The sequence below is a fragment of the Paraburkholderia fungorum genome (assembly GCF_003610895.1).
Taxonomy (GTDB): Bacteria; Pseudomonadota; Gammaproteobacteria; order Burkholderiales; family Burkholderiaceae; genus Paraburkholderia; species Paraburkholderia fungorum_B.
Genome location: NZ_MCAS01000019.1, coordinates 1 through 57,671 on the forward strand (window position 1 = coordinate 1; position 57,671 = coordinate 57,671).

Consider the following 57,671-nt stretch of genomic DNA (forward strand, 5'->3'; position numbering starts at 1 on the left):
CAGCAGAGCGTCTGGGTGATGAACTGGGACGCCCCCAGCTACCCGCCGAAGTTTCGTCAAATCAATGAGAACCTGGTGTTGCTGATTCTTGCTGGACCTGAATTGAAAACCGAGCGCGAACCACTCGCGTGGATCGGTCGGGCGGCAACGGGCAATGTAAAGGATTTCGAAGCAAAGGCAGGCACGACGCGCGCTGTACAGGCGTGGAAATCGACCATTGAGGTCGCAGCGCAAAACGCCGGAAGAAATCTGGATGATATTCAATACATCATCCACGATGCGGGGAAAGGCTCGGATTCGGCGTCTGAACGTGTCGGTTCTCTGTCGCGTACGTTAACGGAGAACTTGCCTGAGTTCGACTATCAGAAACAGACGTTCAATACGGCGGGATTGCTTGGAGATATGGGCGCGGGTAGCGCGCTGACAAATGTGGCGCTGGCAATCGCGCGCGCAAACCATCTCGGCGGCAGCGTACTTGTTGCAGGGACAACGGATCCAGACCATCCGGTTGCGGTCGTGGTCTCACCACCGTCTAAACTCACGCCCATCGTTGCGGATCAGGACTGGTTTCGCGCCCGCGGCGAGAACAACGCTTATCTTCCGTGGTGGGGGCGTCGTCATGACACGGATTATAAACAGCAGGGCTACTCGTACTAGGAGCGGGTCGGATGCGCGGCATCATTCGTGTGGGGGACGCAACCAGTCATGGCGGCCGGGTGACGACTGGCAGCACAATGAGTGAGGTCATGGGCAGACCAGTCGCGCGAATCGGCGACATGTGTGTATGTCCCATCGCGGGACATCAGGCCTGCGTGATTGTGGAAGGGGATCCCAATGTGACCGTCGACGGAAAACAGGCGGCCTTTGACGGACACAAGACCTCGCGTGGCGCGACACTTATATCGTCGATGCCGACTTCGGGTATAGCGTAGAAACCGACAATCCTGAGCGTCATTGTCTGCGCCTCTTCCGCACATCTTCTGCCTGCTACCCGGGCTCAGTCCAGTCGAGCCTTGAGCACATAGCACAATAAGCGAGTTCATGAGCTGACCAGTTACGCGAAAGTTTGACTTTCAGTCCTGGTAATCGGAGTACTTACGCGAATCTCCCCGAACCTTGTCAGCGGGATACTTCGTCCGATTGATATCCATCTTTTCCAAACAGGCCTGAAACAGATCGACATCAAGCTTGTCTGCCAGGCGAACGAGGTACAGCAACACATCCGCCATTTCGTGGCGAATGGCGGTTTGCTTGTCTTCATCCAGCTCGCTCTTGCCTCCGGTGGTTAACCACTGAAACGGCTCCAGTAGCTCACTCGCCTCGACGCTCAATGCCGTCGCCAGATTCTTCGGCGTGTGAAACTTGTCCCAGTCACGTTCATCCGCAAACTGACGAACGAGGTCGCGCAAGCTGGCAAGATCGCTTTGCATTTCAAAATCTCTTCGGGCGATGTCTTTCTCAGACGGTTGGAGGCAACTAATCGGATCGGTCTTACGGCAGGGGGCAGGGCATTCGAGGCGTCTCCGCTCGAATAGGTTGTGTCGTCCTCCCCTCAATGAACGGTGATGACTAAGAGGGGAGGGTTTGACGCCCGCGCTACATCGCTTTCCAAAGCTCCGGAGGATTCGACCGCGCATCCTTTGCACAAGAATCGCCAGGATCGACCACACACACGTCCTCAATACTCTTTGGCCAGACCGGAATTCTGCAGCCACGCATCGCGAACCATCGCGCAAAGGAGAACAGCAGAAGGGCAGGCGACAACAGTATCTGCACAAAAGTCTGACCGGGCAAATTCAAGGCGAGTCGCAACAAACCAAATCGCCATGTCTCACGCCGATCGGAAATGGGTAGATACGCCGGCGTACACGGTATGATCGCCGCCGCACCATCCTCCATATATCGCCGGACATATTCCCAATACCGGTAAAGCTCTTCTTTCACCGGCCACGCCAGCGCAAAACAGAATGTCTCGACCACGGTTACGCCATCGTCATCGAGAACATGTCCGCGCACATCCCATGTCTGAATGCCAAACGGGCGATTACCCCGGCCTAGAGCGAAGAAAACCTTATCCCATGGAACGGACAGCACGGTTCCGTCCAGCCGGAACACATGTACCACCCGACGCTCCCGGTCGAGGCGAATCGGGTAGTGCGTGTATCGAAAGCACTCCCTGGAAATGAGCCAGAGGAAAACTGCAATCAGACAGATGCCTAGCAGCAACGGAATCGCGCCAAAGACAAGGTTTCCGGGGCGATCGGCGGGATTGCCCAGCAATCCATCGACAAAGAAGATGTCCGCGCCGATTCCCGCTATGAATAGGCAAATGACGGTCAAGATACCCGCCACCAACGTCAATGCGCCTTTCCAGCCGTAGTACTTATCCGTGACTTCCAGGTAGCGGCTATTTATCCTGATCGTGGAGCTGAAATAATTCGGCGAAACGTCCAGGCGCTTCGCGGGATCGAGGCGGTTCTGACGCTCTTCGTCCGTGAGCGGGCGATTGACTTTGTACTTATTGATGAGGCCGGTGTACTCCATCATTAACCTTTCGTTGCCACGTCCAGTTGCTGCATTTCTATCTCCATGGTTTGATACTTGCCCTGCTTTGTTTTCCCCCAATACGTCAACTCCAGCCAATCCTGGATCTTGTTGTTGACGAGCAATGTCATCACGAACGCCCAGATAACCATCAGGCCGACAACCAGCAGGCCCCAGCCAGTCCAACCGATGAACAACAGCATCGTGGCGGCGGCCCCCAACAACCCGGAGACCCCGTAGGCTGCTGCAGCGCCGTTGTGACCGGCCTTATGTTCCTCGTACGCTCGCCATCCGTCCCATGCGGCCATCAATATCCCGGCCCCGACGCCCACTATGCGGCCTACCACACCGAATATCTCAGCACCGGCTTTCATGGTTGCCTGACCGAGCCGTACGCCGGAAACCGACAACCTGGTGAGTCCGCCTTCAATGGCATCCGCCACGGCACCAAAAATTGCCAACCCCTGCGTATAGACCCGGCGCAGCATCTCATCCTTGTGTACGGTTAGCGCGTCCTCTTCCCCCTGCATGATGGAATGCATGGCCCAACCGTTCGCCAGCAAAGCCAGGACCGCGAAGGTAAAGGGGATATTCACCTTGATGCGTTCGCTTCCCCGAGCAACCGCTTCGCGGTAGTTAGCCAGATTCAGTTCGTCGACTTGCTCCGGCGTTCGGATGCTCTTCGCAAGCCACTTCGCCTGCTCGTCGACGCTCAGGTTCTTGGGCATGTTGCGGACTTCATCCGGGTCGATCATCAATAGCCAGGTTTTTTTGTCACTGCCCTTGGTATCGACGCCGCATATCTCCTGGCGCCGCAGTTCATCGGCAACCGCCTTTTCCATCTTGTTCGCGGGTATCGATTTCGCCTTACCGCTCAGCTTCAGCATATTCTTGATGAGCGACGCGCGAAACGCTTTCTTCCCGCCTTCAATCGTCACCAGTACATAGGGCTTGCGCGCCATGACCCCGAGTGCGACGAGTCCGGAAAAAATTTTCTGACTCTCGCCCACCTTCTTCAAAGTCGCGGTAATGGCGCCTGAAACCACACTCGCAAGGCGGCCGATTTCGTCCTTCTGAGCTTCGAGCAGCTGATCGAAAGTCGCCTTTCCGATGCCCATCAGTTTGTCCCACGGCAGCTCTGCCCATGCCACGGAATTTTGAGCGGCGCTCTGGATCGCTTTTGCCTGCGTATCCTGATGCAAACAAAGCGCACGCAACAGGATATTGCGCTTGTCGTTCAGATCGCCCTGAAGCCATTCGTTATAAACATCCGCACTACATGTCTTATCCTGCGTACCGGCAATACACTGACCGAACACGATCGTGTAGACGACGCCGCTAGCTACGACTGTGCTGTCGAAATTGCAGTCGAAGTAGTTGAAGAATCGGTCACCCTTGATCAAGTCGCGATGAGCTAGCGCGAGCGGACCGATGACGTTTTGGTCGAAGGTCTGTAGCGAGGCATTGAAGCTATTCTGCCAATCGGTACGTTGCGTGTCGAAATATAGATCGTCGTACTTCTTCCATTCGTTGTCACCGGCCTTGCGTAATTGGTCCGGCGTGATGGCGCGATCCATTGCTGCCAGCGCTGAGTTGCCTGGTACCTGCATTCCTCCCATCAACCCGGCAGACATCGAGTAACCCGACTCGTCGCGCTGAGCACGCTTTTCCCGATCTTCGATGAAATCTTGCTCAGCCTGAATCCGGATCGCGTCTCGAATCTGCTCGATAACGCCGGACAAAGCAGTCTTGCGGGGCCGGTCCTTATCGTTGCGCTCGTCACGCATGAACGCCTGCATGCGTATGCGCATGAGCAGCGCCAGTTCAGCGGCAATGCCGGCGGGATCGGGGACGGCGACCATAACAGCTTCATAGGGTTTAGCCACCTGCTTTCCCCATTCCATCAAACCTTTAGCCTGATCGCCCAGAAAGTTGAGAGGTTGCTGCGAAAAGCCCAGCGCACGATCCGATATGATCGTCACTTCGGGTAGCCATGTACCGGCCATATTCTGTTTCAATTCAGCGAGGCGTGCCTGTACGTCAGCCTCCTGCTTCTGTTCAGCGTGCGCCGCAGCCCCATGCAAAGGCTGCGCCGTGCGCGCCTGCTTCATCTGTTTGAGTTGCTGCTCAAGCGCGGCGGCTTGTTTGGCGAGCGCGTCGCGAGCGTTCGTTGCTTCGGTATCCGGCTTGAGTACTTTCGTGAATTCGGCCACGTTCTTGAGCTTACTGAACGTATCCATGTGCGCAGCCGCCTTTTGTGCACGCACGTCGGCCATGTTGATGCAGCGCATGTGTCTCTTGCGATAGGCGGCTTCCGAGTGCGCAGCCAGTACATTTTCTGTCCACATTACGTCGGAAAATGCCAGCCAGATATTCCCCGCCTGGGCCGCATCCTTGACCGTGATACAGCGCGCCAGATATGGATCGGCTTTGCGGACGCAAGCTTCGTTAAAAGTTTTATCCGGAACCTGCGGCGGCACCTTCGCATGGATATCGAAATGATAGAGCAGTCCCTGACTGTTCACGATATATGCGCCCCACTCGCCTCTGACTTCGTCAAACACGTAGAGATAGCCAGGCCGCAAAATACGCAGCGTGTATTTGGCACTCTCGCCGGGTAAAGCCACCTTGCCGGCATTGAACGGAGCAACGATGTCCGGCGCCTTCCCTCCGAGGTCGGTACGCGCCACAGCGTAGCGCAGCGGAAGAATCGGCAAGCCGCTTCTGTCGCAGAACGGACAGGTTTGGACCGGCGGGGTGGTGGCGGCAGTCATGTGCGCTCCTTCAATTGTTCTATTTCACTGCTTATACGGTGCATGGCCGCTTCGTCCAGATGACGGCAAGCGCCCACATAGGTGAGCTCCCCGCTAAGCGCGAGAGCGAGGCAGGCCCGCAATTCCTGATGGGCATGGATATCGGGATGAAAACGGACAGCCTGTTCCGCATAAAGCTGGCGATCGCTGGATTCGCTCAAACGATGCACCGTCCACGCCCTGTCGAGAGCGGCGTCGATCCGCCGGGCGAGTGCGGCGTCATTCGGAAGATCGGGCGCATTGCGCCTCAAGCGCTTCAACGTCTCGTTGATGTCGCCGAACCTCAGCAGCGTGTCCCATTGCCGAGGAGAAAAGAGTAGCCGCGACTGGGCATCGGCGGTCTCCGGTGCGTGTTCGCGAGACTGCCAGGACCCGTCGAACACGGGCCACGTCCAGCGCTGCAGAGGGCCCAGCAAGCTTTCCCACTGCGAAGGCTCAAGGAGCCAGTCGAGATGCCACAAGACCCGCGGATCGTACAGGCGGACGATGTCGTATGCACGGCGGGCGTGATGGTATTGCGTCATCTGCCTCGCCAGATGGTCGCGCACCCTGTCCGGATCGGCTTGCGTTTGCAGCAGTGAGCAAAAATAGGGGGTGCCGCATTCTGCTTCCCAACGTTGAGCGCGGCCCGATAGATCAACGCGCGCGAGTTCGTCCATGCGGTGCAATTCGACCAGCCGGGGGAAGAGTTCGGCTTGCCCTTTGAATCGCTGAGGCACAACCGGCTCAGAGGGCAGATCGCTCCACTCGGCCTCATCCACCTGCAGAGGATTGATCAGCGCGTACGGATACGTCCGCAGGGTAGCTTCGTTTAGGGACGGCGTAACCATATCAGGACGCATTCATGGTGCCGGCGCCGATCGCGTCGGCACCACGGGCTTTGAACTCGCAAAGCTTGGGTTCGCTTCGCGCCAGTTCGGCCTGGGCTTGCGCGCTTTTCGGTCCGGTGAGCGTGTGGCTTGCAGCATGAAACTCGACGGTGCCAGGCGCCCCCACCTCAATGCCATTGCCCTCCATTTTCAGATACGCTTTGGCGGCATTGAGCAACACGCGTTTCGGCGCTTGCAGGCTAACACCGGACTGCGCGCTGGCCAGCGTCACGGCCTTCTGTGCCGAAGCGCTAAGCGTCCCGCCGTTCTGCGCCTGCACGCTCACCGAACCCGTCGCGGCATGCAGCGCGATGCCTTGGCCGGAGACCGGCCGCCCGGTGCCGGCTATGCCTTGTGTATAGAGCGCGATGCCCTGATTGGCGACCACGCTGGTCTTGCCTTTCGCCGTCAGTTGCAAATCTTGTCCCGCGCTGAGCACAGTCTCCGTGCCCGACACCCACACGTGACTCTTCGCGGACACTGCTGCGACGCCTTGCTCGCCATGAGCAAGCAGATGCGGACGACTCCATGCAATGGCGCTCCCGCTGCCGCCGCCCTCGCCCGCGGCGCCGCTTTGCCGCACACCGCCGAGAGCATCGTGACTTTGCGCAATACCCTTGGCCGCGGCCAATTGCGACGTCTGACCGGACGCAGCACTTTGCGTCGCGGTATCCGCCGCGCTGGGTGTCGCAGCCGAAGAGGGCGCTGCTCCCAACTCTGCCTGATCCGTGAGCGCGGTATCGGCAAGACGCTGCACTAGCTGCTGACTCTGCACAAGCACCTGACTGGACGCCACGGCGTCCATCTGGCTCACGCCTGGTGCAGAGCTGATCAACATGCCTGAGCCGCCGCGCAGCGCACCGGCACCGTCGGTCTTCAATTCGGCGCCGTACCCGCGATCGGCCTGCCGCTGGTTGTCCTGGATCTGCTTGATATGTCCAAGCGTCAGGCCGCTGTTGTGATCGGTCGTGTACAGATGCGCAGCGGACTGGCCTGCCGAGTCGTCGAGGAGAAACTGACGATAGCCCCCCGTGCCCTGCTGGCTCAAACTCATGTTCTGCGTCTTGAAGCCGGTCAGCGCAGCCGGATGCCCATTGCCCGCAAACCAGGCCGCGGCGTTGCCCGTACTGCTGCTCGGGCCGCCGGCCTGGGCATTGTGCTGGGCATCGGCATTGCCTTGGCCGTTGTAGAGCGCCGCTACCGCAACCGGGCGGTCGGGCTGACCCTCCAGCCATTCGGTCCACACCTCTTGCCCAACACGCGGGACATTCACCCCGCCCCAGTTGTCGCCGCCGATCGGGGTCAGCATCCGCGTCCAGGTGCCGGCCCCTTGATCGGCAGGCGCATTGGCCGCGTGCGGATGATCTTCACGGCTGGCGGCGTTTTGCCCTCGCTGCGCGTGGTGCTGAATCCGGATCCGGTGGTCCCGGTCGGTATGGACGGGATTGCCCGCGCCGACCGTGATCGCCGTTTGCGCGCCTTGCGCGACTGCAACGGGATGAGCGCGAGCGCCATGGCCGGCATCCGCGAGTGGACGATAACTCTGGGTGGCTGGCAGAGCGAGAAAGCGGTTTCGATAAACCGAATCGCCGTCCGTCAATGGCCGGCTGTCGTGGGTGCCGGCGTCGAGCGCTGCATGCAACGCCGTCGCCATGCCCCGCGCGCTCGTATCCACGTCGCGCATCGGCGGTATCGTGCCGAGTCGCTGCGAGATCGCGCTATGAACATTCGCGTCGATGTTCGCGCGGGCTTCATGTTGCACACGCAGGCAGATAAACGCATCCGATGCACTCAGCGTCGGATGCTGGCTGATCGCAAAGCGCAGGCCGGGCCGCAAATCTCTGCGGGTGCTTGCCCCTTCGCTGCGCAAGGCGGCGACCCGCTGGGCATCCAATTGCTGTTGCGCGCGCTGATCGCCGACTGAACCCGTCTGGAACGCATAGGGGCCCGCGACGTCCCGGTCCACACCAGGAACCACGGCGCCGTTCGCCTGTGCCCCGGTAGGCCGGGTCGACAGGCTCCGGTGATCCCAACTGGCCCGCACGACACTGCCGATGCGCCAACGCCGCGCCGGCATGAAGTGTTGAATGCTCCCTTGCGGGTCGCCGTCGCTCGTCTGGTGAAAACCGATGATCTCGGGATTGTCCGGCGTGAAGCGCTGGTTCGAATCCGCCAGCACGAGCGTGTGTTTGCCGAAGCTCGAGGAATCGGCGTCTCCCTCATGCTCGAACCAATAGAAGATGCCTTCTTCCGCCCACAGACGCTCGAGGAAATCGAAATCGGATTCACCGGCTTGCGCAGTGAGACTGCGCTTGCGGTATTTCGAACGATCACCCAATGCCCAGCGCCACGCGGGAGCCACCGCGCCGCGTGTGTGGTAGCCAAAAATCTGCTCGCTGATGTCAATAACACTCGCGTCCTGATAGTTGTAGCTGTCCACACGCTGACGCAGCAACGCGAGCCAAGGCTCCACCACCAGGCGGTAGCGGGCCAGACCACCGTTGTAGCCGACGAGCTCCGCCGCTACGACATGGCCGTGCAATGGGCGACGCCCGTCGCTGCCCTCGGCCGCCAGCCACTCGGCCAGCACCGGAGCACCGATCAGCTGGGCGAGAGGCAAGCCGGGACGCTCGGACAGCGCGGTCACCTGGAACCGGAAACCGCCGTGGTCGATCGCTTCCCACCCTTGCAGGCTTTCGGCCACCAGCGCCTGGGCGCCCAATGACGTGGTCAGCCACAAGAAGCGGTTCTGCTGTGACCAGCCGCTGAGCAGTGCCTGTCGAATATCCAGAGTCGTCATCATTTCTCAATGCCTCAAAATCACTGCGACGATACGGCCCGCAGCGAGATATCACTGCGCTTTTAGCTCGATCGACTGCACGTCGTTCATTGGCGTGTAGACCTTTCCTTGCATCTCGGCGGGCGCGAGAACGTCGACCGTCATCTCACCGGTGAACCGATACTTTCCTGGCGTGACTCGACGCGAGGCAGAGGTGTTGCTGAAAGCAATGGCGGAGTACGGAACCAGGAACGCCAGGGTGACCGGCTCGCCCGGCTTCACAGTGATCTCTTTGGCATAGCGTCGCGATGCGTCGCTCAGGTACCGGGTGACGAGGCGAACGTAGAAGTTGGTACCCGCGCCATTGATCGCGCCGATCTGCACGTTCTGTAGGTCGGGACGCGCGAGATCGGGCGACCATGCGTCAGGTCCTGCGATGCTGATATCCTTCTGCCCGTCATTGCCGAACGTCAACTCGAGAACGAATCCGTCTCCGCCCGAGTGCACAGTAAAGACCGGATGGAGATTGATCTCCGGGTGGCCGCTCTTCAAGACCTTGTCGGCAATCTCAAAGAACGGATCGAGCCGGGTGTTGAACGCTTCGCCAACCTTAAAGTCGTATTCGCCCTCATAGTGTTGCCCGTCCTTGTCGAACGAAAAGGCCAGCATGGGACGGCCGGTCATACCACGCACAGGGGCAAAGGTACGGCTGCTCAAGGCCTCTTTCAGCGAGTCGATCTGTTGCCCGGTTGCCTTGTCTACAGCCAGCACATATTTGCCGATTCCCGTATACGTGGTTGCGGGTAAGACGCTGACGTCGCGCCCGCGCGCGTAGTACGAAACCTTGCCGTTCTCGACGCTGATAATCATCGGCGGAGCGGGGTTGATCGTGCCTGGCCCGTTTCGAATCACGAAAGAGTCGGAAGGATTTTTACCGCTCGCCATTTCTGTTACTCCGAAAAGAAACACGGAAACCAATGCCATCAAAGCTGCTCGGTTCATTTCAACACTTCCCATTCGATTGCGGGTCTGCCTTCGAACCGATCGCGAAAGTCATACATGTTGCGCTGCGACCGGCCGCCCGGCGACGCTTGCGTGATATTCAGAGTCGTGACCATTTCTCTATGCCTCAAAATCGCTGCGACGGTACGGGCCGAAGTGAGATATCTGCGCTTGCAGATAGATTGCAGGCACGGCTTTCATTGGCGTGTAAATCTTGCCGCTCACCACGGCCGGCGCGAGAACATCGACCGTCATCTCACCGATAAACCGATAGCTTCCTGAGGTGATCCTCCTCGAAGAAGACGCGTCGCTGAAGGTAACGGCGGAGTAAGGGACCGAGAACGCCAAGGTCACCGGCTCGCCTGGCTTCACCGTGATTTCTTTCGCATAGCGTCGCGATGCTTCGCTCAGATATCGGCTCACCAGACGAACACAGAAGCTGGTACCCACGTCGTTGATCGCGCTGATCTGCACGTTCCGTTGGTCTGGGCGTGCGAGGTCAGGCGACCACGTGTCAGGTCCCGCGATTCTGATGTCCTTTTCTCCGTCATTGCCGAACGTCAGCTCGAGAACGAACCCGCCTGCGTCTGAATGCGCAGTAAAGACCGGATGGAGATTGATTTCAGAGTGGCCGTTCTTCAAGACCTTGTCGGCAATTTGATAAAGTGGGTAAAGCTTATTGTTGAATGCTTCGCCCAATTGATAGTTATATTCGCCTTGATAGTGCCTGCCGTTCTTCTCGAACGAAAAATCGAGCACTGGGCCATGCCCCAAACCATGCTCCGGCGCAAAGGTACGGCTGCTCAAAGCCTCCTTCACGGAGTCGATTTGTTGCCCGGTATGCTCGTCCACATCCAACACATATTTGCCGATCCCAACATACGCGGTTTCGGGTAAGGCGCTCATGCTGCGCCCACGCGCATAGAACACAATCTTACCTTCCTCGACCATGACGATCATCGGTGGAGCGGGATTGATCTCGCCTTGCCCACTGCGAATCTCGAAAGAATCGGAGGGATCTTTACCGCTTGCCATTTCCGTCACGCCGAAAAGCACAACGGAAACCAACGCCATCAAAGCTATCCGGTTCATTTCAACACTTCCCATTCGATGCCGGTTCGATCTTTGAACCAGTCGCGAAAGCCATACATGTAGTACTTCGCTATCGCAGGCGCGGCGCTATACATGCCTTGGCCCATCAGATTCGTATCGGTAGATCGCTGCCAGTTGTCGGTCAACTGGCTCATCTGCACATCGACGAGTTTCTGCGCATTGATGTAGCCCTTGTAGACCGTCCCCCCACCCACGAAGTATTCGTCCGGCCAGGCGAACAGGTGCCCCGTCTCATGCGCGATCGCGTTCTGTGTTTCGATCGGCTTGAACCACTGCGTAGACGTGTCCCAGGACACCTGTACTTCACCCCAGTTCTCGGCGTCGGGGCGGCTGGTAGTCGGATACAGATTGATGGTCTTGTGAGACCTGCCGGTGTCGACGAACTTCACATTCAGGGCGATAGCTACCTTGCACGTGCACGCACCGCCGCGGGGGCAGGCCTTCGGTCGCATGTAGTAGTTGTTCTCGTTCAGCCGGCTCTCGATCCGCTTCTGAAAACCCGCGACGCTACCCAGGCCGCCTGTGCGATTGACGGGCTTCAGCTTGACGCCCGGGGCAATGCCGTTGGTGTTGAACGGAATCGACTTGGGCTTGCCGGCCGCGTCCATCGCGACCTGCCCGCTGGCATCGAGCAGATACTGATCCTTCAGCAAGACTTTAATGATGACGGTGGCGCTCAACTGCGTGGTTGAAGGCGAGTACTCAATATCGAATGTCCCGCTTGAACCCGCAAAGTTCAGGAGCGTAGGCTTGCCGCTGCTATCTAGGACCGCTTTGCCCGACGCGTCCGTCTCGTAATAGTCGGCGCCTCCCATGCTAACGGTGTAGTCATTCTGCTTGGCCGCCTGCAGTTGCTGGGCGCACACGCTCGGCGGCGGTGCCGGCTGTTTTGAAGGCGGCCCGGCCAACTCGCTGGAAATCGGGATGTAGGGCCTCGGCCCCGACGCGCCGGCAGCCTGCGATCCCAGGCCCGGCCCTGGCGGCGCAGCCGGCGCGGATGCAGGTGCCGATGCTGCGGCTAGTGCTGGCACCGCCGCGGACGCCGACGTCGCTGCAAGCGACGAAGCTCCCCCCGCGCCGCCGCTCGTGAAGCCACCGGCGAGAAAGTCACAGACATCGCCCGGCGGCGGCGTTACGGGCAGCGCGGGTAACGAGACCGTCGTCGTCGCCGGCCCCGGGAACGGATGCGAGCCCGCCTTCACGAGGAATTGCCCCGGTGTCTCCACGGTAATGTCCGCGCCCTTGAGCGTGATCCGGTTCGGCCCCTGTTGCAGAACGATGGCATCCTGCGCCAACACGTCGACGCGGTCTTCGGTCGACATGATACGTACCGATTGATCCGCGAGAATCTCCATGGTGGCCGTGTGCGCCTCGATGCTCACCGGCCCTTGATTGGCGATCGCCTTGAGCCCGCCAGCGGCGCTGAACAAACTCACTGCATCGCCCGACGCGGCTGCTACCGTCGCCCCGGCGGCCAGATGCGCATCGCCCTGCGCAGTCAGATGCACATGCTCGGCGGCATATGAAACCGCGCTGGCCGGTGTGGTGAACGCGATGTTTTCCGGCGATTCCAGCACGATGGCCGGCGTCGCGAAGCGCTCGACCGGGGCTCCGCCGTCGCGTTGCGTGCCCACCGGCCGGGTTGCGCTCTGGCCGTTGACGGCGCCCGTGTACTTGCCGTCCTGCTGCGGATCGATCGCCTTCAGGAAATCGGCTTGCGCGGCATTGCCCGCGAAGCCGCTCGCCTTCGCGCCGGTGGCCGAGCTGTCGAGGCGTTTGGCGGTCGCGACAGCCTGTTTCAACTGACCTACGCTTTCGGCGGCATCCATCTGGGTCGAGGTCGCCTGCGCACGCGCGGTACTCGACACGAGCATGCCATCGCCGGCTCGCACGACACTCCAACCCTGCGTGGCCAGTTCGAACCCTTCACCGCGATACGCACCGCGCACCGCGCCTTGCTGAGCGATCAGATAGCCTTGCGACAGGCCGCTGTTCGCAACCGAGTTGACCAACTCGTGGCGCGACTGACCCGACGCGTCGTCCATCACCCAGCGGCTGCCGGATTGGCCGTCCAGCGTCTGCGTCTGCATGCCCGACAGGGTGCCCGGGTGATTCGCACTGCTGCCTTCACCGGCGGCGAATGGCGGTTGCACACGTCCGCCGTAAACCTGCCCCAGCACCACTGGCATATCGATGTTGCCGGAGTCGAAACCGACCACCACTTCTGCACCTATCCGCGGTGTGAAACTGTGTCCGAAATTGGGGCCGGCCGTTTGTTCGGCGAGGCGTGCCACCACGCCGGACTGATGGTTGCCCGGCGCATGGCCGGCCGGATTCGAGCGGCTCGCCGTATCGGTGAGACCGCCGGGCAGCGGAGCCACGCCTCGCATCCACGGGAACTGGATGCGTACCTGGTGATCCCGTGTACTGCTGACCCGGCTGCCGGGCTCGCCCACCACGATGGCGGTCTGCACCCCGGATACCGTCGGCCGGTCGCGATAAGGCGGCACGATCGGCACGCCAACGGGCACCGCGACAAAGCGATTGCGATAATGCCCCTGCTCCAGTTCCCCTTGCGCCAACAGTTGGGCGATTTCGGCACCGAGGTTGTTGACGGCCTCATGCTCGATCGACAACGGGACAAACGAAATCGCCTTGTCCAGATAGCCGGTCAGCGTATGGACTTTGCCAGCTTCCAATGTGCGCGACGAACCGGCGCCGTGATGGATCAGCTTCGGCAGACGCAATGCGTCAAAGCGTTGCTCGGCATAACGCTGAGCGCCGTCGACCGTGTCGAAACGCCCGGCGCGCTGCGCATCGAAAATCTCCCGGACGGGCATGACGGGTGCGCCGGAATCGGCTTGCCCCTGGGCGTGCCCAGTGAGCGCCAGCAACTCGCTCGCTTTCCAGCTCGTCGCGACGACGCGATCGGGCACGATCTGATGGCGTTCGGTGAACTGCGTCACTACCCCGTCCGGATCGCCTACGTCCTGTTGATTGAACGCAATCGTGCTGCCCTTGCCGAGCTCGGCACGGCGATCGAACACCACTACCGTGTGGTCGCCTGACGGCGCCGCGCCGCTATCCTGCGCGTGTTCGATGCGAAAGGACATGCCAGCTTCCGATAGCTGGCGCATCACGAAAGCGAAATCGGTCTCGCGATATTGGCCTCGCAGACCGAATGTGCGCTGCGGTTCCTTGAGCTCGTAGCGTCGGCGCGCCTCCGGATAATCGCCGAACACCCGTTCACAGACGCCCTCGGTATTGAGATCGGTGAAATACAGGCAATTGCGGCGCAGATGCAGGAAGGCGAGCCACGATTCCAGCGTGAGCCGGTAGCGGGTGATCTCGCCATCGCTGTCTGCATAGGCGGCATGGGTGATATAGCCGTTCCAGCAGCGCTCGCCCGCGCCGGTAGCGAGCCGCAAACGCGCGGCGCTGCCGAGCAGCGGAGTCAGGTCGAGGAACGGCTCGTTCGACAGCACGTCGATTTCAAAACGAAACGATTCGTTGATGGCTTCGCGACCGTGAAAACGTTCGACCGCGAATTTGCGCGGCAATGCAGTATCGATCTGGATATGGCGAGTGGCCTGCGAATACCCCGTCAATGCGGCAACAAGATCCATGTCATTTCCCCGTGTTCGTACGCGAGCACTGCATGCTCAAGCGCATTGCCTGCATCGGCGACTTCGAATTGGCGATTTGCATCAGGCTGCCTTCGCGGCCAGGGCGCTGCCCGATTCCATTGCGTGCAACAGACACTCCACGCAAACCTTGTCGGGAAAATTGGGTAATTGCGTATCCAACTGGTTCGGCCCTTCGAACGAGTGCTCTGCCGCATGCACCACGAACGCACCCGGACAGCCGAAAGTCACATTGCCACCCTCGATGGTCAGATGCGCGCCGCCGCTCACCGCGAGGTGCACGGTTTTCCTGGCGGCCAACTCGACGTCCGCACCGATGGACGCCACCTTCAGCTCGTCTCGGGAACGCAGCGCCAGCACGTCGTGCTGCGCCTGCAGGTCGAGATTGTCCTTACCCGCAATCACGCTCAACCCCACGCCGTTCGCCGCATTGGCGCCAGCGAGCCAGCCAATGCCCTGGCCGCTGTGCACGCGCAGCGCCTGGTTGACGGCCACGTTGGTGTCGAGGCCGCTGCCGACGGTCAGGGTTTCGCCAGCTGCCCACTGCAGCGCCTGTCCGGCAAGAACACCCTGGCCGCCCTGCGCTTCGATGCCCAGCACGGCGTCACCCGTGTGAGGCAGCGGCTTGTCCGTCGCCCGGTTCGGAGCATCGGCCACCCCTTGCTGGAAGCCGTCCGCGCTCACCGTGGTCCCGAAGCTTTGTGCCAGCGCGTTGAGCGGCGCGGCCTGGCCGTTGATCATCGACTGATCGGCGCTCTTCACGCCGCGCTGGGCTGCCAGCGGCATGGTCTGGTGCGTGTCGGCCGTCTTGTCGAGCAGACCGGCCAGCGTGATTTGCTGCGCGAGCAACGAGCGCAGCGGGGCAACGTCCCCCGCGGGCTGCCCCGCGCCCGCCGCGTAACTGCTGATCAGCACGCCCCGTTCGCCGCGCACGGCGCCGTAGGCATCCGAGCGCAACTCGAGGCCCTGCCCACGGAAGCTGCCGAGGTAGTTATCAGCCTGGTAGCGCAGATGTCCCAGATTGAGCTGCGTGGCTGCATGACTCGCGCTCATCTGCAGGCGGCCCATGCCGTCGCTGTCGTCCGCCACCAGTTGGTTGGCGCCCTGGCCGTCGAAGCCCTGGCTCTTGAAACCTGACAACGCGCCGGCGTGATTGTGCCGGTCCGCCCCCGCACCCGCGCCGTGCCACGCCGGACCGTGACCGCCGGAAAGATTGCCCTGGGCGCTCGCCATCTGGTCTGCAGCTTGCCGGTAGACCGAATCGTCGAGCGGCTGCCCCGGTTCGCCGCCGGGCGTCGGGGCTTCGCCGCCTTCCCCGCGGCCGTTGAACAGGCCGCCGAGCACGACGGGCCTGTCGATCAAGCCGTGGTGGAATTGCACCAGCACTTCCTGGCCAATCCGCTGGATCTGCTGCAGCCCGTGCCCGTCACTGGCAAGCCGCTGCATGGTGCGGGTCGGATAGGTGCCGGTGTCGCCCTCGGCCTGCCAGTGAAAACGCAGCCGCAACCGGCCCTGCGCATCCATATGAACCGGGCCGGTCGCACCCGGACTGGATTCCCCCTGCGGACCGACCACGATGGCGGTCTGCGCGCCGAGTGCCGTCGGCACGGGGTTCAAGCGTTGCCCCGTGCCGTCCTCCAGCGTCGGGCGCCAAGGCTGTGAGCGCGGTACCGCCTCGAAACGATTCGCGTAACCTCCGGCCTTCGCCTGCTTGAGCACGCGTGAATCGAGATCCGCCGACGGCAATGCGCCGAGACTCCGCTCAACCGTTTCCATGACGGTCTGCGGCAGATTGTTGACGCCCGCATGCTGCACTGCCGTCAGCAGAAACGCATCTGGCACTTGTGCCCCGCTGCGCACCTGCCCCCAGGGCGCCTGCGTTGGCCGCAGCGCGCGGCCGGACGCGGCAGTGCGCAGTGTGCTGTAGCCGGTCCAGAAACGCGCTTGGGAAACGATCGCCTGCGCCTGGCGTCGCGCGGTGTCCTCGGCCTGGCGAAGGCTGGCGAAGGCCTCCGGTCCGACGTCGTCATACAATTCGCGGGCCCCGCCAGGATTGCCGAGGCTTGCCGCCGCGGTGGTCGACTGATTGCTGCGATAGTCGCTGCTGATCAACGTGAGACGGTCGGCCGTTAGCGACAGCGACTGCCCCATACCGAGGATCATGTCGTCCGCCGCCGTCGCCATGTCGCTCAGGCGCTGCGGCACGCCGCCGAGGCGAACGGAAGTATCGTCTTCGGGAAGCTGCGTGCTGTCGTCGAAAATCAGCAGCGTGTGGCCGGACGGCGCATCCGTATCTTCGACGAAGCAAAAGCCCAGACCCGACGTGGCAAGCAGATGGCGGACGAAATCGTAATGGCTGTGAGTTCGGTACTGGACGATGTAATCGCTCGGGCCAAGCGCCTCGATGCGCTGATTCGCCTCTGTCGTGAAACGCCATTGGGCGATATTGGCGTAATCGCCGAAGATGGTGCCGAGCACTTCGGCCACCGTCTGGTTGACGAACGTGCGCTCGTCGCGACCGTGGGCCAATGCCGCCAGCCAAGGCACCAATTGCAGATAGTAACGGGCGAGGCCCGCGTCGTAGCCGATACATTCGGCCTCGGCTACGAGGCCGCTACGGGTTGCGACCGTAGCGTCACCCGACATGGTTCGAATCGTGGCGCGCTGCCCGAGCATCGCCTCCAGATCCAGGCCCGGGTCGGTGGCCAACGCGTAGACATCCCATTGATAGTTGTCGCCCAGCGACTCGCGACCAACCCAGCGCTCGATCTGCATGGCCGATAAAGGCCCGCTCCCCTCGAGCGAATAGAGACGATTAAACGTGCTGAACATCGACGTGAATTGCGCGATAACGCTCATGTGGGCCCGCTCTCTCAAATTAAGACCGCTTTCTTTGAGTACATATTGCCGCATAAGAAACCGGAAATTCATTAATCGGCCAATATGACCGCTTTCTTTGAACGCCGGCGGCATCACCCCATCCATTCAGATGCGTGTTCATGCGCCCCCGTTTGCGGTCAGACATTTTAAAGACAGTCCGAGGCTTATGCCATAAAAACCCTGATATTTAACAAATGACCCGGTATTGGCAGCGCTATACCGAAGCAATTCAAACGCTCTATGACCATCGCCATTGCCTTATCTGAAAGGGGAATCGCTGATACTTCAATTAAATCCGCCAGATTGGAGTATCGCTTCCTACCGGCATTAGCAAGTAAAATCGGGAATCCCCGTTTCAGCCAATCGGCTGAGTGCGATCGGGCCATTCAATACGCATGGCTCAAACGGATAGAGCGAAAAGGAAACCAGCGTATGACACGTCCATTTATTGTCCTCGGCGACAAACACAGCCACGGCGGCTCAGTTACCAGCGCGGCGACCAGCGCCAAAATCGGCGGCAAGAACATTGCCCGCCGCAACGACAAGGTAACCTGCCCGATTCACGGCCCCAACCACATCGCCGACGGCGATGACACGGCCATCATCGAAAACGAAGGCGCCGCCCGCGACGGCTACAAAACCGCCTGCGGCGCGACGCTGATCGCGAGCCAGTCGACCACCGGCGGCGCATGAGCACGGCACAGGAATCGGCAGGGGGAAGCGGGATCCAGCGTTCGACGCTGCGCACCGCCCTGGTAGCGGTCGCGATATTCGTTTCGGTATGGATTGTCGCTGTGCTGTACTGGAAGACAACCTATCATCCGCCGACCTGGCGGGACCTGCTGCTATGCGGCGTGGCATTGCCCATGCTGCTGGTCGTCGGACTCATGCTGGGGCGCAGGACTATCGAGCGGATACGCCAGCCGGAGCGCGTCGTCCAGCCGGCCGTTCAGGCGCCGAGCGCCGCCTCCAGCGACGACTCCGCGCATCAATGGACCATGGCGTTGCTAGACAGCAGCCTGCGTCTGCCGTCGGGCATCACACCAGAGGAAATCGGCGACGCTGCCCGCGAAGCAACCGTGGTCACACTGCACCCCGATCTGACGCGCCAGGACGGCGTGAGAATCTTTGCGAGCGGGGTCGCCTCAATCGCGCCCGCTCGTTTCGACGAAAGTCTGCTGCCGCCCGGCTCGGCAGAGGCGTTGAACGACGAACACCGGCGCGCGATGCTGCTGGCTGCCGAGACGCTCGACGAGTTGATGGAGCGCCAGGCCGGCGCCGCGAGCGCCTATGCCGACGTCCCGACGCAAGCGCCTGCACTCAAGCTGCATCTGCTATTTCCTGAACGTTGGCAGCCGGTGGCGGCGACGCTGGCCGCATGGCTCGACGCGCACCTTGCCCGCGAGCCATGGATGCCGCGCATGGAGCGTGTCACCCTGATGTGCGTGGCCGACCCGGTCGAAGCCCTGGCGATGCTGGACCGACTGAACGAGGTCCTCCGCGAGCAACCGCTCGCGACACGTCACATCGTGCTGGCGCTCGACTCATCGCTCAGCAGGGCAACGGTCGACTCGCTCGACAATCTCGACCAGCTCTACGGGCAGCAGCGCCCCAACGGGCACGTGCTCGGCGAAGGTGCCTGCGCATTGCTGCTCGCACATCCTGCCGCGGTGGATGTCGTTCCGGCAGTGCAAGTTCATCGGCTCACCGCGAGCCGCCTTTCTGCTCCCGTCGAACAACCCGACCAACAGCGGGGAGACGCCGTGATGCAATTACTCGATTCGGCACGCAAGCACACCGTGGCGCCCGAACTGGAGATCGCGGCTTGCGCGTTGGTCAGCGACGCCGACCAACGGAACAGCCGGCGTGCGGAAATCACGGCTGTGGCCGAACTGGCGTGGCCAGATTCGGACACCAGCGGGCGCTGCCTGCATCTGGGTCTCGCAAACGGCGAGAGCAGCGCAGTGCTGGCGCTGAGTGCGATTGCGGTGGCCGGCGACCACTGCCTCAGGGAGCAGCAGCCGACTTTCGCCGTCTCGACCAGCGATGCGACTGCCCGAGGGGTGATGCTTATCAGTCTCCCGCAGGAGCCGGGGGAGCCGGCGAGCGCTCCGATCCCGGTGTGATGCCATGTCCGTGCAGCTCACGTCAGAAACGCACTGCCGGTGCGGCGCGGGCAGCGCAGCAATTCCTCACCGTCCTTACTGGAAAGCAACACCAGCTGGGTAAAACTATTGCTGGTCACATACAGGCTCACGAGTTCGTCCATCACCTTGGCGAAGACATGAACCCCCGTGCCGGCAAAGCAGTCCGGGTCGACGGTCAGGTGAATTTCAATGCCGCGCACCATGCCCGCGAAGGGCTGACTGGGCACCCATGCTGTCACGACTTGCTGCGTCAGATTCACCACGCCCTCTATCTGACGGACGGAGATCGCGGAGCCCTGAAGATCGTGAAGTTTAAGCAAGTCTCGAATCGGTTCGGCGCCCCCCGTCAACAGCACGGGGTTAAGCGACAACTGCGAAATCAACCGCCACAGGGCATTGTGTCCGTGCCTGAAGCGTATCGACCTGGTAGGCCGGTGCAGCAGGGAAATACGCCGGGCGAGCGTTCCGCCCTCCAACGTCAAATCTCCTCCCGGCAAGCCATGGTCGAGATGTGCGGGCAGGTCGCGATTGCTGCAGGTGAGCTTGCAATCCAGGGCATTCGGCGGTGGCGCGACTTCGAGATCGCCGTTCACGAAACTCAAGGCCACTTCCAGACCGGGACTATTGCGCGCCGCCAGATCGTCCCTGTGCAACTTCCAGTAGATCGTATCGCGGGTGGGACGCAGACTGTGCCGCAACGAATAAAGCGGATCGAATACCGCGACCTTGTCGCCTTGTGCGGTTTGTTTCGTCTGGGTGACGGAGTCGACTGAGTACACCTCGTAAGCGTGTGCAACCTGCTCGTCCACCACTAGCGGATACGCTGCTTCGGTCGATGAGGCACTCGCCTGATCGCTGAGTTTGCCGGTTGTCTCGAACAGGTTGACGACCGGCGTGCAACCCAGCAAAACATGCTCCGTCGCGAGACTCTGCAGGATGCGCGCCTCGGCAGAATCGGCCAGGATATCTTTCAGCAGTACATGCAAGGTGAACTGTCTGCCACCTAAACGACCGGCCTGACGGAGATCGCAATCGAAGAAGCCGAACTTTTCCGGGTAAGCAAAATATTCGCTGAGCAGCAGATAGGCCGGATCCGACGTTTCCGGATACGGTACCAGCGCGTCGGTGCGAGTCATTCCGGCTGCGGAGAAGGGGAAGCGGTCGAGGGCGATCCAGCGTCCGCTCTGTCCGGGCTCCACATAGGCACACAAGGCACGCATCGACAGCGCATCGCGAAGCGCTGCCGTAAATTGCGGCTCGCCCTGCGTGTATAGGCGGACCGAATCTAACTGCAGTTCCGCTGCCGAAGCATGGCCTGACTGAATCGCGAAGGTCAGCGAAATCTGCGCGCTGGCCCCGGCTGGCGCACGGGAGAGGCTCGGCACCTGCGCGATGGCGTGAAAGCGTGCTCCGGTCAATTGCAATGGCGACAATGTCACATCGTACGCAGTCCGGAAGAATACTTTCGTTCCACGCACGGGGCGGCTGTAGAGTTCCGTACCGCGCGGGATAGTAACTGACGAGGACATTTGCGCCGCCCGGCTGCTGTCCACGTCGAAGCAGGCGATGGAGCACGAGGGGAACGGGCGCAAGTAGTGCGGATACAACGTCCCGATCAATGCTTTCGTGAACTCGGGGTAGTCATCTTCGATATTTTTCGCCGCGCGTGCCGCCAGCAACGCGAACGTTTCAAACAGGCGCTCTGCGTGAGGATCTTCGCTCGCGCTATCCCCCCTGAGGGCGAGACGCGTGGCGATCTTGGGGTAACGCTCCGCGAACTCGCGTGCCTGCTCGCGCAAGAGGGCAAGCTCCCGCTCGTAATAGCGCACCAGGTCATCCATGAGTCATTCTCTCGCAGGTAGTACGACGGCAGCCCGCCGGGGACAGAACAAGAATTCGTTATGGCGTGCGAAAACCTGGAGCTTGGCACGCTTGAGCCGACTGGCCCGCGTCATATCGCTCGCGCAGGATACGGGAACCATACGAACCCGGCTGCCAGTCCACGGCCTGGCTTGTGTGGATGTGCTCATGCGGCGGCACCCGTAACCGCCTCGGTCTGCGCGTCCGCCGGCACCGTCCAGGGTGGGCTGACCAGCACCACGGCTCGCGCCAGCGGGTCGGCGAGCGAAACCGCAAAAGTCGGTTGCAACGCGTTGAGGCTATGGGCCGCGGCGATTGCGAGCGCGCTCAGCGCCAGTACGGCGCCGCTTTCCCCATTGGCAAGGCCAAGGTGCTGGCACCGGCTCTCCGCATCCGAACCGGGCCAGACCGACTCGGCCACGCCGGTAATCTCGGTGCGCCGGCTAGTGCGCTGACTGGCGTCGCTGACCAGCGCGCAGGCCTTCATCTCCAGACCAGGCGCCGCCGTTTGCGTGCGCGCACTATCGAGTAGACGCATCGTCGTGTCGTCGCGCGCTGGCGCCGGTTCGTCGGCGGAAGACAAACGCTCGGCCGCACGCATGCGATGAACTCGCGCAACCGGCAACGCGGCGTTTTCGCCTTGAAGCGCGAGCAGTAGAGCGCAAGCACCTTCGCCAGGAACATGGCCGTCCGGGCGATTGCGACCGTAAAGCCGGTCGGTGCGTTCGAGAATGGCCACCTCGTCCTCGCCCAGCCACGAGTCGCAGGCCAGCACGATATGACGGGTCGGCGACGATTCGCGATTGAGCGACACGTTCAGATCGTCTACTACAGCCAAGGCCTGAACCGGATTGGCGACAAACGTCACGCGCGCGCGCGTGGTACCTGGCGACCAGGGTTCGCGAGCCAGGTGCGCATCTAACCAGGCCGCGAGGATGGGCGCCTCGCGCTGCCAGCGCTCGGGCAGCAGCAGATGAAACTCGAAGGGTGCGACGTCCGGGTGCGTGTCTTCAAGACCGGCAAGGGTCACCGCGGCATGGCGTTCCATCAGATCGTCGAGCGCCTCGCCTGCCAGCATCAGCGCGCGCCTGTGCTGGTCGCCAAGGTCCGCGGCGGTGCCGTCAGGGAGCAGGCTCTCATCGAAATCGCCTGGCGAAACCGAGGCGACGTTGCTTGCAAAAATAGGTGTCTGGTCGGCCCGCTTCAGTTCGGCATGCAATCCGACCAGTTGCTGTTGCCTTGCCAGCGTGCCAATTTCTTCCGAGGTGGTGCCCGCGGGTACGAGCAAGCTGCTGTCGAGCAAGGCCAGCGTCCATGTCGACGAATCGTCGCCGGCCATGGAGGCGGCGGTAGCCGTTATCGCGGGCGTGCCGGGTGTGGCTGTCCGCGTCAGAGCGATGCTCCTGCGCACGCCGATAAAACTGGCGATCAACAACACCGGCAGTGCGATGCCCACCAGCAGCAAATCTTGCCCGTCAGGCACCCGAGCGATCGACCTCCAGTAAAACAGGGCGCCCCCCCACACCAGGACGAACACCGCAGCCACAGCGGCCATGTTGCGTAATGTCGAACGCTGGCTCATGCATTTTCCCCGTTTATCGTTCTTTTATTTTAAGCCTGCGCCTTCAATAGCAACCGTATCGTCGCCGTCCGCATGTGATTAGGGCGGTGAATGGGACGTTTGACTTTCTTATTGCGCGCAATACCTTTGCCGGCGGTCGCCGCAATTGTGAAGGCGTTAGTAGCCGTGCCGTCGTGACTGTGTTTGTCGCCTAATACGATAAATGGACGTGTCATTACCGGTCCTCCCCGCGGGCAGCAATAGTAAATGAACCGGGCGAAACTCGACAGGCTGCGCCACCGTATTCCTATGGTAAATTCCATCGCAGATTCTACTGAGGATTAGCGCGGATTTCATCCGAATACGCTGCGATCCGGCTGAATCTCACGGCAATTAGCGAGTAAATATTTCCGCAACTGGACCATCCGTTGCCGCATCGCAGGTAAATAAAACACGCTCGAATAGGTAATGGGACTCGTATGGACGCTATTTCCCAGTTAACAGTCAGGCAGCTAACAACATTATCCAGTGCAAACCGCCCTTATTCGCTCGAAGGGCCGGACTCGATTTCACCGCACCTGGCCGAACGCGGGGGCGGCTGCAGCATGTCACGCACGGCCTCGTCCGGCCTGGCGCCGCGGATCATCCGCGCCGAGTGGCAACGACAAGCCTGCGGTGGTACGAATCCACTGTCGGCCGAATTCCTCGTGACTCGTATGCAGCAAGCATTTGTCGGCCCGGATCAGATGCAAATGCCTCTTCCTCAATTTTCAGAAAACGTCCGTGTCGAGCGTCTGTTGCTTGCGATGCAATCGGATAGCCCTGTGGCAACCAGGCTCGCGTGATCGTGAACGCTACCGATTGGATTGATCCATATCCGGACGATGCGCTGGAGCAGTTGCGCAATGCGTTCAACAAAGCGCCGTTGGGCAATGGTCGGTACTACGCACTGTTCGATATGGGCTTCCTGCCGTCATTGCGTGATGAACTGCCGCCGCTGAGTTTGGGCAGTACCGTCGTGACGCTTTACGAGGGCATGTACGAAGGCGAAAACCTTATGCAGATATCGCCTTGTCTCATGCCGTTACCCGAGCAGCCGGAGCAACGCGATGCGCTTTGTTCGGCGCTGCTGCAGCGAACCAATGGGCAGCCGATGTTCAGTCTGTTGCGCACGACGACGTATCGGCTCGCGGAGTTGGCGGCGCATCTGCGTCGGCAACTGGAAGCGCGGACCGAAGACGGTGAAGCTTTTCTTGTGCGTTTTGCCGATACGCGATGCCTGCCTGTGTGGACCGATGTGTTGACTGCGGCTCAGCGCGCGCGTTTTTTTGCCGGGATCGACGGGTGGTGGTTTTTTGATCGCCGGGGAGCGCTGGTACCGGTTGAGGCGCTGGCTTCTGTCCCTGGTGGTGAGCAATCGCATGACTGGGTTATCGCTGACGAAAAACCCTACCAGGTGGACGCGTCGCAATTGGAGCCGCTCAAGCTGGCGGCGAAAGTCGACACGCTGATTTTTCATATTCGACAGCGGCCGGAGAGTTTCGGACAGTTGACGGCGTCGCCGTCGCAAGTCCATGAATGTGTCAGCGCGGCAATGGCCGGTGAACTGCCGTCGCCCGCGGCCGCTTCGCGAGTCGCTTTGGAGGCGCTCGAGGCGGCTGGATTTCTGGCCGAGGTTTGAACGTGGAGCACGCGTTGGGTGCGGGGCGGTTTGCGGTGGTGAGAGCGGCTGCCTGGTTCGGGTTGGTTGTGGTTTTGCGATTCGTGGTCGTGGGGTGTTCGAGGGGGACGGGATCGGATTCGGGAACAGTTGCAGTTTCGGCGGAACACGAGCCGATGGGGCTCAACCTAAATGGGTTGAATTACACGGAAGTTCCGATCGGGGATTTTTACGTTAACGGAACTTGGGGTGCGGCGATTCCTGCTCGTATTGGGAGTTGGGGAAGCAAGGTCATCTGCTGCGTTTCACTGCCTCACGAATGGCATCCTGGGTTGATGGTCATGGTGCAGTGGCAAGACGACAACTTGTATAAGAAGGATCCGGATGCTATGGCGCACCGGGAGGTACCTGTCGAGAAGTATGAGTACTTCTCGGACGGCTTTTTGTGGGTGCTGTTTTTTCCCAATGACAAGATCAGGGTTTACGCATCGCAGTGGGGGCCGGGGTCGCCTAATTTTCCGGAGGGTCTGCAAGAGCCGGGGGAGTCCTGCCCTGAGCACTTCACGCTGAAGAATAGTGATCCGCGTTGTCCTGCACCAGACAAGAGGATGAAGCCGTCATGAATCTCCGCGTGGTGATGCGTGACATCGCTCGATGGCTGGTTCCGTTGATAGTTGCATCGCTGGCTATCTCGGCATGCTCGAGAACGACCGATTCGTCGGAGACGAAAGTGGAAGACGAGACGATGGGTTTGAAGCTTGTAGGCTTGAACTACACGGAGATACCGATTGGAGATTTCTATACGGATGGTACGTGGGGAGCAGCTATTCCCAGCCGCATAGGTAGCTGGAGTGGCACGATTATCTGTTGTGTTTCGTTACCGAAGAAGTGGCATCCTGGATTGACCGTCACCGTGCAATGGCAGGATGACAATCTGTACAAGAAAAATCCGAATGCGTTGGCGGACCGTGTGGTGCCTGTTGAGCACTATGAATATTTCTCGGATGGATTTTTATGGGTACTATTTTTCCCCAATGACAAGATTAGGGTTTATGCATCGCAATGGGGGCCGGGTTCACCTAATTTCCCCGAGGGCCTGCAAGAGCCGGGGGAGTCATGCCCCGATCATTTCACTTTAAAAAATAGTGATCCGCGCTGCCCGACACCTGATAAGAGAATGAAGTCATGAATTTACGTTTTACGATAGCAAAGATCGCGCGATGGCTGGCTCCACTGGCGATAGTATTACTGGTCCTTCCGGCTTGCTCGCGAGCAACGGATTCGTCGTCGCTGCAAGCGCCGGAAGTCGCCTCGCCAACGCAAGATGAGCCGATGGGGCTCAAGCTTAATGGACTGAATTACACGGAAGTTCCAATCGGAGATTTTTACGTTGATGGGACTTGGGGCGCGGCTATTCCCAGTCGCATTGGCAGTTGGGGAAGCAAGGTCATCTGCTGCGTTTCGCTGCCCCACAAATGGCACCCAGGTCTGACCGTCACGGTGCAGTGGCAGGACGACAAGTTGTATAAAAAAGATCCGAATGCGATGGCAAGCCGAGTGGTGCCAGTTGAGCACTATGAATATTTCTCGGATGGATTTTTATGGGTACTATTTTTTCCGAATGACAAGATCAAGGTTTATGCATCGCCGTGGATGCCTGGATTCCCTGATTTCCCCGAGGGCCTGCAAGAGCCGGGGGAGTCATGCCCCGATCATTTCACTTTAAAAAATAGTGATCCGCGCTGTCCGACACCAGATAAAAGGATCAAGCCATGAGTTTTCGATTCGCGTTGGACGAACGGCCTGATATCGGCGTAGTGACTCAAGCAGAACGGGATGCGATCCTGCGTCGCCTTAGCGAGGACGACGGCCTCTCCTGTTGCAAGACCATGCACATGGGTTTTTTCTTCGACGGCACACGGAACAATGCTGATCACGATCGACCTGTACACAAGCACAGCAATGTCGCTCGATTGTTTGATACTTATCCTCTAGATAATTACCACTATCCGATCTATATAGCGGGCGTCGGTACACGCTTTGCCAATGAAATCGGTGACCAAGGTGCAGGTTTGCAGGCAGCAGCAGGCGCGGCGACCGGCTGGGCGGGAGAAGGGCGCATTAATTGGGCATTGTTGCAAATTCATAACATCGTACATGCCCATGTCCTCGGTACCTCACTTAGCGTAGCACTCGGCAAAACCGACAAAGACATCGCAAAAGCCATGAGCGCCGATCTGAATTTCGTTGGCATGGCTCTCGGCAGCAACCCACCCGCCCCCGGCTCCATCCGCGACATCAATGCTCGCGCCAGCGCCGGCTCGGGCGCTTTGACGATGATGGTTTCCGAACACACCGGTACCGAGTTGCGTTGGGACAGGGACACGGTGTGGGCGCAATTGTGGAAAGACACGGTCAATTCAAAGAATTGGAAACAGGCGCTGCAGGTATGGGATCAAAGCCGGCGCAAGATATTGGCCGAGCGTCGTGCACAACTGAACGCGCGGGTCGGAAATAAATTGACCGCGGGCAAACCGAAGCTGCAGCGCATACGTCTGTCGGTGTTCGGTTTTTCGCGCGGCTCCGCAGAAGCGCGCACGTTTTGCAACTGGCTGGTCGATGCGTTGGACGATGGCTTCACGCTGTGCGGTGTGCCGGTCACGGTCGATTTTCTCGGCATCTTCGACACAGTAGCGTCGGTGGGTATCGCCCAAGGTGCCGCTGCCACCTTGTTCGATGGACACGGCGGCTGGGGACGCGCCGAGAACATGGCAGTGCCGTTTCATGTTCGCCGCTGCGTCCACATGGTCGCGGCGCATGAGCCGCGCGGATCATTTCCGCTGGACCTGATCGATCATGCTACGGGCGACCGCGAGGAAATCGTCTATCCCGGTGTGCACTCCGATGTCGGCGGCGGTTACGGCGCTGCTGAGCAAGGGCGCGGCCAGAGCGATTCCGACAAATTGTCGCAGGTGCCGCTGCTTGATATGTATCGCGAAGCGCGCAAGGCTGGCGTGCCACTGGACATCAAAGGCCCAGGTATTGCGCCACGCGCGGTTGACGCCTTCAAAATTTCGGCCGGTCTGAAAGAAGCCTTCTCGGCCTACGTCAAGACCAGCGCTGGCTACTTCTCCGTGGCAGAAAACGGTACACCGGGTTTGATGCGCACGCACTATGGACTTTATCTGCGCTGGCGCAAGCAACGGCTCACAGATCTCAAGGCGCAACCGAGTTTCAAGGCCGCACAAGCTGGCTACCCTCAAGACGCCGTGGACCTCGACAGTGCAAACGAGGAACTCAGGGCGGAATGGCAAGATCTGCTTGAAAGCGAGAAAGATGGCGGTCCGAGTTTGGCACGCTATGCGATGGAAGGGGGTGCCGATTTCGTCCGCAGTCATCCGAAGCTCGCGGCTACGCTGTCGCCTATGATGTTGCCGGCAAGTGTCTTCCTCGGACCATTGGTGGCTCCGTTTGCACCCGACGCCGTAAAAGCCGCCAAAGCCTTGCTAGAAGAAAAATGGCAACAGTGGTTGGAAGTACGTACCGATTGGAACATGGATGCGCCGGAGAAGCCGATTAGCGCGCTCTATGACAACTACATGCACGACTCACGCGCCTGGTTTAAACCGCTCGGCGCGGATGACGACGTATGGAATTACGAACAGATCAAGGCGCTGAAAGACAAACAGGCCGCGTTCGAACGCCAGCATGCCGCATGGCAAGCGCAATCTAAAGTGGTGATGCCCGCGAGTTATTCTGGCTATCCGGCTGTCATGGTGGGCCCGGAACCCAAGTCTCCTCTCACCGCTCAGGAAACCGACCAGCTGAAGCGCTACGATTCGGCCATGCAGTCGGCACAAACAGCGCGTCAGGCAAAAGACCCGTCGGCGCCTAGTGACAGCGCCGTCTTGACCGACCCCAAGGTGAGCAAAGGCTTGGCCTTCCAGAAAAGCGGCCGCGAATTCTATTTCCTATGGGGCTACTTGCGCTGGCGCACGGTGTACATCAATGGCGTGCGTTGGGATGCACCGCATGTGAGGACGGTACAGGAGAACCAGGAGGATGAGCGGAAAGCGATGCAGCAGAGAGTTGACATGCAGGGCTTAAGTGGGATTTTTCATTAAGCACCTGGCTTTGTTTAAGCGCGGCCGTCAACTCCGCGCGCCGCTAGCGGAGACAGGCGGGCAATGAAGCGGCTGAGTATGGATTGCACAACCCTGTATTTCGCATCTGAGGCGAGCCCCATGCAAGCAATCTTGAAGAAAACCACGACCCGAAGGCCAATTTCCCTAACCATCCTTGGGTGGTTTTCTATCATTTCAAATGGCGGATCACTTGCTTATTTGATGCTCATGCTGCGAGAGCAAACAGACATCACCAGCCTAAGCCTGGACCAACCCCCGGTGTGGACGATGGTAGTGGTCCCGATAATTGCGACAACGCTTTGTACCGCGGCTGGCATCGCGATCCTCCTGGGACTCAGGTGGGGCCGAGTTGTGTATGTGGGAGCAGAGGGAGTTGGCCTTGCGAATATGGTAATGAGCATTCCGATGCAGCAAATCGTGTATCTGGCTTCGGCGCCGCTCCTGCTGTTTATGCTGTTCATCTATCTGCTCTATCGGAAACCCGCGACCGCGTACTTCCAGCGAACGAAAACCCTTGTCGATGGCATGCAGGATGTCGTTTGAATTGATCCTGGCGCCTCGTATAGCGCCCGGATCTGTGATCGTCCGTTCCGGCTATCAAACTTCTCGTTTCACGCGCCCGGTCCCACCTCACCCGCGAGCTTTTCCTCCCACACAATCCGATCAAAGATCACCTTCAGCTTCACCCCCCGAGCCGCATTCAACATCGCAGCATGCGCAACTTTCCCAGCAAGATGCGCCCGAAACTCCGCATGCCCCTCGCGATTCTGCGAAGCCGGCCCAAGCCGCACACAATTCGTCAGCACCGCCTTCAAAGCATCAAACTCAGTCCTCGCAAGATTCGGATGACTGTTCACCACAACCCCAGCCAGATGCTGCCTTGTCCCCCGCCGCATCACCCGTGTCTTCCGTAGATTGACCGCAAACCCTTCCTCAATAGCAATCGCCGCCACGCGAATCTCAAGCCGCTGAGCCACTCGCGCGAGATCGTCACCGCCGGAGAACGCGAGATCATCGGCATAGCGCGTGTACGTCGCGCCTAAAGCCCGCGCCAACCCAGCCAGCCTCAGATCTAACCGAAAGGCACACAAATTCGCCAGCGCCGGCGAAGTCGGCGCGCCCTGCGGCAAATGCCGGTTCCGATATCGCTGCCGTTCCAGCCAGTCGATCCGGTCTCGCACGTCCGGTGCCAGCAGTCGGGCACTCGGCACGCGATTGGTACACAGCGCAGTTAACGCCCGGGCAACTTCCAACGGATATCCCAAAGCACGTATCACGGAGTAAACGCGCCCCGAATGAACCGATGCAAAAAAATCCGTCAAATCGAAGCGAATCACAACCGCTTTACCCGCATGAGGCGCCGCGAACGTAACTGCATTCCGGCCACGTCGAAAACCATGCACTGCGTCGTGAGCGGGAATGCGATCGAGCAAACCATGCAGCACCTTCCTCTGCAAAGCCCGCAAGCGTGATTTGGGCACTTCGATGATTCGACACCGACCGTCGCGCTTTTCGATCGCCTTGTACGAATAGTGATGAAGCGGTGTCGCCGCACTCTGCGCCGGCAAACGCCATCGATCGGCAAACCAGTCCAGCTCGCCAGCTTCGATTTCCAGCCACGCGGCGAGATCGCCGAGCGTCGGGAGCTGCGGTAGCACCGCGCCATGCAACCAGGGAGGGGCCGGCCGCTGAACAGGAGGCCGAGGTAACACACGAACAACCCTCGGCCGGTTCTCACCCGTCCACGCTGCGACGAAGCCCGTGGTCTCAGCAATGACCTTCGATAATTCTTTGCTTTCGACGCTATCCCACCGCGAGCCAAATCGCTTCGCAACCCTTCCGGCCAACCGGTTCATCCAGTCCGCGGGTTCACCCAACACAAACGTCATCCGCGCAACCATCGCGGCGGGCTCGGGCGGGCCGCCCAACATGGCGTCGGCGATCGTATAGGTGACAAATTGCAGGGAAGATGAGGGCATAGAGCAAAGAGAGGGGCGGGACGGCCAGTCAACGCGTCTTGTGCTGCGTGAGCGCCGCTGCGCAAGGCGCAGATGAGGCTCATGCGACGAACTGCGGAGGTCTTTCTGATCCACGGGGTAGCCCCGTAGTGCCCGGAACGAATACTGCCTGTACCTTGGCAAGCTTGACCAGCCGTCCCGCGGGTCGAAGATAAGCGACACGGCTCGGCGTTGTCAACGCATTGGCAGTACGAAGCAATCTTTTGCGACAAGGTTTTACACAAGTGTAGACGGACAGATACGCACCAAACATCCGTTCGTCGCCGCGCCTGACATGCAACCACGTTACCCGCAAAGAACCGCCCACTTATCCACAACCCCCTCTGGACAACTTTTGTACAAGCCACCTGACACGTTGTGGGTGAAACCTTGATAAATCCGCGACCCCGCCAGGCCGATCAAAAGTTTTCCCTGGCTCCGCCTTCCTGTCCGCGCGCGCTGCGCAGGGTTATGGATTTCGCAGCCCCTTGATCCGTAAACGAAGATTCAGGTTATCCACAGCCAGGTGCGATGCTTGTTAACTATTACTACGTATACATATACAAAGACTATAAAAACCAGAGAGGCATCCGGAAAGCCGCTGCGTAAACATGCACAAAGCAGGCAGAACAGGAACAACTGCAAGCACAACCCCACCAGATTCATCAAACCAACGGCAAACAGATCTCGGTCAGGAGCTCAGCAGGCGCAGTCTCCTTGGGGCTATTCAAATACTCCTCGAACACCGGCGCATCCGCGGCCTCTCGCCCCGACTGCACAAGCCATGTCCCATACAACCACTCATAAGCCGCACGCATATCGCTATACGGCCCCTTGTGCCGCAGCACCGCGTACTCACCGCCTTTCACATGCGCCACCGAAACGGGTGGACTCACCGTCACCGAAGCCTGCACCGGATGCGGCAACAGCGCGCCGGCTTTCGAGCGCAATGCGTTCTCTTCCACCACGCCAGGATCGTCGTAGTAAATCCCGATCATGCGCATCTGCCCCGCCAGCAAATTATGTTTCGCCAGCCAGCCGAACAGGCCGTCGAACGCTTTGCCGATCTGCATATACGGCCCCACGTGATCCACCGACAAAACCTCCATCGGTTCAACGTGACGAATCACCACTTCACGCATTGTCATTTGATCGTCTCCTGAAAGCGCCGGACGAAACCGGCTATGTGTTCCCTGCTTGCGGTACTGCGCCGGCGGAATGCCAAACACGGCGCGAAAGGTGCGCGAGAAAGACTGCAAACTGCTATAGCCCGAGCGCTCTGCAATTTCCGCGATCGGCATCGTGCCGTTCGCCAGATATCCCGCCGCGCGATGCAGCCGCAAGCGGCGCACAGTCGTCGCGACAGTCTCGCCGTACATCGCCTGATAGATGCGATGCCAGTGATACGGCGACATGCAGGCAATGTCCGCCAGACGATCGATATCCAGCGGCTCATCGAGGTGATCGTAAATGTGGTCGAGCACGCGGCTCAGCCGAGTTTCGTAGCGCGCCCGATTGTCCGATGGGTTCATGAGTGAGTGGCTAACCGCGAGAAGATTGCCGAAGGGATGGGGACAAAAGTACCACGTCCCCGTTTACCAAATCCTGCGAACTTCATCCAATGCGGGCAAACGGAGCCCTGCACCCGCTGACACAAGCATGCCCTGACTTTGCCGATTTTCGATAACACCTCGAATAATGGCTCACTACCATCGGTTGAAGCCTGTCCGCCCGCGCGCCGCAAAGCCTTGCTACGCGCGGGCAAGCGGCAACCTCAGGAGCGTCCGATGAAGTCAGAATCCAGCAGTCAGCACGTCGGTAAAGTTACGCATCACGAGTTGAAGCAGACCCTCGGCACGTGGCAACTGTGGGGGATCGCGGTCGGCCTGGTCATTTCCGGCGAGTATTTCGGCTGGAGCTACGGCTGGGCGAGCGCGGGTACGCTCGGCTTCGTCATCACGGCGATTTTTATCGCAGCGATGTACACCACCTTCATTTTCAGTTTCACCGAACTCACCACATCGATTCCGCATGCGGGCGGCCCGTTCGCCTACGCGCGGCATGCTTTTGGTCCGACCGGCGGTTATCTGGCGGGCGCGGCGACCCTGGTCGAATTCGTTTTTGCACCGCCCGCCATTGCACTGGCGATCGGTGCCTATCTGCACGTGCAGTTTCCGGGTCTGGAACCGAAACACGCTGCAATGGGCGCGTATCTGATCTTCATGGCGCTGAACATCGTCGGCGTGCAGATTGCCGCGGCCTTCGAACTGTGCGTGACGCTGCTTGCGATCTTCGAATTGCTGGTGTTCATGGGCGTCGTGTCGCCAGGTTTCCAGTGGTCGAACTTCACGAAGGGCGGTTGGGCCGGTGCGGACACCTTTAGCATGGGTTCATTTCACGGCATGTTCGCGGCGATTCCGTTCGCCATCTGGTTTTTCCTCGCGATCGAAGGCGTGGCAATGGCTGCCGAAGAAACCAGGAATCCTAAGCGTTCAATTCCGATCGCCTATGTGGCTGGCATTCTGACCCTGGTGTTGCTCGCCATCGGCGTCATGGTGTTCGCAGGCGCCGCCGGTGACTGGACCAAGCTCGCGAACATCAATGATCCGCTGCCGCAGGCCATGAAATTCATTGTCGGCGAACATAGCGGCTGGATGCATATGCTGGTGTGGCTCGGCCTGTTCGGGCTCGTCGCGTCGTTTCACGGCATCATCCTTGGATACTCACGCCAGATCTTCGCGCTGGCCCGCGCGGGCTATCTGCCGGAGTGGCTCTCCAAGGTGCATCCGCGCTTCAAGACGCCGCATCGCGCGATCATCGCAGGCGGCGTGATCGGCATCGCCGCGATCTATAGCGACGAATTGATCCAGTTCGGCGGTCAGACGCTGACGGCGAACATCGTGACGATGTCCGTCTTCGGCGCGATCGTGATGTACATCATCAGCATGTTGTCGCTGTTCAAGCTGCGCCGCTCAGATCCGGACATGGAGCGCCCGTTCCGCGCGCCGCTGTTTCCGTTCTTTCCGGCGTTCGCGCTGGTGGCCGCGGTGATCTGTCTGGCGACAATGGTCTACTTCAATTTCCTGGTGGCCATCGTGTTCGCGATCTTCCTCGCGCTCGGTTACGTCTACTTCCTGTTGACGCGCCATCAACGCGAAGCGGCGCCATCGGACGTCTTGCTCGAAGAATGACAGTCCGGGCGCCGGCGTGACATGAGAACCTTAGGCGTCCGCCCGCGCTACCGGATGTGTTTCGAGCCACGCGTTTTCATTGTCTTCGAAGAGTCGCGAGCGCGTCAGGAATCGTAGTCCACTCGGGCGTTCCAGAGAAAACATGCCGCCATTGCCCGGCACCACGTCGATGATCAATTGCGTGTGCTGCCAGTATTCGAACTGCGATTCGCTCATGTAGAACGGCACGCCGGCAATCGTGCCGAGTTTCACATCGGACGAACCGACCATGAACTCGCTCTGAGGGAACATCATGGGCGCGCTGCCGTCGCAGCATCCACCGGATTGGTGAAACAGCACGGCACCATGTTCGGCGCATAGCTTGTCGATCAATTCGATCGCGGCCGGCGTGGCGATCACGCGGGCCACTTCCTTCTCGTCAGCCATCACATACCCTCGCTGAAAAAGAGCGAGCCGCGTAATGCGGCTCGCCTGGACAGGGTCGCTACGCTCAGAAGAAGCCGAGCGGCTTGTCGCTATAGCTGACCAGCAGGTTCTTGGTCTGCTGATAGTGGTCGAGCATCATCTTGTGATTTTCGCGGCCGATGCCCGATTGCTTGTAGCCACCAAACGCGGCATGCGCGGGGTACGCGTGATAGCAGTTGGTCCACACGCGGCCCGCCTGGATTTGCCGGCCGAAGCGATAGGCGCGCGTGCCGTCGCGCGTCCATACACCGGCGCCCAGACCGTAGAGCGTATCGTTGGCGATCTCGAGTGCTTCGTCTTCGTTCTTGAAGGTCGTCACGGAGACGACCGGCCCGAAGATTTCTTCCTGGAAGATGCGCATCTTGTTGTGACCACGGAATACCGTCGGCTTCACGTAGTAGCCCTTGCTCAGTTCGCCGCCGAGCGTATTGCGCTCACCGCCGATGAGACACTCGGCGCCTTCCTGTTTGCCAAGGTCGACGTACGAGAGGATTTTTTCGAGCTGTTCCTGCGAAGCCTGCGCGCCGATCATCGTCTTCGTGTCGAGCGGGTGGCCTTGCGTGATCGCGGCCACGCGCTTCAATGCGCGTTCCATGAAGCGGTCGTAGATCTTTTCGTCCACCAGCACGCGCGACGGACACGTGCACACTTCGCCCTGATTCAGCGCGAACATCGTGAAGCCTTCGAGCGCCTTGTCGAAATAGCTGTCGTCCGCGTTCATCACGTCGGCGAAGAAAATGTTCGGGCTTTTGCCGCCGAGTTCGAGCGTCACGGGAATGATGTTCTGACTCGCGTACTGCATGATCAGGCGGCCGGTCGTGGTCTCCCCCGTAAACGCGATCTTCGCGATGCGCTTGCTCGACGCGAGCGGTTTGCCGGCTTCGAGGCCGAACCCGTTCACCACGTTCAGCACGCCCGGCGGCAGCAAATCGTGGATCAGTTCGAGCAACACGAGAATCGACGCAGGCGTTTGTTCGGCCGGTTTCAGCACGACGCAGTTGCCGGCGGCGAGAGCGGGCGCGAGCTTCCATACCGCCATCAGGATCGGGAAATTCCACGGGATGATCTGGCCGACCACGCCGAGCGGTTCGTGAAAATGATAGGCGACGGTGTCGTGGTCGATCTCGGAGATCCCGCCTTCCTGTGCACGCACGGCGCCGGCGAAATAGCGGAAATGATCGATGGCTAGCGGGATATCCGCTGCCATTGTTTCGCGTAGCGGCTTGCCGTTGTCGATCGTTTCAGCCACGGCGATGCGTTGCAGATTCGCTTCCATCCGGTCGGCGATACGATTCAGGATGTTCGCGCGTTCGGTGGTCGAGGTTTTGCCCCATGCTGTTTTCGCACGATGCGCGGCGTCGAGGGCGAGTTCGATATCGGCTTCGCGTGAGCGCGGGATCGACGTAAACGGCTCGCCGGTGATCGGCGACACGTTGTCGAAGTATTCGCCACCCACAGGCTTTACCCATTCGCCGCCGATAAAATTCCCATACTGTTTTTTGTACGGGAATTCGGTAGTCAGAAACTGCATCTCTGCGTGATTCATCTGTGTGCTCCTCACATGATTGAATGGGCTATATTCGGCGCGATATTTCGCTTGGCCGCGAGAGGCTACAGCCAGAACTGTGCCAATGCGCCGCGCGGGCATGTCGTGCGCGCGCAGCAGGCACGCCCGCGAAGCGCGGGCGTGTGGCGTGGTTCATTTTTCAGGGGAATGAGCGTGTCGTTTCTGATCAGCGTGCACAGCGCTGTTCAGGAATTGAACAGCGTGTGAACACCTGCACAGGCGATCAAAGCAAAGGTGGGCAGGTTGAAATGCCCACGCGCGGGAGGCGGGCGTTTACTTGCGCAGGAGTCGCAAGCCGTTCGCCACCACCAGCAGGCTCGCGCCCACATCGGCGAACACGGCCATCCACATCGTACCCAGACCCATCATCGTCAGTACGAGGAACACACTCTTGATGCCCAGCGCCAGCGTGATGTTCTGCACCAGCACCGAATGCGTCGCCTTCGATAGACGGATGAATTGCGGAATCTTGCGCAGATCGTCGTCCATCAGGGCGACGTCGGCGGTTTCGATCGCGGTGTCGGTGCCCATCGCGCCCATCGCGAAGCCGATATCGGCACGCGCGAGAGCGGGGGCGTCGTTGATGCCGTCGCCGACCATGCCGACCGTCGCACCGCCTTTCGACCAGCCGTCCACCGCGTTCAGCTTGTCTTCGGGCAACTGATTGCCGCGCGCTTCATCGATACCGACCTGCTGCGCGATTGCGGCAGCGGTGTGCGGGTTGTCGCCGGTGAGCATGGCGGCGCGCACGCCGAGACGCTGCAAATCGGCGATGGCCGCGCGGCTCGTGTCCTTTACCGTATCGGCGACGGCGAACAGCGCGAGCACGCGTTCGGCATCCACCAGCATGACGACGGTTTTGCCTTGCCCTTCGAGGGCATCCAGCTTCGCTTCGAGCGACTTCGAGCAGCGTCCGAGCTCTTCGACCAGCCGATGATTGCCGAGCCAATACGGCAGGCCGTCGATTTCGCCGCGTACGCCGCGCCCCGCCAGTGCCTCGAAAGCCTCGACCGTGGCGCTGGCGACGCGCTCGCTCTTTGCGGCTGCCGCGATTGCCATCGAAACCGGATGATCCGAGCGGCCCGCAAGGCTCGCCGCGAGTGTCCTGCAACGAACGACGTCAATGTCGGCCAGCATCTCGAATTCGGTTTGCACGGGTTTGCCGTGCGTGATCGTGCCGGTTTTGTCTAGCGCGAGCCAGCTCAGCTTGCGGCCCTGTTCTAGGTAGGCGCCGCCTTTGATCAGAATGCCCTTGCGTGCGGCCGCCGCGAGGCCGCTGACGATCGTGACCGGCGTCGAGATCACCAGCGCGCACGGACAGGCGATCACCAGCATCACCAGTGCCTTGTAGACCCATTCGTGCCACTGTCCGCCGAACAGCAGCGGTGGCAGCACCGCCACGGCGAGTGCCGCCGCGAACACGATCGGCGTATAGACGCGCGCGAACTGATCGACGAAACGCTGGGTGGGCGCCTTGGTGCCTTGCGCTTCTTCGACCGCGTGAATGATGCGCGCGAGCGTCGTGTTGCTGGCGGCGGCCGTGACGCGATAGTCGAACGAGCCGGCCTGGTTGATCGTGCCGGCGAACACCGCGTCGCCCACGGTCTTGTCGACCGGCAGGCTTTCGCCGGTGATCGGCGCCTGATCGACGCTCGAGCGGCCCGCGACGATTGCGCCGTCCAGCGCAATCCGCTCGCCCGGCTTCACGCGCACCACCGCGCCGAGCGCGATCGACTTGAGGTCGACGAGCTGCCAGCTTCCGTCGGCTTGCTGCACGCTGGCCTGCTCGGGCGTGAGTTGCATGAGCCCCTGAATGGCATTGCGGGCGCGGTCGAGCGATTTCGCTTCGATCAGCTCGGCTATCGTGAAGAGCACCATCACCATCGCGGCTTCCGGCCATTGCTGCAGGATCAGCGCGCCGGTCACCGCAATGCTCATCAGCGCGTTGATGTTCAGGTTGCCGTTGCGGATCGCGAGCCAGCCCTTTCTGTACGTCGTGAGGCCACAGGCGGCGATCGCGAGGATCGCCAGACCCGCTGCCAGCCAGGTCGAGGCGCCAAGCCAGCTGGCGGCCTCTGAGCCCACCGCGGCAACGCCGGCGAGCGCCAGCGGCCACCATGGCTTGGGCGGCGCCTCCGGGGCGGCGGCCGTGCCGGGGTTCGCATCCGCCAGTTCAGGCGTGAAGTCGAGCGAACGGATCGCGGCGAGGATCGAGTCGAGCGCGTCCGGCGCGTGGACGACGGTCAACACGCGCTGCATCAGGTTGAAGTCCATGCCGCGCACCTGTGGCATGCGGCTGAATTTCTTGCGGATCAGCGCTTCTTCGGTCGGACAATCCATCTGCATGATGCGGATCGCGGTGCGCACGTCGTTGCCGACCGCTTCCGATTGCGGGAGCTTGACCGGTACGGCGGCCACGTGCGCGGTGCCGCAGCAGCTGGCCTCGGCGTGGCGGTGGGCCTGGTGTGCCTCGTGGGCATGGGCGTGGCCGTGCGCTTTATGGTCGTGGGCGCCGCTTTCGCCGTGGGCGTGATCGTCATGCTGTTCATGAGCATGCGCTTCGTGGCCGTGGCTGCAGCTGTCGCCGTGGGCATGAGCGGGCTCGTGGGCGTGTGCTTTGGCCCCATGATCACAACTTTCACCATGCTCATGAGCGTGTTCGTGTTCGTGCGCCTGAGCGGGCGCCGCGTGGTCGTGAGCGCAGCCTGCGCCATGCCCGTGGCTGCGAGCATTGTCATCGGCGTGCTTGTGGGCGTGGCCTTCGTGCCCATGGGCACTGGCTTTGGCCTGTTCGGGGCGGTCCGCTTCGGCGAGATTGTCGTTAGGCATGGGTGGCTTCCTGGTTCGATTTGTGGTCTAGTAAACACCTTGAAGCCACTACAAGGTCAAGGCCGCAATCCGGGAGGGTCCATGAAAATCGGCGAACTGGCGAAAATCGCCCATTGCACGACCGAAACCATCCGTTTCTACGAAAAAGAGGGCCTGTTGCCCGAAGCGGAGCGCACCGAGGCCAATTACCGCAGCTATTCGGCAAGGCACGTCGAACGCCTGCGCTTTATCCGCAATTGCCGTGCGCTCGATATGACCCACGACGAAATCCGCGCGCTGCTGCGTCTGACCGACGCACCGGCGGACGGCTGCGGCAGCATCAATGCCTTGATCGACGAGCACATTGCGCACGTCGACACGCGTATCGACGAACTGAAGCAACTAAAAGTGCAACTGACCACGCTGCGCGAGCAATGCCACGGCGAACAGGCCGTTGAAGACTGCGGCATCGTCCAGGGGCTCAACGAAATGGACGTGAGCGCAACGCGGGTGCGGCATACGCATCTGGGCTGAAGTCCTCCGCCCGTACTGGCAGCGCGCCGACCATGGCAGCGGCAGCACGCATGGCTGGGCCATTTGTACGGCCCGCCTGACAAACAATCGAATCCAGTTGGAGAATCAACGTGTTTACCTGTAGAAACCAGCCCTGCGGCGAGCAGTGGGAAATGTCGGACGTCGTCATCAAGAATGAAGGGCAGGGACTCCTGTTCCGTTGCCCGATGTGCGGGGCGCGCAATTACGTCGAGCGTTTCGAAGGGGAAGATGGCTCGGTGCTGTACGAGCAGATCGAAGGCCGACCCTCCGCCGGCCCGATGGCCGAGTAATCCCAGGCCTTCGGTCCCTTCAGCCTCTTCAGTCGATTGCGAGCACTCACCTTATGAACACTCCTACTCAAGCCGGTGCGCCGTTTAGCCAGCTACCGCTGCCGCCCGCCACACTCGCCAATCTGACGCAGCTCGGCTATGTCGAGATGACGCCGATTCAGGCCGCGAGCCTGCCGATCGCGCTGGCCGGCAGCGACCTCATCGCCCAGGCGAAAACCGGCAGCGGCAAGACTGCGGCGTTTTCGCTGGCGTTGCTCAACCGCCTCGACGTGCGCAATTTCGCCGTGCAGGCGATGGTGCTGTGCCCGACGCGCGAACTCGCCGATCAGGTCACGCAGGAAATCCGCCGTCTGGCGCGCGCCGAAGAAAACATCAAGGTGCTGACGCTGTGCGGCGGTACGCCGATGCGTCCGCAAACCGCCAGCCTCGAACACGGTGCGCACATCGTGGTCGGCACGCCGGGCCGGATCATGGATCACCTCGAGCGCGGCAGCCTGCCCTTGCAGTCGCTCAACACGCTGGTGCTCGACGAAGCCGACCGCATGCTCGACATGGGGTTCTTCGACGATATCGCGACCGTGGTGAAGCAATGCCCGAAAGAGCGGCAAACGCTGCTGTTTTCCGCCACCTACCCCGAAGGCATCGTCAAGCTGAGCCAGCAATTCCTGCGTAATCCGAAGGAAGTGAAGCTTGCTGAGCGGCACGACAACACCAAGATTCGTCAGCGCTTTTACGAAGTCACCGAAGACCAGCGTCTGCATGCAGTGGGTCTGCTGCTGAACCACTATCGCCCGGTGAGCACGCTGGCGTTTTGCAACACCAAGCAGCAATGCCGCGATCTGCTCGATGTGCTGCGCGCGCAGGGTTTTCATGCACTCGCGCTGCACGGCGAACTCGACCAGCGTGAACGCGATCAGGTGCTGATCCAGTTCGCGAACCGCAGTTGCTCGGTGCTGGTTGCCACCGACGTCGCCTCGCGCGGTCTCGACATCGCGGAGCTCGAAGCGGTGATCAACGTCGACGTGACGCCGGATCCGGAGGTGCATGTGCACCGTATCGGCCGCACGGGCCGGGCCGATCAGGAAGGCTGGGCGCTCAGCCTCGCCAGCATGAACGAGATGGGGCGCGTGGGCAGTCTCGAACAGGCGCAAAAGCGTGAAGTCGAGTGGCACAAGCTGGCGGATCTCAAGCCCGCGAGTAACGAGCGCCTGCTGCCGCCCATGGAAACGCTGCAGATTCTCGGCGGGCGAAAGGAAAAGATTCGTCCGGGCGACGTACTCGGCGCGCTGACAGGTGAAGCAGGATTCGCCGGTTCGCAGATCGGCAAGATCAACGTGACTGAAATGTCGACCTATGTGGCCGTGGAGCGCAGCATCGCGCGTGAGGCATTGCGCAAGCTCAGCGGCGGCAAGGTGAAGGGCAAGAAGGTCAAAGTCCGCATGATGGACGACGCCTGATCGTCGACTAGCTGGTTTTCGACGGCTGCGACCGCCTGGTCGCAGCCGGGTTAACCGGCATTGCCGTTGCGCATTGTGTGCAACTTCGCATCACCGCCTCGCATCACAATACGTCATACCTCGGCTGTTTTACGCGCTCCCCGCGCGGCTGCATTTTCCCCGCTAAACCCCGGATTTCATTGCCTTGGCCCACCCTGGCGCGCGATTGCGCGAGCCATGACGTAAACGCATGCCGCGCATGACAAAGTTTCGATTGTGAGCGTTCTTTGGCTGATGCCTAATTCATCAAACCGGATGGGACCGCCGCGCAATGGGCAGTCCGCGAATCCGCTGCCGGATGGAGAAAGGGAGATAGCCTTATGCAGAGCGCCATGCAAGCCCGCTCAAAACTGCCTGACGTAGGCACGACGATTTTTACCGTGATCGGCCAACTGGCCGCGCAGCACGACGCGCTGAACCTGTCGCAAGGCGCGCCGAATTTCGCGCCCGACGCAAAACTGGTGGACGGTGTCGCGCAAGCCATGCGCGCCGGTCATAACCAGTACGCGCCGATGGCCGGCATCGCCACCTTGCGCGAAGCGCTCGCCGACAAGGTTGAGACGCTGTATGGCGTGCGCTACGACCCGTCGAGCGAGGTCACCGTGATCGCCAGCGCCAGCGAAGGCCTGTATTCCACGATCAGCGCGCTGGTGCATCCTGGCGACGAAGTGATTTACTTCGAACCGTCATTCGACAGCTACGGCCCGATCGTTCGTCTGCAAGGCGCGACGCCGGTCCCGATCAAGCTGTCGCTCGCCGATTTTCGCGTGAACTGGGACGAGGTCGCCGCCGCGATCACGCCGAAGACGCGCATGATCATCATCAACACGCCGCACAATCCGACCGCGACCGTGTTCAGCGAGGCGGACATCGCGCGCCTGAAGGCCGTGACGCGCAATACCGATATCGTGATTCTTGCCGACGAAGTGTATGAACACGTGGTGTTCGACGGCGCCAAACACCAGAGCATGGCGTGCGACGCCGAACTCGCGGAGCGTAGCGTGATCGTGTCGTCGTTCGGCAAGTCCTATCATGTGACGGGCTGGCGCGTCGGCTATTGCCTCGCACCCGCCGCGCTCATGCAGGAAATTCGCAAAGTCCATCAGTTCATGGTGTTTTCTGCCGATACACCGATGCAGTACGCTTTTGTCGATGCGCTGGCCAATCGCGAGAGCTATCTCGGTCTGTCCGCGTTCTATCAGAAGAAGCGCGATCTGCTCGCGCATGCGCTGCGCGAATCACGCTTCGAGCTGTTGCCGAGCGAAGGCAGCTTCTTCATGCTGGCGCGTTTTCGCGGTTTCTCCGACGAAAGCGATAGCGATTTCGTGCTGCGCCTGATTCGCGATGCGCGGGTCGCGACGATTCCGCTGTCGGCGTTCTATACCGACGGCACGGATTCCGGCCTGATTCGCCTGAGCTTCTCGAAGGACGACGCGACCTTGATCGAAGGCGCACGGCGCTTGTGTGAAATCTGATTTTCGAAGGAAAAGGGACCTGTTATGAAATTGTTCAAGCCTCTATTGGCGCTGGCCTGCGCATGCGCGTCGATTGCCGCGTCGTCGGCCGCGCTCGCTGCCGACACATCGACGCTGCGTTTTGGACTCGAGGCGCAGTATCCGCCGTTCGAATCGAAAGGGCCGAACGGTGAGCTGCAAGGTCTCGACATCGACGTCGGCAATGCCGTCTGCGCTGCCGCGCATATGACCTGCAAATGGGTCGAAACCTCGTTCGACGGCCTGATTCCCGCGCTGCAGGGCCGCAAGTTCGACGCGATCAATTCGGCCATGAACGCCACCGAGCAGCGCCGCCAGGCGATCGATTTCACCACCGTCGTGTATCGCGTGCCGACGCAGCTGATCGCGAAACGCGACAGCGGTTTGCTGCCGACGCCGGCATCGTTGAAGGGCAAGCGCGTCGGCGTGTTGCAGGCGTCGATTCAGGAAACCTTCGCGAAGATGCACTGGGAACCGGCTGGCGTGACGGTCGTGCCGTATCAGGATCAGAACCAGGTGTACACGGATCTCGTGGCGGGCCGGCTCGATGCGACGCTCGTTCTCGCGCCGGCCGGGCAGACCGGTTTTCTGTCGAAGCCTAGCGGCAAGGACTACGCGTTCGTCGGCCAGCCGGTGCGCGATGACAAGATCCTCGGCAGCGGCATTGCATACGGGATTCGCAAAGGCGATACCGCGCTGCGCGATCAACTGAACGCGGCGATCGCCAAGGTCCAGACCGACGGGACGGTGAAGACGCTCGCGGCGAAGTATCTCGGCAATATCGACGTGAGCGCGAAGTAACTTATTGACCCTGCGGATGGCCGGAGGCGGCGGGCGGCGCGTGACGGTCGACGCCGCGAAACTCGTTCTCGGCGTCGATCATGCGGCGCTTGAGCATCGGCACGTTGTTCACCACGCGCAAGGTGGTGCGCATCGCGCTCAACGCCATGCGCCCGACCACTGGCCGATGCAGCGCGCCACTTGCGTCGAACTGCTTGCGTGATTCCGCGACCGCGTGAAAGCCGTAGCGGCGCATCTCCTCCTCGTAACCCGCGACCGCGTCGTGACCCGACAGCTTGCCCTGCTGCGCATCGGCCAGACGCGAGGCGAGCAGCGCGGCATCGCGCAACGCGGTGTTCGCGCCCACGCCGCGGCCCGGCGTCATCAGATGCACGGCATCGCCCAGTACCGTGACATTGGTGGTCGGCCATGCGTCGACCGGAACCGATGTGCGCACATCGACGCTGAAGACCGTGGACGGATCCGATGCGCGAATCAGCGCGCGCAGATTGGGATGCCAGCCATCGGTGATCTGCGTGGCGAGCGCGAGTAACGCAGCCTGTCCAAGCGATTTGGGATCGGCCGGCAAGTTGTGCAAGGCGCCCCAGACACCCCACATCAGATAGTCGCGCGTGTTGTCGTAGAGCAGGCCGGGCCAACGCGAAAGCAACTCGGCGTCGTTGTTGCCGATGCCTTCCTTCATGCCGTTGCCATCCGCGCGCCAGGGAAATTCCATCACGTGCACGATGCCGCCGTAGCCCTTTGGTGCGTTGATCAGCGTAATGCCGTCGAGTACCTTGGGCGGCAGCAGCGCGCGTGACGTTTCATCCATCGGCACCTTTGCGCCGACGCTGACGATGCCGGTGTTTTCCAGCCGCGCGTCTGGCAGCAACTGGCGGCGCACCTTCGAGCGCGCGCCGTCCGCGCCGACCAGCAGATCCGCTGTGACGTGCGTGCCGTCCGCAAAATGCGCGGTGACGCTGCCATCGGCATGTTGTTCGTACGACGTGAACGTCTTGTCGAAATGCACGTGCGCTTCAAGGCCGGTGAGCAGCACTTGCCTGAGCGTCATCCGGCTGACCGACTTGCCGCCGCTCATCGATTCGTCTTCGAGCGGTACCGTGAGCAGTTCGGTCATTCGCTCGGTCAGGATGTTGAAGTGGCCGGGCGTGCGTGCGCAGGTCGCCAGAAACGTCGCATAAAGTTCCGGCGGCAGACAGGCTTCCAGCGAAGCCAGCCCGTGCGGATTGATCCCGACCCGATAGCCCTGCAAACCGTCCGCGCGCGTGCGATCGCGTTCGTAGACGTTCACGTTGATGCCCGCGCGCTTCAATCCGTGCGCAAGACAGAGGCCGCCAGTGCCTGCTCCGATCACGATCACTTCCATGGGTTCACGACTCATGACTTCGTCCCCTTCTTTGCGGCAGGTTGGGTCGGCCGGTACCTGGTTTCGCCGGCCGGCAATATGAAACGTTGAGCGATCTCTTCGAGCCATTCGGGGCTCCAGGTCAGCGTGCCGGCCTTCAGATCGGCCACCACACTGCGAACCCAGTCCAGCTCGACCACCAGTTGCGCGCGCATCAGTTCGCCTTCGAGCAGGAAAAGCCGCGGTACCTGTATCTCGGCGGCCTGGGCCGTGGCCTCGTCGAATCGGATCAATTCCCGTTCGAGTGCGCCGATGCGGGTAACGAGTTGGCGGCACACGTCGTCAGGCGAGAGCAGCGGCAGGAAGGAGAGCGCGGCCGGGAAGGCCGGGAAATCGCGGGCGGGCTGCGCGAGCTGTTCGCGCAGCCATAGACGCCCAGTGTCGCGGCCGGCTTCGGTAATTTCGTAGACCGTGCGTTCCGGAAACGCGCCGTCGCGTTCCGTTTCGCGGACGGCGATCAGATCGCCGCGCAGCAGGCGGTCGATCGTCTGGTACAGGCTGTTGCGCTGACCGACGTTGATGACCTCGTCTTTGCCGCGGGCCTTGATGAGCTGCTGCATCCGGTACGGATGCATGGGCGCTTCGGTCAGCATGGCGAGAACAGCGAGGGCAAGCGGAGAGTGACGGACCATGGGTGGAGTGGGCATAAACTAGTCTTTGTGTATCTAGTCATAATATAACTAGATAGTTGGCGCTGGCAAGCGTGGAATGCCAAAGTTTTCTGTGGCCGCGATGTTGCGGGCGCTGGTCCGCGACGGATTGCGCCGTTACGATGTGGTTCGCGCCGTTGTGCATAGGCGCGGGCGAGAAAGCTGCGATGAGACAAAGCTGCGATGAGGCAGAGCTGCGATGAGCGGGACGAACGACTGGCGTGACGCAAACAACGTAGGTGACACAGCCGACTCAGTGGCGACGGCTGTTGCGCAGGCTGCCGCACCGAAGTTCTGGCGCGATGACGCGTTGCCGTTCATAGAGGCGCGCTCCATCGAGGATGGCCGCGAGCTTTGCTACGCCAAACACTCGCATGAGACGTTTTCGATCGGCGCCGTCACCGGCGGGCGGAGCGTGTACGTGAATCGCCACGCAAGGGAATGGATCGGCGCGGGTGCGGTGGTGATGATGAATCCGGACGACGTACACGCGTGCAATCCGGTTGCCGACGAGCGCTGGTCGTATCGGATGCTGCATGTCGAGGTCGATTGGCTCACGGAGCTGCAACACGATCTGGGTTTCAGCGACAACTACGCGTTTAGCGCTTTCTCGCAGACCATGACAGCGGACCCGGCGCTGTTCGACGGTTTGAACCGTCTATATGCAATCCTCGTCGACGATGGAAGCGAGGCCATGCGCAAGGAGAGCGCGACGGTCACGTTCTTCTCGGAAGTGCAACAGAAGCTGAATCCGGCACCGTTGCCGGATGAGGGCGCGAATGCTCAACTCGCGCGCGCCGCGGAATTCATCGCCGAAAACTGCACGCGTCCGCTGAAGCTGGAGGATGTCTGCAAGGCGGCCGAGCTTTCCGCCTCGCACCTGATCCGCGCGTTCAAACAGCGTTATGGCATGACGCCGCATGCGTATCTGATCAACCGGCGCATCCAGTACAGCCGCGCGCAGCTTCGGCGCGGCTACCCGATCGCGGACGTGGCGCTCGATGCGGGCTTTGCCGATCAGGCGCATTTGCAGCGGACTTTCAAGCGGCTGGTCGCGGCAACGCCGGGGCAGTATCGCAGTTGAATCGGGCGCGGGCGTTGCGCGCTCAGCGTCACGCTATCAGCAGATACAACGCGCTTGCCGCGAGCAAAGCCGCCATCGCACGATTGAATAACCTCACGCGCCTCGGCTCCTGCAGGTATCGACGCAGGAAGGTGCCGGCATACGCCCAACTGGCAATCGACAGATAGCAAACCACGAAATACACGATGGTGAATTGCCAGACGAGCCGGCCGTCGCCGTCCGCCGCGTAGGCGCCCATGCCGGCCAGTGAGGCGAGCCAGGCCTTCGGATTGAGCCACTGCATCGCCGCGCCGTAGGCGAAGGATGGTCCGCGATCGGGCTTGTCGGCGCCGAGCTTGCCGTCATCGACGGCGAGTTTGAAGGCCATGTAAAACAGAAAGCCGACGCCGGCCCATTTGACGATGTCGATCAGATTGGGGAAATGCGCGAGCAACTCATGCAGGCCCAGACCGATAAGCAAGAGCAGCAAGGTGAACCCGACGGTCGCGCCGGTCACATGCCGCATGCTTGCGGTGAAGCCATGCTGTGCGCCGGCACTGAGCGCGACGACATTGACCGGACCGGGAGAAATCGACGAGGCCAACGCGAAGGCGGCCATGGAGAGTAAGACGGTCATCTGATGCCTCGATACGTGAGTGCGCAGGATTTGCGACGCTCAACGGTATCGGGCGGTGGGGCGGGGTGTATTGAAGGAAATTGCTTTCAGTGAAGGTCCGCCGCAGCGCCGCAGCATTTCTTGAATTTCTTGCCGCTGCCGCAAGGACAGGGGTCGTTGCGGCCGACCTTGGGTTCGGTGCGCTGGGCCGCGGCGGCGAGCTTCTGCTCATGGACAGCCTGGCGATAGGGAAGCCAGAAACGATAAATCGCTGCGATGCTGGCCGGGATCTGTTTGGTGAGGGCTTCGTCCTGTTCCGGCGTGCCGATCAATTCTTCCTCTTCCCGAGTGAGATCCCGGGCGCCCATCAGACGTATCGGCGTTAGCCATTGCCGGCCCTGCTCGCTATCGAACAAGGCTTGCCAATCCGCCCGAACGAGCATGAGACCTTGCATGAAGCCCACTGCCCACGCTTCGCCGTCGATGAATTCGGTGCCGCTCTCGTCAAGGCTGACGAAGCCGAATACCGGCTCGAACGCATCGGGATCATCTTCCAGGCAGGTAATGATGCCGTTCATGTTCCGCAAGATCAGTCCGAGAATGTGCTGCGCCTGATCCATCGTTTCGAATGCAGGTGTGTCATTCTCGCTTGGGCCCCAGACGCCCGGCAGCCAGAAACTGGGCGGAACGGTAGTCGGCCCGATGGCCATCGCGGTCAGATAACCGTCGAGCCCCTCGATCGTCAGTGTCTCTTCCGAGGTCAGGTCGGAAATCAGAAACTCGTCGAGTTCGTCGAACTCTTCTTCTGAGAGCGGGATGGCCAGATCGGCGGGGGCGAGTTTTGATTTGGACATAGTGAGGCTCGGGCGCTTCGGATCGTGGGTCCCGATGGCATGTCGGGGGAATGCGGAGGCAGTATTCTCACACCGTACCGGCGCCGCAAAGCAAAAAGCCCAGTCGCAAGGACCGGGCTTTCTACTGAATTTCTTTGGTGGGGCGTGACAGATTCGAACTGTCGACCTACGGATTAAGAGTCCGCTGCTCTACCAGCTGAGCTAACGCCCCAAACAGAAGCGAAATTATGCAGTAACTTTCCGAGATTGCCAAGCCCCTTTAGCAGATTTCTTAAAAAATCTGCGGCGGGCGGTCCTGTATCCGCGGTTGGCTGCCGTCAGGCACCAGAAAGGCGCATGGCCCACCGTCCCGGTATCATGTCGCGGACACCTGCCGCTCGAAGCCTCGCGCGGCTTCCGACCGGGGACCGCCATGGATGACAAAGAGATTAACGAGTTGCTCGACCGCATCCTCGCACCGTGGGTCCGTGCGCTCACGCTGACCCCGGTCAAGGTCGACGAAGAAAGCGCGACTTTGCGCCTGCCGTTTTCCGGCGGCCTGCGCCATTCGGGTGGCGTGATCTGCGGCCAGGTCTTTATGGCAGCGGCCGACACGGCGATGATCGTCGCCATCTCGGCCGCGCTCGGCGGCTTCAAGCCGATGAGCACGGTGTCGCTCAACATCAGTTTCATGCGCGCGGTTCGCAATGGCGATGTGCTGATTACCGCGCGCGTGCTGCGCATGGGCCGCAATCTGGTATTCGGCGAAGTCGAGTTATTCGACGAAGCCGGCAACATGGCCGTCCACGCCACCACCACCTACGCGCTGCTCGACTGAGACCCAAAAGCGGGCCCGCGAGCCGTATTAGAGGAAAAAGCCAAGATGTTCGATCAGGTCGTATTCGCGGGCGGCGGCAATCGCTGCTGGTGGCAAGCGGGTTTCTGGGACGTGGTGCAGCCGGAACTGGCCATCCGTCCGCGCGTCATCGCCGGCATTTCGGCCGGCGCCGCCACCGCGTGCATGCTCTACACGCGCGATTCCGACTGGGTCATGCGCTATTACGAAGACGCGTTGCGCCACAACACCCGCAACGCGTACTGGGGCAACCTGCTGCGCGGCGAATCGGTTTTCCCGCATTACCGGATCTACCGGCAGGCGCTGCTCGACATTTACAGCGACAAATTCGCGACGCTCGCCGACGCACCCGAAATCCGCATCGGCGTGTCGCATCTGCCGCGCTGGCTTGGCGCGCGAAGCGCGGTTGCCGCGGGCCTGATTGCGTACAACATCGAGAAATACGTGCGCAAAACCTTGCATCCGACGCTGGGCCAGACGCTCGGTTTTCATCCGGAATTCGTGCGCGCGCAGGATTGCGCGACGGTCGAGGATCTCGCCGATCTGATTCTGCAATCCTCGAGTACGCCGCCGTTCACGCCGGTTTTAAGGCGCAATGGCCGGCCGGTGCTGGATGGCGGGATGGTCGACAACGTGCCGGTCGGAGCGCTCGACGCCGAGGCGCCCGGCAACGTGCTGGTCATGGTCACGCGTCTTTATCCGCGGCCGCAGATGTTCGTGGTGCCACACGGCGTGCAGCAACGGCTCTACGTGCAGCCGTCGCGCAAGGTGCCGATTTCGAGTTGGGATTACACGAGTCCGTCGCAGATGGTGCACGCGTACAACCTCGGCCGTGCTGACGGCGAGGTCTTTCTGCAGCGTATGCCCGATCTGCTGGAAGCCGGCGCGCACGAAGCGCGCTGAGATGAGCGCGCGGCGGGTGGCGCCGACGATTAACGCCGACGCCCGCCCTGCAACGCTTCCGGATTCGCCACGCTGGCCGTGTCGCCGGCGTCGAAAGCCAGAATGTTCTGGAACGCCGCGGTGAAATACAACTCGTAACTCTCGCGTTCCACATAGCCAATGTGCGGCGTGCAGATCACATTCTCCATGCGCAGCAAGCTGTAGCCCTGCAGAATCGGCTCGCTTTCGTAGACATCGATCGCGACCATCCCCGGACGATTGTGCGAGAGCGCGTTCACCAGCGCGTTTTCGTCGAGCAGTTCAGCCCGGCTCGTGTTCACGAGCAATGCGGTCGGCTTCATCCGCATCAGGTCTTCCTGCTTGACGATGCCGCGTGTGTCGTCATGCAGACGCAGGTGCAGGGACAGCACGTCACTCTGCTCGAACAGGGCCTCGCGGCTTTCCGCCACGCCGTATCCGTCGGCACGCGCCGCTTCGCGCGAATGCTCGCGGCCCCAGATCAGCACGTTCATGCCGAACGCCTTGCCGTATCCGGCAAGCAGGCGGCCGATCTTGCCGTAACCCCAAATGCCCAGCGTCTGGCCGCGCAATACCTGGCCCAAACCGAAGTTCGGCGGCAGCGCCGACGTCTTCAAACCGGACTGCTGCCAGGCCCCTTGCTTAAGGTTTGCTACGTATTGCGGAATCCGCCGCTGAGCCGCCATGATGAGTGCCCACGTCAGCTCGGCCGGCGCGATCGGCGAGCCGCTGCCTTCCAGCACGGCGATGCCGCGCTCGGTACAGGCCGCCAGATCGATATGGCTTGCGACTTTGCCAGTCTGACTGATCATGCGCAAACGCGGCAACTTGTCGAGTAGTTGCGAGCTGATGCGGGTGCGTTCGCGAATCAGAACGAGGGCGTCGACTTCGGAAAGACGGCTCGCCAGCTGGCCGAGACCGCGAACCGTGTTGTTGAAAACCTTGACCTCATGGTCGGCCAGCAGTTGAAAGCAGTCGAGCTTGCGGACGGCGTCCTGGTAATCGTCGAGGATGGCAATCTTCATGGTATGTGTCTTGCGGCGCACCATAGCGGTGCGGAACGGAGTGTTATGCTGACTGTCCCACCATGTGACCCAGGTCACATGCCGGTCTGGCTGAATGCCTTACTGTAGAAGTTGCCGCGAAGAACGGAAGCGCTACGGCAAGGCCGATTGACATCGTTTTTAACAGTTTGTTGCGTGTTGAGGCAAGCCGCTTTACAGACGGTTGCAGACCGCCGTCGGCAAAATCGTCTATCGGCGCCTCCGTGCAACACGCTGTGTGGCCCACGATGACCTGCACAATAACGCGTCGGCTGGCAGGAATGCCGGCGCGATGAATTGAACGCCTCTCGCATGCAGCGTCGCTGGGCTTGTACCGTTTTTCTATTGCTTTCAAAACGGAGACAAGTCGATGAATCATCCCTCATTCGAAGGACAGCCCAACGTCGAGGTGTCCGCAGCGGCGCCCACGTGGGTCAAACATCGGAAACTGATCGACTGGGTCCAGCGCATTGCCGCCCTGACCAAGCCCGATCGGATCGTCTGGTGCGACGGTTCGCAGGAGGAATACGACCGCCTGTGTGCCCAGATGGTCGAAGCCGGTACCCTCAAAAAGCTCAATCCCGCCAAACGTCCCAATTCCTATCTGGCCTGGTCCGATCCGTCAGATGTAGCGCGTGTCGAAGACCGCACCTACATCTGCTCGCAGCGTCGTGAAGATGCCGGGCCAACCAACAACTGGATCGAACCGGCCGAGATGCGTACAACGCTCGGCGGTCTCTTCGACGGCGCCATGCGCGGCCGTACGATGTACGTGGTGCCGTTCTCGATGGGGCCGCTCGGTTCGCCGATTGCGCACATTGGCGTCGAGTTGAGCGACAGCCCGTACGTGGCGACCAATATGCGCATCATGACGCGCATGGGCCGCAAGGTGTACGACGTGCTGGGCGAAGACGGCGAGTTCGTGCCGTGTGTGCATTCGGTCGGCGCACCGCTCGCGGCGGGCGAGAAAGACGTGCCGTGGCCGTGCAACGACACCAAATACATCGTCCATTTCCCCGAAGCGCGCGAAATCTGGAGCTACGGCTCGGGCTACGGCGGCAATGCGCTGCTCGGCAAGAAGTGCTTCGCGCTGCGCATCGCGTCCACCATGGGCCGTGCCGAAGGCTGGCTCGCCGAACACATGCTGATTCTCGGCGTGACGTCGCCGGAAGGACGCAAACATCACGTCGCGGCGGCATTTCCGTCGGCTTGCGGCAAGACTAACTTCGCCATGCTGATTCCGCCGCAAGGCCTGAACGGCTGGAAAATCTCCACGATCGGCGACGATATCGCCTGGATCAAACCGGGTAAGGACGGCCGTCTGTACGCGATCAACCCGGAGGCGGGCTATTTCGGCGTGGCACCGGGCACGAGCGAAAAGACCAACTTCAACGCGATGGCCACGCTGAAGGAGAACGTCATTTTCACGAACGTCGCGCTGACTGACGACGGCGACGTCTGGTGGGAAGGCATGACCGACGAGCTGCCCGCGCATCTGATCGACTGGCAAGGCAAGGACTGGACGCCGGCAAGCGCGAAGGAACGCGGGCAGAAGGCCGCGCACCCCAACGCGCGCTTCACGGCGCCAGCCTCGCAATGTCCGTCGATCGACGCCGACTGGGAGAACCCGGCTGGTGTCGCCATCGACGCGTTCATCTTCGGCGGCCGCCGCTCGACCACGGTGCCGCTCGTCACCGAAGCACGCAACTGGGTCGAAGGCGTCTACATGGCGGCGACCATGGGCTCGGAAACAACCGCGGCAGCGGCGGGGCAGCAAGGCGTGGTGCGCCGGGATCCGTTCGCGATGCTGCCGTTCTGCGGGTACAACATGAGCGACTATTTCGGACACTGGCTCAAAACCGGCGAGCGTCTGGAGCAACTGAGCGCGAAGCTGCCCAAGATCTTCTGCGTCAACTGGTTCCGTAAGGGGCCGGACGGCAAGTTTGTCTGGCCGGGCTTCGGCGAGAACATGCGTGTGTTGAGCTGGATGGTCGGGCGCATTGAAGGCAAGGCGCAAGGCGAAGAACACGCATTCGGCGTGTCGCCGCACTACGAAGACATCGACTGGAGCGGTCTCGATTTCAGCCGCGAGCAATTTGACCAGGTGATCTCGGTCGACGATGCGGCCTGGCGTGACGAGCTCCAACTGCATGCAGCCCTCTTTGACACATTGCAGCAAGGCCTGCCGCCAGCCTTGACCGAGGCAAAACGCGCTCTTGAGGGAAAACTCGCAGCTTGAACATGTGAGTATTCACTTCGAATGAAAGCCGCCTTCGGGCGGTTTTTCTTTGCCGTATCGACGCTGCCGCATCACTTTTTCTGATTTCGCAACGCCGGATCGACCTTTGCGTCTGTTCGAACAAAAAAGACAGTGCAAGCTGCAGTGCAGCAGATTGTTTCCATTGTTGGAACAATCGCGGTTCTTGCCCCACACTGGGAAGCACAGCGGCACAAATATCGACAATATTTCCGCTTTGACGGGCAACTTCTGCACGATTTCGCGAGTCGTAGGAGAATTCCAAGTTCGCTTCACTGGTTTTCACTAATTGTCAGGAAGCTGTAACACGGCAGGAGTTGTCCTATGGATCATTTGCAGTCGATGCGAGTTTTCGTCAAAGTGGCGGATCTCGGCAGTTTTGCCCGCGCTGCGAGCGCGATGGATATTTCCAACGCAGTTGCCACCCGTCACGTTGCCGATCTTGAAGGCCGCCTTGGTACGCGACTGCTCAATCGCACAACCCGCAGCTTGTCTCTGACCGAATCCGGCCAGGTTTACCTCGAGCGTGCGCGCCAGATTCTCGACGAACTGGAAGACGTCGAGCAGATGGTGGTCGCGCGCAATCACGAACCCGTCGGCACGTTGCGAATCGTCGCACCGGTCGTGTTCGGGTTACATAACCTTGCGCCCGTGCTGCAGACGTACGCCGAGCGCTACCCGAAAGTCATTCCCGATGTCACGCTGGTTGACCGTCAGGTCGATCTGGTCGAAGAAGGTTTTGACGTGGGCGTGGTGGTCACGCGGCAGATGCGCAGCGCGAGCATTGTCACGCGGCGTTTGACCACCGGTTGCATGACGGTGTGCGCGACGCCCGCGTATCTGGAAAAACACGGCACGCCCACGCGTCCCGAGCATCTGCTCGAGCATCCGTGCCTGAGCTTGCCGTCGGAGTATTGGGGCGACGAGCGTGTCTTCACGGGCTCGGAGGGCGAGGTGCGCGTGCGTCCGTCCAACGTGATCGTGGCCAACAACACGGAAATGCTGCGGCAGTTCGCGTTGCTCGGCATGGGTATCGCGATTCTGCCCAGCTATCTGATCGGCCGCGATATGACGCGTGGCAGGCTCGTGCGTCTGCTCGGCGATTTCCGTTTGCCGCAGGTTGAGATCAACATCGCGTATCCGAGCCGCCGTCACTTGCCGGCCAAGGTGCGTACGTTCATCGATCATCTGGTTGAGCATTTCAGCCAGACGCCGAACAGTCTGCTCGGCGAACAGTGGATCAAGGACGGTCTTGGAAGGCCTGCCACGGCCACGGCGCTCGATTCGGCGGACCCCATGCCGCCGGAAGCGTTCGATGGCGCTGAGCCGCTTTCACGGCTGCTGGATAGCGAGTTGTCGCCGTTGCCGAAGACGTTGGCAAAGACGACGAATCGTCCGCGGCCTGCTGCTCTGTCACCGCTATAACGATTCGAGCGATCACCGCCGGCGGCTCCTGAGATTGGCGCGGTCCGGAGGACAAATAAAAAGGCGCAGTCACGAAAGTGACTGCGCCTTTTTTCTTTGCGCTATCAGAGCTGGCCGGAAGCTGAATGCGCCTCCGGTCGCCTGCCGAAATGACGAGCCGGCGAATTATGAGCCGGTCTTGCGCGCAGCCGTTTTCTTGGCCGGCGCTTTCTTGGCCGCCGCAGTCTTTGCAGCAGTCTTGGCCGCGGGTGCTTTCTTCGCTGCTGCCTTCTTGGCGGCGGGCACCGCCTTTACTGCAACGGCTGCATCTTCGTCGTCCGACTCCGGCGCTGCCTTCGCTGCCGTCTTGGCCGCTGCGGTCTTCGCTGCTGTTTTGGCCGATGGCTCCTTCTTCTCGAATTCGAAGCCGATCTTGCCGTCATTCTGCTTGACGAGGAATGCCTTGAAGTTGCGGCCGGTGCGCGACGACTTGAAATTCGTCAGCAGGTCGGTGCGCCCTTCTTCAAGCAATTTCGCCATCTGCTCGCGTGCGATTTCCTGCTGCAGAATCACCTTCCCTGAGCGGAAGTCGCAAGTCTTCGGATTGGCAACCGAGTTCTCACAAACATAGCTCATGCCGTGTTCGAACACGCGACCCTTGCACTTCGGACACGCACCGACCGCTTGCTGGTCGGAGAAGTCAGGCGGTTCGCCGTCTTCGCCGCCCGAATCCTGACCGAAGTCGAACTCGAGCTTGTAATTCTTGATCTCGTCGTCGAGCGAGAGCTTCAGAATCGCGGAGAACGGGCGGCCCATCTTGCTGCGGAAACCTGACAACGGCCCGATCGTCTTGTTCTGCAATAACTCTTCGACTTCTGGAATTTCGAACTGACGTCCGCCCGGAATCTTGGAGATCGAGAACTCGCACTTCGAGCACGCGAAGCGCCGGTAGTTTTCCTTCACCTGACCGCCACAATTCGGACACGGCGTCTGCAACGTCGCGTAATCACCCGGGATTGTGTCCGAATCGTATTCCTTCGCGCGCTTGACGATGGTCTGCGTCATGCGGGCGATTTCCTGCATGAACGCGTCGCGCGGCAGGTTGCCACGTTCCATCTGCGAGAGCTTGTATTCCCACTCGCCGGTCAATTCCGGCGCGGTCAGTTCCTTCACGCCGAGACCGCGCAGCAGTGTCATCAGCTGGAAAGCCTTGGCCGTGGGGATCAGATCGCGGCCTTCGCGGATCAGATACTTTTCGCCGAGCAGCCCTTCGATAATGGCGGCGCGCGTGGCCGGCGTGCCAAGGCCCTTGGCCGCCATGGCTTCGCGCAACTCGTCGTCTTCGACGAGCTTGCCCGCGCCTTCCATGGCCGACAGCAAGGTTGCTTCGTTGTAGCGTGCGGGCGGTTTCGTCACCAGTTGCTGGGCGGCGATCTTGTCCGTCTTGACCTTCTCGTCTTTCTGCACCGGCACGAGATTGGCGTCTTCGCCGCTGATTTCGCGGCCATAGACCTGCAACCAGCCCGGTTCGACCAGCACCTTGCCTTCAGTCTTGAAGTGATGGCCCACCACTTCCGTGATCCGTGTCGTTACCCGATATTCGGCGGCCGGGAAGAACACCGACAGGAAGCGCTTCACTACCAGGTCGTAGAGCTTCTGTTCCGGTTCGGACAGATTCTTCGGTGCTTGCGCGGTCGGGATGATTGCGAAGTGGTCGCTGATCTTCGAGTTATCGAAGATGCGCTTGTTCGGTTTCACCCAACCCTTGTCCAACACCTGCTTGGCATAGGGGAGATAGTTGTTGCTCTCCTTGAGCATGCCCAGCGTTTCCTTGACCGTATCCATATAGTCTTCCGGCAACGCGCGCGCGTCGGTCCGGGGATAGGTCAGCACCTTGTGCTTTTCGTACAGCGCCTGAGCGAGGCCCAGCGTGTTCTTCGCCGAGAAGCCGAAGCGGCCGTTGGCTTCACGCTGCAAGCTGGTCAGGTCGAACAGTGCCGGCGACAGTTGCGTGGACGGCTTCGATTCTTCCGTCACCGTGCCGATCTGGCCACGGCAGGCAGCAACGATCGTCTCGGCTGCGGGCAGCGCCCACAGACGCGAATCGCGTTTTTCAGGATCGAACTCGTCGCGCTTGAATTTCGGATCGAACCAGCGGCCTTCGTAGAAGCCGCCCGCGCAGACGAAGTCGGCCTTCACTTCCCAATAGTCGCGCGGCACGAAGCGGCGGATCTTTTCTTCGCGCTCGACCACGATCGACAGCGTGGGTGTCTGTACCCGGCCGACTGTGGTCAGGAAGAAACCGCCGCCCTTGCTGTTGAATGCGGTCATGGCCCGCGTGCCGTTGATGCCGACCAGCCAGTCCGCCTCCGAGCGGCAGCGCGCCGCGTCAGCGAGCGGTTGCATTTCTTCGTCGCTACGCAGACGGGCAAAGCCTTCACGGATCGCGCCCGCCGTCATGGATTGCAGCCACAGGCGCTGCACCGGCTGTTTGGCTTTCGCGTGCTGCGCGATCAGGCGGAAAATCAGCTCGCCCTCGCGCCCCGCGTCGCATGCATTGATCAGACGATCGACGTCTTTACGCTTGAGCAACTTGGTCAGCACCTTCAGGCGCGACTCGCTCTTGGCGATCGGATTCAGATCGAAATGCGGCGGAATGACGGGCAGATTCGCGAAACTCCATTTGCCGCGTTTGACTTCATAGTCTTCGGGCGCGGCGATTTCCAGCAAGTGGCCGACTGCCGAGGAAAGGACGTAGTCGTCGCTTTCGTAGTATTCGTCATGCTTGGTAAAACCGCCCAAAGCGCGCGCGATGTCGTTCGCGACGGAAGGCTTTTCGGCGATGATCAGTGCTTTGGACATGACTCGATGTGAGGTTGGTAGATCCGGGTTGATGGCCTTGAGTGCGCTTTAACCAGCGCGACCCTCGTTTGCGACCTTTGC

General features: G+C 60.8%; 43 protein-coding genes, 1 tRNA gene and 1 pseudogene. 22 read left to right on the top strand and 23 right to left on the bottom strand.

All coding sequences use genetic code 11. The annotated features are described in order from the left end of the window. Together BCY88_RS18940 and BCY88_RS18945 are read left to right on the top strand one after the other, a co-directional pair. Window positions 1-657: pseudogene (locus BCY88_RS18940) on the top strand (virulence factor); the annotation flags it as partial. A gap of 11 nt (window positions 658-668) precedes the next feature. Further along, on the top strand, window positions 669-932 hold the full coding sequence (locus tag BCY88_RS18945) for a PAAR domain-containing protein (protein WP_120345747.1): 264 nt from the start codon (window positions 669-671) through the stop codon (window positions 930-932). 141 nt (window positions 933-1,073) lie between these two features. Here the strand turns inward: BCY88_RS18945 and BCY88_RS18950 are convergent, their stop codons facing one another. The 9 genes from BCY88_RS18950 to BCY88_RS18990 all read right to left on the bottom strand — a co-directional run bounded on the left by BCY88_RS18950 (window position 1,074) and on the right by BCY88_RS18990 (window position 17,623). Continuing rightward, window positions 1,074-1,430, bottom strand: coding sequence for a nucleotide pyrophosphohydrolase (locus tag BCY88_RS18950; protein ID WP_120345748.1), 357 nt, complete (start codon window positions 1,428-1,430; stop codon window positions 1,074-1,076). Between the two features lie 166 nt (window positions 1,431-1,596). Then, a complete protein-coding gene (locus BCY88_RS18955) occupies window positions 1,597-2,547 on the bottom strand; it encodes a DUF6708 domain-containing protein (protein ID WP_120345749.1) in 951 nt (316 codons plus the stop codon). Continuing rightward, window positions 2,547-5,318 (bottom strand): T6SS effector BTH_I2691 family protein, encoded by a 2,772-nt coding sequence (locus tag BCY88_RS18960; RefSeq protein WP_120345750.1) that lies wholly within the window; start codon window positions 5,316-5,318, stop codon window positions 2,547-2,549. Before BCY88_RS18960 ends, BCY88_RS18955 begins: the two co-directional genes overlap by 1 nt. Then, a complete protein-coding gene (locus BCY88_RS18965) occupies window positions 5,315-6,187 on the bottom strand; it encodes a DUF4123 domain-containing protein (RefSeq protein ID WP_183081400.1) in 873 nt (290 codons plus the stop codon). The genes BCY88_RS18960 and BCY88_RS18965 overlap by 4 nt, the downstream gene beginning before the upstream one ends. A 1-nt stretch (window position 6,188) precedes the next feature. Continuing rightward, window positions 6,189-9,029, bottom strand: coding sequence for a type VI secretion system Vgr family protein (locus tag BCY88_RS18970; RefSeq protein ID WP_120345752.1), 2,841 nt, complete (start codon window positions 9,027-9,029; stop codon window positions 6,189-6,191). Between the two features lie 48 nt (window positions 9,030-9,077). Beyond that, on the bottom strand, window positions 9,078-10,007 hold the full coding sequence (locus tag BCY88_RS18975; protein ID WP_220669675.1) for a hypothetical protein: 930 nt from the start codon (window positions 10,005-10,007) through the stop codon (window positions 9,078-9,080). Between the two features lie 120 nt (window positions 10,008-10,127). Continuing rightward, the gene (locus tag BCY88_RS18980) at window positions 10,128-11,114 is read right to left on the bottom strand and encodes a hypothetical protein (protein WP_147408530.1); all 987 of its coding nucleotides are present in this window, start codon (window positions 11,112-11,114) and stop codon (window positions 10,128-10,130) included. Further along, window positions 11,096-14,746, bottom strand: coding sequence for a type VI secretion system Vgr family protein (locus tag BCY88_RS18985; RefSeq protein ID WP_120345755.1), 3,651 nt, complete (start codon window positions 14,744-14,746; stop codon window positions 11,096-11,098). Before BCY88_RS18985 ends, BCY88_RS18980 begins: the two co-directional genes overlap by 19 nt. 81 nt (window positions 14,747-14,827) lie before the next feature. Then, window positions 14,828-17,623, bottom strand: a complete 2,796-nt coding sequence (locus BCY88_RS18990; protein WP_120345756.1) for a type VI secretion system Vgr family protein — start codon at window positions 17,621-17,623, stop codon at window positions 14,828-14,830. Between the two features lie 453 nt (window positions 17,624-18,076). Here BCY88_RS18990 and BCY88_RS18995 point away from each other — a divergent pair, with 453 nt between their 5' ends. Together BCY88_RS18995 and BCY88_RS19000 are read left to right on the top strand one after the other, a co-directional pair. After that, complete coding sequence (locus BCY88_RS18995; RefSeq protein ID WP_074281713.1) at window positions 18,077-18,337, top strand: PAAR domain-containing protein; 261 nt, start codon at window positions 18,077-18,079, stop codon at window positions 18,335-18,337. After that, entirely contained in the window at window positions 18,334-19,770 is a 1,437-nt protein-coding gene (locus BCY88_RS19000) for a hypothetical protein (RefSeq protein ID WP_259461447.1), read from the top strand. Before BCY88_RS18995 ends, BCY88_RS19000 begins: the two co-directional genes overlap by 4 nt. Window positions 19,771-19,787: 17 nt before the next feature. On the opposite strand, the gene tssF is transcribed toward BCY88_RS19000, so the two are convergent. Both tssF and BCY88_RS19010 read right to left on the bottom strand, forming a co-directional pair. Next, the gene (gene tssF, locus BCY88_RS19005; protein WP_120345757.1) at window positions 19,788-21,632 is read right to left on the bottom strand and encodes a type VI secretion system baseplate subunit TssF; all 1,845 of its coding nucleotides are present in this window, start codon (window positions 21,630-21,632) and stop codon (window positions 19,788-19,790) included. A gap of 185 nt (window positions 21,633-21,817) precedes the next feature. Beyond that, the gene (locus BCY88_RS19010) at window positions 21,818-23,233 is read right to left on the bottom strand and encodes a hypothetical protein (protein WP_120345758.1); all 1,416 of its coding nucleotides are present in this window, start codon (window positions 23,231-23,233) and stop codon (window positions 21,818-21,820) included. 458 nt (window positions 23,234-23,691) lie between these two features. Between BCY88_RS19010 and BCY88_RS19015 the strand changes: the two genes are divergently transcribed. From BCY88_RS19015 to BCY88_RS19045, 7 genes are all read left to right on the top strand, one after another. Beyond that, window positions 23,692-24,057 carry a vWA domain-containing protein gene (locus tag BCY88_RS19015; protein ID WP_147408531.1) on the top strand — a complete coding sequence of 122 codons (366 nt, stop codon included), beginning with the start codon at window positions 23,692-23,694 and terminating at the stop codon, window positions 24,055-24,057. Beyond that, window positions 24,054-24,893, top strand: a complete 840-nt coding sequence (locus BCY88_RS19020) for a DUF4123 domain-containing protein (RefSeq protein ID WP_120345760.1) — start codon at window positions 24,054-24,056, stop codon at window positions 24,891-24,893. Before BCY88_RS19015 ends, BCY88_RS19020 begins: the two co-directional genes overlap by 4 nt. Before the next feature lie 35 nt (window positions 24,894-24,928). After that, window positions 24,929-25,495: a DUF3304 domain-containing protein gene (locus BCY88_RS19025; RefSeq protein WP_404935705.1), complete on the top strand. Its 567-nt coding sequence runs from the start codon at window positions 24,929-24,931 to the stop codon at window positions 25,493-25,495. Next, complete coding sequence (locus tag BCY88_RS19030; RefSeq protein ID WP_120345762.1) at window positions 25,492-26,061, top strand: DUF3304 domain-containing protein; 570 nt, start codon at window positions 25,492-25,494, stop codon at window positions 26,059-26,061. Before BCY88_RS19025 ends, BCY88_RS19030 begins: the two co-directional genes overlap by 4 nt. Further along, window positions 26,058-26,648 (top strand): DUF3304 domain-containing protein, encoded by a 591-nt coding sequence (locus tag BCY88_RS19035; RefSeq protein ID WP_120345763.1) that lies wholly within the window; start codon window positions 26,058-26,060, stop codon window positions 26,646-26,648. The genes BCY88_RS19030 and BCY88_RS19035 overlap by 4 nt, the downstream gene beginning before the upstream one ends. Continuing rightward, window positions 26,645-28,996, top strand: a complete 2,352-nt coding sequence (locus BCY88_RS19040) for a T6SS phospholipase effector Tle1-like catalytic domain-containing protein (protein WP_120345764.1) — start codon at window positions 26,645-26,647, stop codon at window positions 28,994-28,996. Before BCY88_RS19035 ends, BCY88_RS19040 begins: the two co-directional genes overlap by 4 nt. A 120-nt stretch (window positions 28,997-29,116) precedes the next feature. Continuing rightward, window positions 29,117-29,560, top strand: a complete 444-nt coding sequence (locus BCY88_RS19045; protein ID WP_147408532.1) for a hypothetical protein — start codon at window positions 29,117-29,119, stop codon at window positions 29,558-29,560. A 68-nt stretch (window positions 29,561-29,628) separates the two neighbouring features. On the opposite strand, the gene BCY88_RS19050 is transcribed toward BCY88_RS19045, so the two are convergent. Both BCY88_RS19050 and BCY88_RS19055 read right to left on the bottom strand, forming a co-directional pair. Beyond that, window positions 29,629-31,110 carry a reverse transcriptase family protein gene (locus BCY88_RS19050; RefSeq protein WP_310796125.1) on the bottom strand — a complete coding sequence of 494 codons (1,482 nt, stop codon included), beginning with the start codon at window positions 31,108-31,110 and terminating at the stop codon, window positions 29,629-29,631. A 569-nt stretch (window positions 31,111-31,679) separates the two neighbouring features. Next, the gene (locus BCY88_RS19055; RefSeq protein ID WP_120345767.1) at window positions 31,680-32,546 is read right to left on the bottom strand and encodes an AraC family transcriptional regulator; all 867 of its coding nucleotides are present in this window, start codon (window positions 32,544-32,546) and stop codon (window positions 31,680-31,682) included. A gap of 255 nt (window positions 32,547-32,801) precedes the next feature. Here BCY88_RS19055 and eat point away from each other — a divergent pair, with 255 nt between their 5' ends. Further along, on the top strand, window positions 32,802-34,205 hold the full coding sequence (gene eat, locus BCY88_RS19060) for an ethanolamine permease (protein ID WP_120345768.1): 1,404 nt from the start codon (window positions 32,802-32,804) through the stop codon (window positions 34,203-34,205). A gap of 30 nt (window positions 34,206-34,235) precedes the next feature. Here eat and BCY88_RS19065 read toward each other — a convergent pair whose 3' ends face one another. The 3 genes from BCY88_RS19065 to BCY88_RS19080 form a co-directional block, all read right to left on the bottom strand. Continuing rightward, the gene (locus BCY88_RS19065; protein WP_120345769.1) at window positions 34,236-34,631 is read right to left on the bottom strand and encodes a DUF779 domain-containing protein; all 396 of its coding nucleotides are present in this window, start codon (window positions 34,629-34,631) and stop codon (window positions 34,236-34,238) included. Between the two features lie 64 nt (window positions 34,632-34,695). Beyond that, complete coding sequence (gene adh / locus BCY88_RS19070; protein ID WP_120345770.1) at window positions 34,696-36,216, bottom strand: aldehyde dehydrogenase; 1,521 nt, start codon at window positions 36,214-36,216, stop codon at window positions 34,696-34,698. Between the two features lie 294 nt (window positions 36,217-36,510). Further along, window positions 36,511-39,066: a heavy metal translocating P-type ATPase gene (locus tag BCY88_RS19080; RefSeq protein WP_404935704.1), complete on the bottom strand. Its 2,556-nt coding sequence runs from the start codon at window positions 39,064-39,066 to the stop codon at window positions 36,511-36,513. 81 nt (window positions 39,067-39,147) lie between these two features. Between BCY88_RS19080 and cadR the strand changes: the two genes are divergently transcribed. The 5 genes from cadR to BCY88_RS19105 all read left to right on the top strand — a co-directional run bounded on the left by cadR (window position 39,148) and on the right by BCY88_RS19105 (window position 43,680). Beyond that, the gene (gene cadR, locus BCY88_RS19085; protein ID WP_120345829.1) at window positions 39,148-39,579 is read left to right on the top strand and encodes a Cd(II)/Pb(II)-responsive transcriptional regulator; all 432 of its coding nucleotides are present in this window, start codon (window positions 39,148-39,150) and stop codon (window positions 39,577-39,579) included. Window positions 39,580-39,689: 110 nt separating this feature from the next. Further along, complete coding sequence (locus BCY88_RS19090; RefSeq protein WP_120345772.1) at window positions 39,690-39,890, top strand: hypothetical protein; 201 nt, start codon at window positions 39,690-39,692, stop codon at window positions 39,888-39,890. A gap of 53 nt (window positions 39,891-39,943) precedes the next feature. Beyond that, window positions 39,944-41,347 carry an ATP-dependent RNA helicase DbpA gene (gene dbpA, locus BCY88_RS19095; protein WP_120345773.1) on the top strand — a complete coding sequence of 468 codons (1,404 nt, stop codon included), beginning with the start codon at window positions 39,944-39,946 and terminating at the stop codon, window positions 41,345-41,347. A gap of 359 nt (window positions 41,348-41,706) precedes the next feature. Beyond that, the gene (locus BCY88_RS19100) at window positions 41,707-42,861 is read left to right on the top strand and encodes a pyridoxal phosphate-dependent aminotransferase (RefSeq protein WP_120345774.1); all 1,155 of its coding nucleotides are present in this window, start codon (window positions 41,707-41,709) and stop codon (window positions 42,859-42,861) included. Between the two features lie 24 nt (window positions 42,862-42,885). Continuing rightward, on the top strand, window positions 42,886-43,680 hold the full coding sequence (locus BCY88_RS19105; RefSeq protein ID WP_120345775.1) for an ABC transporter substrate-binding protein: 795 nt from the start codon (window positions 42,886-42,888) through the stop codon (window positions 43,678-43,680). A 1-nt stretch (window position 43,681) separates the two neighbouring features. Here BCY88_RS19105 and BCY88_RS19110 read toward each other — a convergent pair whose 3' ends face one another. Together BCY88_RS19110 and BCY88_RS19115 are read right to left on the bottom strand one after the other, a co-directional pair. Continuing rightward, window positions 43,682-45,061 (bottom strand): FAD-dependent oxidoreductase, encoded by a 1,380-nt coding sequence (locus tag BCY88_RS19110; RefSeq protein WP_120345776.1) that lies wholly within the window; start codon window positions 45,059-45,061, stop codon window positions 43,682-43,684. Beyond that, the gene (locus BCY88_RS19115) at window positions 45,058-45,717 is read right to left on the bottom strand and encodes a PadR family transcriptional regulator (protein WP_120345777.1); all 660 of its coding nucleotides are present in this window, start codon (window positions 45,715-45,717) and stop codon (window positions 45,058-45,060) included. The genes BCY88_RS19110 and BCY88_RS19115 overlap by 4 nt, the downstream gene beginning before the upstream one ends. A 217-nt stretch (window positions 45,718-45,934) precedes the next feature. Here BCY88_RS19115 and BCY88_RS19120 point away from each other — a divergent pair, with 217 nt between their 5' ends. Next, window positions 45,935-46,819: a helix-turn-helix transcriptional regulator gene (locus BCY88_RS19120; RefSeq protein ID WP_120345778.1), complete on the top strand. Its 885-nt coding sequence runs from the start codon at window positions 45,935-45,937 to the stop codon at window positions 46,817-46,819. Window positions 46,820-46,847: 28 nt separating this feature from the next. Here BCY88_RS19120 and BCY88_RS19125 read toward each other — a convergent pair whose 3' ends face one another. From BCY88_RS19125 to BCY88_RS19135, 3 genes are all read right to left on the bottom strand, one after another. Next, entirely contained in the window at window positions 46,848-47,435 is a 588-nt protein-coding gene (locus tag BCY88_RS19125; protein WP_120345779.1) for a LysE family translocator, read from the bottom strand. Between the two features lie 86 nt (window positions 47,436-47,521). Beyond that, window positions 47,522-48,268 (bottom strand): UPF0149 family protein, encoded by a 747-nt coding sequence (locus tag BCY88_RS19130; RefSeq protein WP_120345780.1) that lies wholly within the window; start codon window positions 48,266-48,268, stop codon window positions 47,522-47,524. A 135-nt stretch (window positions 48,269-48,403) separates the two neighbouring features. Continuing rightward, a tRNA-Lys gene (locus tag BCY88_RS19135) sits at window positions 48,404-48,479 on the bottom strand. A gap of 201 nt (window positions 48,480-48,680) precedes the next feature. Here BCY88_RS19135 and BCY88_RS19140 point away from each other — a divergent pair. Together BCY88_RS19140 and BCY88_RS19145 are read left to right on the top strand one after the other, a co-directional pair. Continuing rightward, complete coding sequence (locus BCY88_RS19140; RefSeq protein WP_028197697.1) at window positions 48,681-49,085, top strand: PaaI family thioesterase; 405 nt, start codon at window positions 48,681-48,683, stop codon at window positions 49,083-49,085. 45 nt (window positions 49,086-49,130) lie between these two features. Continuing rightward, complete coding sequence (locus tag BCY88_RS19145; RefSeq protein ID WP_120345781.1) at window positions 49,131-50,006, top strand: patatin-like phospholipase family protein; 876 nt, start codon at window positions 49,131-49,133, stop codon at window positions 50,004-50,006. 29 nt (window positions 50,007-50,035) lie between these two features. Here BCY88_RS19145 and BCY88_RS19150 read toward each other — a convergent pair whose 3' ends face one another. Beyond that, entirely contained in the window at window positions 50,036-51,049 is a 1,014-nt protein-coding gene (locus BCY88_RS19150; protein WP_120345830.1) for a D-2-hydroxyacid dehydrogenase family protein, read from the bottom strand. Window positions 51,050-51,437: 388 nt separating this feature from the next. On the opposite strand from BCY88_RS19150, the gene BCY88_RS19155 reads away from it, so the two are divergent. Together BCY88_RS19155 and BCY88_RS19160 are read left to right on the top strand one after the other, a co-directional pair. Next, complete coding sequence (locus BCY88_RS19155; RefSeq protein WP_120345782.1) at window positions 51,438-53,306, top strand: phosphoenolpyruvate carboxykinase (GTP); 1,869 nt, start codon at window positions 51,438-51,440, stop codon at window positions 53,304-53,306. Between the two features lie 342 nt (window positions 53,307-53,648). Beyond that, window positions 53,649-54,749, top strand: a complete 1,101-nt coding sequence (locus BCY88_RS19160; protein WP_120345783.1) for a LysR family transcriptional regulator — start codon at window positions 53,649-53,651, stop codon at window positions 54,747-54,749. 165 nt (window positions 54,750-54,914) lie between these two features. Here the strand turns inward: BCY88_RS19160 and BCY88_RS19165 are convergent, their stop codons facing one another. Next, complete coding sequence (locus BCY88_RS19165) at window positions 54,915-57,590, bottom strand: DNA topoisomerase III (protein ID WP_120345784.1); 2,676 nt, start codon at window positions 57,588-57,590, stop codon at window positions 54,915-54,917. Window positions 57,591-57,671: the final 81 nt, after the last annotated feature.

Coding starts and splice junctions, on each gene's coding strand:
- BCY88_RS19030 (WP_120345762.1), top strand. CDS start 25,492: ATGAATCTCCGCGTGGTGATGCGTGACATCGCTCGATGGCTGGTTCCG.
- BCY88_RS19010 (WP_120345758.1), bottom strand. CDS start 23,233: ATGAGCCAGCGTTCGACATTACGCAACATGGCCGCTGTGGCTGCGGTG.
- BCY88_RS18965 (WP_183081400.1), bottom strand. CDS start 6,187: ATGGTTACGCCGTCCCTAAACGAAGCTACCCTGCGGACGTATCCGTAC.
- BCY88_RS18950 (WP_120345748.1), bottom strand. CDS start 1,430: ATGCAAAGCGATCTTGCCAGCTTGCGCGACCTCGTTCGTCAGTTTGCG.
- cadR (WP_120345829.1), top strand. CDS start 39,148: ATGAAAATCGGCGAACTGGCGAAAATCGCCCATTGCACGACCGAAACC.
- BCY88_RS19155 (WP_120345782.1), top strand. CDS start 51,438: ATGAATCATCCCTCATTCGAAGGACAGCCCAACGTCGAGGTGTCCGCA.
- BCY88_RS19100 (WP_120345774.1), top strand. CDS start 41,707: ATGCAGAGCGCCATGCAAGCCCGCTCAAAACTGCCTGACGTAGGCACG.
- BCY88_RS18995 (WP_074281713.1), top strand. CDS start 18,077: ATGACACGTCCATTTATTGTCCTCGGCGACAAACACAGCCACGGCGGC.
- BCY88_RS18960 (WP_120345750.1), bottom strand. CDS start 5,318: ATGACTGCCGCCACCACCCCGCCGGTCCAAACCTGTCCGTTCTGCGAC.
- BCY88_RS19105 (WP_120345775.1), top strand. CDS start 42,886: ATGAAATTGTTCAAGCCTCTATTGGCGCTGGCCTGCGCATGCGCGTCG.
- BCY88_RS19165 (WP_120345784.1), bottom strand. CDS start 57,590: ATGTCCAAAGCACTGATCATCGCCGAAAAGCCTTCCGTCGCGAACGAC.
- BCY88_RS19040 (WP_120345764.1), top strand. CDS start 26,645: ATGAGTTTTCGATTCGCGTTGGACGAACGGCCTGATATCGGCGTAGTG.
- BCY88_RS19145 (WP_120345781.1), top strand. CDS start 49,131: ATGTTCGATCAGGTCGTATTCGCGGGCGGCGGCAATCGCTGCTGGTGG.
- BCY88_RS18970 (WP_120345752.1), bottom strand. CDS start 9,029: ATGATGACGACTCTGGATATTCGACAGGCACTGCTCAGCGGCTGGTCA.
- BCY88_RS19035 (WP_120345763.1), top strand. CDS start 26,058: ATGAATTTACGTTTTACGATAGCAAAGATCGCGCGATGGCTGGCTCCA.
- BCY88_RS19130 (WP_120345780.1), bottom strand. CDS start 48,268: ATGTCCAAATCAAAACTCGCCCCCGCCGATCTGGCCATCCCGCTCTCA.
- tssF (WP_120345757.1), bottom strand. CDS start 21,632: ATGGATGACCTGGTGCGCTATTACGAGCGGGAGCTTGCCCTCTTGCGC.
- BCY88_RS19080 (WP_404935704.1), bottom strand. CDS start 39,066: ATGCCTAACGACAATCTCGCCGAAGCGGACCGCCCCGAACAGGCCAAA.
- BCY88_RS18985 (WP_120345755.1), bottom strand. CDS start 14,746: ATGGATCTTGTTGCCGCATTGACGGGGTATTCGCAGGCCACTCGCCAT.
- BCY88_RS19120 (WP_120345778.1), top strand. CDS start 45,935: ATGAGCGGGACGAACGACTGGCGTGACGCAAACAACGTAGGTGACACA.
- BCY88_RS19125 (WP_120345779.1), bottom strand. CDS start 47,435: ATGACCGTCTTACTCTCCATGGCCGCCTTCGCGTTGGCCTCGTCGATT.
- BCY88_RS19015 (WP_147408531.1), top strand. CDS start 23,692: ATGGACGCTATTTCCCAGTTAACAGTCAGGCAGCTAACAACATTATCC.
- BCY88_RS18945 (WP_120345747.1), top strand. CDS start 669: ATGCGCGGCATCATTCGTGTGGGGGACGCAACCAGTCATGGCGGCCGG.
- BCY88_RS18955 (WP_120345749.1), bottom strand. CDS start 2,547: ATGATGGAGTACACCGGCCTCATCAATAAGTACAAAGTCAATCGCCCG.
- adh (WP_120345770.1), bottom strand. CDS start 36,216: ATGAATCACGCAGAGATGCAGTTTCTGACTACCGAATTCCCGTACAAA.
- BCY88_RS19160 (WP_120345783.1), top strand. CDS start 53,649: ATGGATCATTTGCAGTCGATGCGAGTTTTCGTCAAAGTGGCGGATCTC.
- dbpA (WP_120345773.1), top strand. CDS start 39,944: ATGAACACTCCTACTCAAGCCGGTGCGCCGTTTAGCCAGCTACCGCTG.
- BCY88_RS19140 (WP_028197697.1), top strand. CDS start 48,681: ATGGATGACAAAGAGATTAACGAGTTGCTCGACCGCATCCTCGCACCG.
- BCY88_RS19150 (WP_120345830.1), bottom strand. CDS start 51,049: ATGAAGATTGCCATCCTCGACGATTACCAGGACGCCGTCCGCAAGCTC.
- BCY88_RS19115 (WP_120345777.1), bottom strand. CDS start 45,717: ATGGTCCGTCACTCTCCGCTTGCCCTCGCTGTTCTCGCCATGCTGACC.
- BCY88_RS19045 (WP_147408532.1), top strand. CDS start 29,117: ATGCAAGCAATCTTGAAGAAAACCACGACCCGAAGGCCAATTTCCCTA.
- BCY88_RS19000 (WP_259461447.1), top strand. CDS start 18,334: ATGAGCACGGCACAGGAATCGGCAGGGGGAAGCGGGATCCAGCGTTCG.
- BCY88_RS18990 (WP_120345756.1), bottom strand. CDS start 17,623: ATGAGCGTTATCGCGCAATTCACGTCGATGTTCAGCACGTTTAATCGT.
- BCY88_RS19110 (WP_120345776.1), bottom strand. CDS start 45,061: ATGAGTCGTGAACCCATGGAAGTGATCGTGATCGGAGCAGGCACTGGC.
- BCY88_RS19065 (WP_120345769.1), bottom strand. CDS start 34,631: ATGGCTGACGAGAAGGAAGTGGCCCGCGTGATCGCCACGCCGGCCGCG.
- BCY88_RS19055 (WP_120345767.1), bottom strand. CDS start 32,546: ATGAACCCATCGGACAATCGGGCGCGCTACGAAACTCGGCTGAGCCGC.
- eat (WP_120345768.1), top strand. CDS start 32,802: ATGAAGTCAGAATCCAGCAGTCAGCACGTCGGTAAAGTTACGCATCAC.
- BCY88_RS18975 (WP_220669675.1), bottom strand. CDS start 10,007: ATGAACCGAGCAGCTTTGATGGCATTGGTTTCCGTGTTTCTTTTCGGA.
- BCY88_RS18980 (WP_147408530.1), bottom strand. CDS start 11,114: ATGGGAAGTGTTGAAATGAACCGGATAGCTTTGATGGCGTTGGTTTCC.